Origin of the sequence: Microbispora sp. KK1-11, from assembly GCF_006874435.1 — a bacterium.
Taxonomy (GTDB): domain Bacteria; phylum Actinomycetota; class Actinomycetes; order Streptosporangiales; family Streptosporangiaceae; genus Microbispora; species Microbispora catharanthi.
Window position 1 is genome coordinate 114,427 of record NZ_VIRJ01000022.1, and the last position, 50,324, is coordinate 164,750.

General features: G+C 69.8%; 57 protein-coding genes (1 of these 57 running past the window's edge). 11 read left to right on the forward strand and 46 right to left on the reverse strand.

The window, feature by feature from the left end; all coding sequences use genetic code 11:
• Together FLW16_RS27795 and FLW16_RS27800 are read right to left on the reverse strand one after the other, a co-directional pair.
• Nucleotides 1–721, reverse strand: the beginning of a protein-coding gene (locus tag FLW16_RS27795) for an NAD(P)H-hydrate dehydratase (protein WP_142563099.1). The gene continues 782 nt to the left of window position 1, outside the view; 721 of the gene's 1,503 nt are visible here — the first part of the coding sequence; the start codon lies at nucleotides 719–721; the stop codon falls past the left edge of the window.
• 175 nt (nucleotides 722–896) lie between these two features.
• A complete protein-coding gene (locus FLW16_RS27800; RefSeq protein ID WP_142563100.1) occupies nucleotides 897–1,247 on the reverse strand; it encodes a holo-ACP synthase in 351 nt (116 codons plus the stop codon).
• 158 nt (nucleotides 1,248–1,405) lie between these two features.
• Between FLW16_RS27800 and coaA the strand changes: the two genes are divergently transcribed.
• The 6 genes from coaA (at nucleotide 1,406) to FLW16_RS27830 (ending at nucleotide 6,827) form a co-directional block, all read left to right on the forward strand.
• Nucleotides 1,406–2,347 (forward strand): type I pantothenate kinase, encoded by a 942-nt coding sequence (gene coaA, locus FLW16_RS27805; RefSeq protein ID WP_142563101.1) that lies wholly within the window; start codon nucleotides 1,406–1,408, stop codon nucleotides 2,345–2,347.
• A gap of 9 nt (nucleotides 2,348–2,356) precedes the next feature.
• A complete protein-coding gene (locus FLW16_RS27810; RefSeq protein ID WP_142563102.1) occupies nucleotides 2,357–3,307 on the forward strand; it encodes a DUF389 domain-containing protein in 951 nt (316 codons plus the stop codon).
• Between the two features lie 64 nt (nucleotides 3,308–3,371).
• On the forward strand, nucleotides 3,372–4,298 hold the full coding sequence (locus tag FLW16_RS27815; RefSeq protein ID WP_142563103.1) for an ABC transporter ATP-binding protein: 927 nt from the start codon (nucleotides 3,372–3,374) through the stop codon (nucleotides 4,296–4,298).
• Nucleotides 4,295–5,161 carry an ABC transporter permease gene (locus tag FLW16_RS27820; RefSeq protein ID WP_142563104.1) on the forward strand — a complete coding sequence of 289 codons (867 nt, stop codon included), beginning with the start codon at nucleotides 4,295–4,297 and terminating at the stop codon, nucleotides 5,159–5,161. The genes FLW16_RS27815 and FLW16_RS27820 overlap by 4 nt, the downstream gene beginning before the upstream one ends.
• Nucleotides 5,158–6,114, forward strand: a complete 957-nt coding sequence (locus tag FLW16_RS27825; RefSeq protein ID WP_260615642.1) for an ABC transporter ATP-binding protein — start codon at nucleotides 5,158–5,160, stop codon at nucleotides 6,112–6,114. Before FLW16_RS27820 ends, FLW16_RS27825 begins: the two co-directional genes overlap by 4 nt.
• Complete coding sequence (locus FLW16_RS27830; protein WP_142563105.1) at nucleotides 6,111–6,827, forward strand: ABC transporter permease subunit; 717 nt, start codon at nucleotides 6,111–6,113, stop codon at nucleotides 6,825–6,827. Before FLW16_RS27825 ends, FLW16_RS27830 begins: the two co-directional genes overlap by 4 nt.
• A 21-nt stretch (nucleotides 6,828–6,848) precedes the next feature.
• Here FLW16_RS27830 and FLW16_RS27835 read toward each other — a convergent pair whose 3' ends face one another.
• Complete coding sequence (locus FLW16_RS27835; protein ID WP_142563106.1) at nucleotides 6,849–7,811, reverse strand: alpha/beta hydrolase; 963 nt, start codon at nucleotides 7,809–7,811, stop codon at nucleotides 6,849–6,851.
• 50 nt (nucleotides 7,812–7,861) lie between these two features.
• Nucleotides 7,862–8,179 carry a putative quinol monooxygenase gene (locus FLW16_RS27840; RefSeq protein ID WP_142563107.1) on the reverse strand — a complete coding sequence of 106 codons (318 nt, stop codon included), beginning with the start codon at nucleotides 8,177–8,179 and terminating at the stop codon, nucleotides 7,862–7,864.
• Nucleotides 8,180–8,322: 143 nt separating this feature from the next.
• On the opposite strand from FLW16_RS27840, the gene FLW16_RS27845 reads away from it, so the two are divergent.
• Together FLW16_RS27845 and FLW16_RS27850 are read left to right on the forward strand one after the other, a co-directional pair.
• Nucleotides 8,323–9,228 carry an AraC family transcriptional regulator gene (locus FLW16_RS27845; protein WP_142563108.1) on the forward strand — a complete coding sequence of 302 codons (906 nt, stop codon included), beginning with the start codon at nucleotides 8,323–8,325 and terminating at the stop codon, nucleotides 9,226–9,228.
• A 333-nt stretch (nucleotides 9,229–9,561) separates the two neighbouring features.
• Nucleotides 9,562–11,112, forward strand: coding sequence for an amidase (locus FLW16_RS27850; RefSeq protein WP_221891322.1), 1,551 nt, complete (start codon nucleotides 9,562–9,564; stop codon nucleotides 11,110–11,112).
• A gap of 113 nt (nucleotides 11,113–11,225) precedes the next feature.
• On the opposite strand, the gene FLW16_RS27855 is transcribed toward FLW16_RS27850, so the two are convergent.
• From FLW16_RS27855 to rplM, 4 genes are all read right to left on the reverse strand, one after another.
• Nucleotides 11,226–14,003: a LuxR family transcriptional regulator gene (locus tag FLW16_RS27855; protein WP_142563109.1), complete on the reverse strand. Its 2,778-nt coding sequence runs from the start codon at nucleotides 14,001–14,003 to the stop codon at nucleotides 11,226–11,228.
• A gap of 105 nt (nucleotides 14,004–14,108) precedes the next feature.
• The gene (gene glmM, locus FLW16_RS27860) at nucleotides 14,109–15,494 is read right to left on the reverse strand and encodes a phosphoglucosamine mutase (RefSeq protein WP_142563110.1); all 1,386 of its coding nucleotides are present in this window, start codon (nucleotides 15,492–15,494) and stop codon (nucleotides 14,109–14,111) included.
• Entirely contained in the window at nucleotides 15,494–16,015 is a 522-nt protein-coding gene (rpsI, locus tag FLW16_RS27865) for a 30S ribosomal protein S9 (RefSeq protein WP_142563111.1), read from the reverse strand. The genes glmM and rpsI overlap by 1 nt, the downstream gene beginning before the upstream one ends.
• A gap of 30 nt (nucleotides 16,016–16,045) precedes the next feature.
• A complete protein-coding gene (rplM, locus tag FLW16_RS27870; RefSeq protein WP_142563112.1) occupies nucleotides 16,046–16,489 on the reverse strand; it encodes a 50S ribosomal protein L13 in 444 nt (147 codons plus the stop codon).
• Nucleotides 16,490–16,826: 337 nt separating this feature from the next.
• Between rplM and FLW16_RS27875 the strand changes: the two genes are divergently transcribed.
• The 3 genes from FLW16_RS27875 to FLW16_RS27885 all read left to right on the forward strand — a co-directional run bounded on the left by FLW16_RS27875 (nucleotide 16,827) and on the right by FLW16_RS27885 (nucleotide 22,481).
• A complete protein-coding gene (locus FLW16_RS27875; protein ID WP_142563113.1) occupies nucleotides 16,827–17,552 on the forward strand; it encodes a CAP domain-containing protein in 726 nt (241 codons plus the stop codon).
• A 41-nt stretch (nucleotides 17,553–17,593) separates the two neighbouring features.
• Nucleotides 17,594–18,796 (forward strand): hypothetical protein, encoded by a 1,203-nt coding sequence (locus FLW16_RS27880; protein WP_142563114.1) that lies wholly within the window; start codon nucleotides 17,594–17,596, stop codon nucleotides 18,794–18,796.
• Nucleotides 18,797–18,902: 106 nt separating this feature from the next.
• On the forward strand, nucleotides 18,903–22,481 hold the full coding sequence (locus FLW16_RS27885) for a hypothetical protein (RefSeq protein ID WP_142563115.1): 3,579 nt from the start codon (nucleotides 18,903–18,905) through the stop codon (nucleotides 22,479–22,481).
• Between the two features lie 41 nt (nucleotides 22,482–22,522).
• On the opposite strand, the gene truA is transcribed toward FLW16_RS27885, so the two are convergent.
• The 38 genes from truA to FLW16_RS28075 all read right to left on the reverse strand — a co-directional run bounded on the left by truA (nucleotide 22,523) and on the right by FLW16_RS28075 (nucleotide 50,171).
• Nucleotides 22,523–23,413, reverse strand: coding sequence for a tRNA pseudouridine(38-40) synthase TruA (gene truA / locus FLW16_RS27890; protein ID WP_142563116.1), 891 nt, complete (start codon nucleotides 23,411–23,413; stop codon nucleotides 22,523–22,525).
• Nucleotides 23,414–23,507: 94 nt separating this feature from the next.
• A complete protein-coding gene (gene rplQ, locus FLW16_RS27895) occupies nucleotides 23,508–24,032 on the reverse strand; it encodes a 50S ribosomal protein L17 (protein ID WP_142563117.1) in 525 nt (174 codons plus the stop codon).
• 148 nt (nucleotides 24,033–24,180) lie between these two features.
• Nucleotides 24,181–25,197 (reverse strand): DNA-directed RNA polymerase subunit alpha, encoded by a 1,017-nt coding sequence (locus FLW16_RS27900; RefSeq protein WP_030508347.1) that lies wholly within the window; start codon nucleotides 25,195–25,197, stop codon nucleotides 24,181–24,183.
• A gap of 156 nt (nucleotides 25,198–25,353) precedes the next feature.
• Nucleotides 25,354–25,980 carry a 30S ribosomal protein S4 gene (gene rpsD / locus FLW16_RS27905; RefSeq protein WP_142563118.1) on the reverse strand — a complete coding sequence of 209 codons (627 nt, stop codon included), beginning with the start codon at nucleotides 25,978–25,980 and terminating at the stop codon, nucleotides 25,354–25,356.
• A gap of 20 nt (nucleotides 25,981–26,000) precedes the next feature.
• On the reverse strand, nucleotides 26,001–26,405 hold the full coding sequence (gene rpsK, locus FLW16_RS27910) for a 30S ribosomal protein S11 (RefSeq protein ID WP_020542285.1): 405 nt from the start codon (nucleotides 26,403–26,405) through the stop codon (nucleotides 26,001–26,003).
• Between the two features lie 36 nt (nucleotides 26,406–26,441).
• Nucleotides 26,442–26,822: a 30S ribosomal protein S13 gene (rpsM, locus tag FLW16_RS27915; protein ID WP_142563119.1), complete on the reverse strand. Its 381-nt coding sequence runs from the start codon at nucleotides 26,820–26,822 to the stop codon at nucleotides 26,442–26,444.
• Between the two features lie 224 nt (nucleotides 26,823–27,046).
• Entirely contained in the window at nucleotides 27,047–27,160 is a 114-nt protein-coding gene (gene rpmJ, locus FLW16_RS27920) for a 50S ribosomal protein L36 (protein ID WP_003956441.1), read from the reverse strand.
• Nucleotides 27,161–27,206: 46 nt separating this feature from the next.
• Nucleotides 27,207–27,428, reverse strand: coding sequence for a translation initiation factor IF-1 (gene infA, locus FLW16_RS27925; RefSeq protein ID WP_030508344.1), 222 nt, complete (start codon nucleotides 27,426–27,428; stop codon nucleotides 27,207–27,209).
• A gap of 420 nt (nucleotides 27,429–27,848) precedes the next feature.
• Nucleotides 27,849–28,298 carry a DUF1707 domain-containing protein gene (locus FLW16_RS27930; RefSeq protein ID WP_142563120.1) on the reverse strand — a complete coding sequence of 150 codons (450 nt, stop codon included), beginning with the start codon at nucleotides 28,296–28,298 and terminating at the stop codon, nucleotides 27,849–27,851.
• A gap of 69 nt (nucleotides 28,299–28,367) precedes the next feature.
• The gene (gene map / locus FLW16_RS27935) at nucleotides 28,368–29,198 is read right to left on the reverse strand and encodes a type I methionyl aminopeptidase (protein WP_142563121.1); all 831 of its coding nucleotides are present in this window, start codon (nucleotides 29,196–29,198) and stop codon (nucleotides 28,368–28,370) included.
• Nucleotides 29,199–29,284: 86 nt separating this feature from the next.
• Nucleotides 29,285–29,938, reverse strand: a complete 654-nt coding sequence (locus FLW16_RS27940) for an adenylate kinase (RefSeq protein ID WP_079319854.1) — start codon at nucleotides 29,936–29,938, stop codon at nucleotides 29,285–29,287.
• Nucleotides 29,938–31,245, reverse strand: a complete 1,308-nt coding sequence (gene secY / locus FLW16_RS27945) for a preprotein translocase subunit SecY (RefSeq protein WP_142563122.1) — start codon at nucleotides 31,243–31,245, stop codon at nucleotides 29,938–29,940. The genes FLW16_RS27940 and secY overlap by 1 nt, the downstream gene beginning before the upstream one ends.
• A gap of 181 nt (nucleotides 31,246–31,426) precedes the next feature.
• Complete coding sequence (rplO, locus tag FLW16_RS27950) at nucleotides 31,427–31,882, reverse strand: 50S ribosomal protein L15 (protein WP_139573656.1); 456 nt, start codon at nucleotides 31,880–31,882, stop codon at nucleotides 31,427–31,429.
• A gap of 2 nt (nucleotides 31,883–31,884) precedes the next feature.
• A complete protein-coding gene (rpmD, locus tag FLW16_RS27955) occupies nucleotides 31,885–32,067 on the reverse strand; it encodes a 50S ribosomal protein L30 (protein ID WP_079319858.1) in 183 nt (60 codons plus the stop codon).
• Nucleotides 32,068–32,069: 2 nt separating this feature from the next.
• A complete protein-coding gene (rpsE, locus tag FLW16_RS27960; protein ID WP_030508336.1) occupies nucleotides 32,070–32,702 on the reverse strand; it encodes a 30S ribosomal protein S5 in 633 nt (210 codons plus the stop codon).
• A 64-nt stretch (nucleotides 32,703–32,766) separates the two neighbouring features.
• Nucleotides 32,767–33,150, reverse strand: a complete 384-nt coding sequence (gene rplR, locus FLW16_RS27965) for a 50S ribosomal protein L18 (protein WP_142563123.1) — start codon at nucleotides 33,148–33,150, stop codon at nucleotides 32,767–32,769.
• A gap of 2 nt (nucleotides 33,151–33,152) precedes the next feature.
• Complete coding sequence (rplF, locus tag FLW16_RS27970; RefSeq protein WP_142563124.1) at nucleotides 33,153–33,695, reverse strand: 50S ribosomal protein L6; 543 nt, start codon at nucleotides 33,693–33,695, stop codon at nucleotides 33,153–33,155.
• Between the two features lie 18 nt (nucleotides 33,696–33,713).
• Nucleotides 33,714–34,112 carry a 30S ribosomal protein S8 gene (gene rpsH / locus FLW16_RS27975; protein WP_030508333.1) on the reverse strand — a complete coding sequence of 133 codons (399 nt, stop codon included), beginning with the start codon at nucleotides 34,110–34,112 and terminating at the stop codon, nucleotides 33,714–33,716.
• 111 nt (nucleotides 34,113–34,223) lie between these two features.
• On the reverse strand, nucleotides 34,224–34,409 hold the full coding sequence (locus tag FLW16_RS27980) for a type Z 30S ribosomal protein S14 (protein ID WP_066368977.1): 186 nt from the start codon (nucleotides 34,407–34,409) through the stop codon (nucleotides 34,224–34,226).
• A 2-nt stretch (nucleotides 34,410–34,411) separates the two neighbouring features.
• Entirely contained in the window at nucleotides 34,412–34,996 is a 585-nt protein-coding gene (rplE, locus tag FLW16_RS27985; RefSeq protein WP_142563125.1) for a 50S ribosomal protein L5, read from the reverse strand.
• Nucleotides 34,996–35,301: a 50S ribosomal protein L24 gene (rplX, locus tag FLW16_RS27990; protein ID WP_142563142.1), complete on the reverse strand. Its 306-nt coding sequence runs from the start codon at nucleotides 35,299–35,301 to the stop codon at nucleotides 34,996–34,998. The genes rplE and rplX overlap by 1 nt, the downstream gene beginning before the upstream one ends.
• Nucleotides 35,302–35,309: 8 nt before the next feature.
• The gene (gene rplN / locus FLW16_RS27995; RefSeq protein ID WP_030508330.1) at nucleotides 35,310–35,678 is read right to left on the reverse strand and encodes a 50S ribosomal protein L14; all 369 of its coding nucleotides are present in this window, start codon (nucleotides 35,676–35,678) and stop codon (nucleotides 35,310–35,312) included.
• 188 nt (nucleotides 35,679–35,866) lie between these two features.
• On the reverse strand, nucleotides 35,867–36,154 hold the full coding sequence (rpsQ, locus tag FLW16_RS28000) for a 30S ribosomal protein S17 (RefSeq protein ID WP_142563126.1): 288 nt from the start codon (nucleotides 36,152–36,154) through the stop codon (nucleotides 35,867–35,869).
• A complete protein-coding gene (rpmC, locus tag FLW16_RS28005) occupies nucleotides 36,147–36,383 on the reverse strand; it encodes a 50S ribosomal protein L29 (protein WP_030508328.1) in 237 nt (78 codons plus the stop codon). Before rpmC ends, rpsQ begins: the two co-directional genes overlap by 8 nt.
• A complete protein-coding gene (gene rplP / locus FLW16_RS28010) occupies nucleotides 36,383–36,802 on the reverse strand; it encodes a 50S ribosomal protein L16 (RefSeq protein ID WP_030508327.1) in 420 nt (139 codons plus the stop codon). Before rplP ends, rpmC begins: the two co-directional genes overlap by 1 nt.
• A gap of 2 nt (nucleotides 36,803–36,804) precedes the next feature.
• Nucleotides 36,805–37,653: a 30S ribosomal protein S3 gene (gene rpsC / locus FLW16_RS28015; protein ID WP_142563127.1), complete on the reverse strand. Its 849-nt coding sequence runs from the start codon at nucleotides 37,651–37,653 to the stop codon at nucleotides 36,805–36,807.
• The gene (rplV, locus tag FLW16_RS28020) at nucleotides 37,653–38,006 is read right to left on the reverse strand and encodes a 50S ribosomal protein L22 (RefSeq protein WP_030508325.1); all 354 of its coding nucleotides are present in this window, start codon (nucleotides 38,004–38,006) and stop codon (nucleotides 37,653–37,655) included. The genes rpsC and rplV overlap by 1 nt, the downstream gene beginning before the upstream one ends.
• Before the next feature lie 33 nt (nucleotides 38,007–38,039).
• Nucleotides 38,040–38,318: a 30S ribosomal protein S19 gene (rpsS, locus tag FLW16_RS28025; RefSeq protein WP_030508324.1), complete on the reverse strand. Its 279-nt coding sequence runs from the start codon at nucleotides 38,316–38,318 to the stop codon at nucleotides 38,040–38,042.
• 11 nt (nucleotides 38,319–38,329) lie between these two features.
• Nucleotides 38,330–39,166, reverse strand: coding sequence for a 50S ribosomal protein L2 (gene rplB, locus FLW16_RS28030; protein ID WP_142563128.1), 837 nt, complete (start codon nucleotides 39,164–39,166; stop codon nucleotides 38,330–38,332).
• A 130-nt stretch (nucleotides 39,167–39,296) separates the two neighbouring features.
• Entirely contained in the window at nucleotides 39,297–39,599 is a 303-nt protein-coding gene (gene rplW / locus FLW16_RS28035; protein ID WP_142563129.1) for a 50S ribosomal protein L23, read from the reverse strand.
• Nucleotides 39,599–40,249, reverse strand: coding sequence for a 50S ribosomal protein L4 (rplD, locus tag FLW16_RS28040; protein ID WP_142563130.1), 651 nt, complete (start codon nucleotides 40,247–40,249; stop codon nucleotides 39,599–39,601). Before rplD ends, rplW begins: the two co-directional genes overlap by 1 nt.
• The gene (gene rplC, locus FLW16_RS28045; RefSeq protein WP_142563131.1) at nucleotides 40,246–40,902 is read right to left on the reverse strand and encodes a 50S ribosomal protein L3; all 657 of its coding nucleotides are present in this window, start codon (nucleotides 40,900–40,902) and stop codon (nucleotides 40,246–40,248) included. The genes rplD and rplC overlap by 4 nt, the downstream gene beginning before the upstream one ends.
• A 13-nt stretch (nucleotides 40,903–40,915) precedes the next feature.
• A complete protein-coding gene (gene rpsJ, locus FLW16_RS28050) occupies nucleotides 40,916–41,224 on the reverse strand; it encodes a 30S ribosomal protein S10 (RefSeq protein WP_012887830.1) in 309 nt (102 codons plus the stop codon).
• 244 nt (nucleotides 41,225–41,468) lie between these two features.
• A complete protein-coding gene (tuf, locus tag FLW16_RS28055; protein WP_030508319.1) occupies nucleotides 41,469–42,662 on the reverse strand; it encodes an elongation factor Tu in 1,194 nt (397 codons plus the stop codon).
• A gap of 93 nt (nucleotides 42,663–42,755) precedes the next feature.
• Complete coding sequence (gene fusA, locus FLW16_RS28060) at nucleotides 42,756–44,804, reverse strand: elongation factor G (RefSeq protein ID WP_396686812.1); 2,049 nt, start codon at nucleotides 44,802–44,804, stop codon at nucleotides 42,756–42,758.
• An 84-nt stretch (nucleotides 44,805–44,888) separates the two neighbouring features.
• Nucleotides 44,889–45,359 (reverse strand): 30S ribosomal protein S7, encoded by a 471-nt coding sequence (gene rpsG / locus FLW16_RS28065; protein WP_079319871.1) that lies wholly within the window; start codon nucleotides 45,357–45,359, stop codon nucleotides 44,889–44,891.
• A gap of 1 nt (nucleotide 45,360) precedes the next feature.
• Nucleotides 45,361–45,735 (reverse strand): 30S ribosomal protein S12, encoded by a 375-nt coding sequence (rpsL, locus tag FLW16_RS28070; RefSeq protein ID WP_030508316.1) that lies wholly within the window; start codon nucleotides 45,733–45,735, stop codon nucleotides 45,361–45,363.
• 560 nt (nucleotides 45,736–46,295) lie between these two features.
• A complete protein-coding gene (locus FLW16_RS28075) occupies nucleotides 46,296–50,171 on the reverse strand; it encodes a DNA-directed RNA polymerase subunit beta' (RefSeq protein ID WP_142563133.1) in 3,876 nt (1,291 codons plus the stop codon).
• Nucleotides 50,172–50,324 lie beyond the last annotated feature (153 nt).

The following is a 50,324-nucleotide window of genomic DNA, read 5'->3' on the forward strand; positions in this document are numbered from 1 at the left end:
GGTACTTGTCGCTCTCCGCGCCCGGGCGGGGCAGCAGGTCGGCCACGTCGTCGGCGGTCAGCGCGGCCACCTCGGGGTCCGGCAGGAAGGGCCCCAGGCCGATGTCCACCGGCTCGACCGCGCCCGCGTGGGCGGCGCCGGGATCGACCAGCAGACCGGCCTTGTACGCGCCGAACGTCACCGTCAGGTGCGCGCGGACCGCCGGTCCCTCGACCCGTCCGCTGCTCGCGTCCACCCCGCTCGGCACGTCGACCGCGACGACCAGGCCGCCGGTCTCGGCGGTCAGCTCCGCCAGCGTCGCGTACGGCTCCCGCAACGCCCCGCTGCCCCCGATGCCGACGAGGCCGTCCATGACGAGGTCGGCGCCGGCCAGCAGTTCACGTGCCCGCGCGGCGTCGTACGGATGCGCCCGGCCGCCCGCCGCCCGCAGCGCGGCCAGGCCGCCCTCGTGGGTGCGCGAGCCGGCGAGGACCGCCTCCACCCGCGCTCCCCTGCGAGCCAGCCGGGCTCCGGCGTACAGGGCGTCCCCGCCGTTGTCGCCGCTGCCGATCAGCAGCGCCACGCGAGAGCCGTACACCCGGCCGCAGGAGCCGGCGAGCAGGTGCGCGCAGACCGCGGCGAGCCCGGCGGCGGCCCTGTCCATCAGCGTCCCCTCGGGGAGCCTCGCCATCAGCGCGAGCTCGGCGGAGCGGATCTGGTCGGAGGTGTAGGCGGTCCGCATGCGTCCGACGGTAGCCTGCCGGGTCGGCGATGGCGATCACCGTACGCCGGGCATCGGCGGGGAAATGCCGCCGCGGCACAAACGGCGGTCTTTCCCGCGGCCGATCGGTCCCGTCTCCTGGACCGCCGCGCGCCGGGACGGCCGACTCCCCGGGGCCCTCGCTCGGCGTTCCTGCTCAGGACTCGGCGACGACGTAGGCGACCGCCATGCCGCCGTCGTGCGACAGGGAGACATGCCATCTGCGTACGCCGAGGTCGCGGGCCACCTCGGCCGCCCGGCCCGTGATCCTCAGCTCGGGCCGGCCGTGTCCGCCGCGCACGACCTCCGCGTCCAGGTGCCGCAGGCCCGGCGGCCCCCCGAGTGCCTTGGCCACGGCCTCCTTCGCGGCGAACCGCGCGGCCAGCGACTCCAGCGGCAGCGCGCCCTCGGCATCGGTGAACAGCCGCGTCCGCAGCGCGGGCGTGCGCTCCAGGGCCGCACCCAGGCGCGCCACCTCGACCATGTCCACCCCGATGCCCACGATCACACCGTCAGCGTACGGCGCGGCCGGTGACACGGAGCGAACGAGGAGCGGTGAGGGACCAGTGACGTGAAGTGAACGTTCTTCCCCGTCGCACGCCGAAGTAATCCATCGATTTTTGTCCACAGGCTGTGCACGACCCCGGGTGGGGGCACGGAAACGCCATGGCTACGCTTGCCGTCGTGGCAGATGGGGACGCGTACGTCGAGCTGAGCCGGGAGCAGTGGCGTGACCTGCGCAAGAACACACCGCTCACGCTCACCGAGGCGGAGCTGGAGGAGCTGCGCGGCGTCCACGACCCGATCGACCTGTCCGAGGTCACCGACATCTACCTGCCGCTCACCCGGCTGCTGAACCTGCACTTCACCGGTTCGCGGCAGCGCGGCGCGGCCGTCGGCGCGTTCCTGGGCGAGCAGGACGCGCCCCCGCCGTACGTTCTGGGCATCGCGGGCAGCGTCGCGGTCGGCAAGTCGACCACGGCGCGGCTGCTGCACACGCTGCTCGCCCGCTGGCCCGAGCACCCCCGGGTCGACCTGATCACCACCGACAGCTTCCTGTACCCCAACAAGGTGCTCGAAGAGCGCGGGATCATGCACCGCAAGGGCTTCCCGGAGAGCTACGACCGGCGCGCCCTGGTGAGCTTCGTGGCCGACGTGAAGGCGGGCCGTACCTCGGTGGAGGCGCCGGTCTACAGCCATCTGGAGTACGACATCGTGCCCGGCGCCGCGCAGACGGTGGACCGGCCGGACATCCTCATCGTCGAGGGGCTCAACGTCCTGCAGCCCGCACCGCCGGACGCCCTGGCGGTCTACGACTACTTCGACTTCTCCATCTACGTGGACGCCCGGATGGAGGACATCCGCACCTGGTACGTGGAGCGCTTCCACAAGCTGCGCCGCACCGCCTTCTCCGACCCGAAGTCCTACTTCCGGCACATCGCGGCGCTGTCGCACGAGGAGGCGACGACGTTCGCCGAGAACGTCTGGCGGGAGATCAACGAACGCAACCTGGTGGAGAACATCGCCCCCACCCGCCACCGGGCCGGCCTGATCCTGCACAAGGGCTCCGGCCACTCCGTCAGACGGGTGCGGCTGCGCAGAACTTAGGATGCGGCCGTGCTGCATCTGCGGGTCATCTCCCCGTTCCAACGGACCGACCAGGTCGTCGAGGTGTTCGACCGTACGCCGGGAGTCACGAACGTCGTGCTCCTCGCCAAGGCGGCCAGGAAGCCGGAGGGCGACGTCGTGCTCGCCGACGTCGCCAGGGAGGCGGCCAACACGGTCATCGGCGAGCTCAAGGCGCTCGGCCTGGAGCGGGACGGCTCGATCACGGCCGAGGACATCGAGCTGTCGATCTCCCGGGGCGCGGCCGAGGCGGAGGAGCGGGCGCCCGGCGAGGGCGACGACGCGGTCGTGTGGGACCACTTCGAGCAGCGTGTGGCCCTCGACAGCCGCATCACGTGGGCGTTCCTGGCGTTCCTCGCCATCGCCACGCAGATCGCCGCGATCGGCGTCCTCATCCCCTCGCAGATCCTGATCGTCGGCGCGATGGTCCTCGGGCCTGAGTTCGGCGCGGTGGCGGCCGTCTCGTTCGGCCTGCTCCGCCGCCGGTGGCGGCTGGTCGGCACCGCGGCCCGCACACTCGCCCTGGGCTTCGCGGCCGCGATCGCCGTCACCCTGGCCTGTGCCCTCGTCTCGCGCGGCCTCGGCTGGATCTCCCCCGACAGCCTGCGGCACCACGACGAGGTGCGCTTCATCGTGACGCCCGACCGGTGGTCGTTCATCGTGGCGCTGCTCGCCGGCGCGGCCGGGGTGCTGTCGATCACGGCGGGCAAGTCCTCGGCGCTGGTGGGCGTCTTCATCTCCGTCACCACCGTCCCCGCGGCCGGCTACATGGCCGTGGCCCTGGCGCTGTGGCGCTGGGACGAGGTCGGCGGCTCGGCGCTGCAGCTTCTCGTCAACATCGCCGGGATGGTCGTCGCCGGCACGCTGACGCTGTTCCTCCAGCGTGCGCTGTGGTCCCGGTACGGCGGCGGTCGGGCGACGGGCGCGACGAGGCATACCTGAGGCGTAGGCGGGTTCCTCCATCAGACGGAGGCCCGGCGAACGCCCCGCCCAGTAGGGTCGGATCATGACAGCGAGCGCGACCCCATGCTTCGCGACCGAGGGGCTGACCAAGCGCTTCCCCCGCGTCACGGCGCTCGACGACCTCACGGTCGCCGCCGGAACAGGCGTGACCGGCCTGGTGGGCGCCAACGGCGCGGGCAAGTCGACGCTGATCAAGATCCTGCTCGGCCTGCTCCCCCCGACCTCCGGGCGTGCCTCGGTGCTCGGCTACGACACGGCCACCCAGGGCCTGGAGATCCGGCGCGCCGTCGGCTACATGCCCGAGCACGACTGCCTGCCCCCGGACATGTCCGCGACCGAGTTCGTGGTGCACATGGCCCAGATGTCCGGGCTGCCGCGTACGGCCGCCCGTGAGCGCGCCGCCGACACCCTTCGCCACGTCGGGCTGGACGAGGAGCGTTACCGCCCGATGGGCGGCTACTCCACCGGCATGCGGCAGCGGGTCAAGCTCGCCCAGGCCCTCGTCCACGACCCGAAACTGGTCTTCCTCGACGAGCCCACCAACGGGCTCGACCCGCAGGGCCGCGACGACATGCTCGCGCTGATCCGGCGTGTCGGCACCGAGTTCGGCATCAGCGTGCTGGTGACCTCCCACCTGCTCGGCGAGCTGGAGCGGGTGTGCGACCACGTCATCGTCATCGACGGCGGGCGGCTGCTGCGCTCCTCGGCGATCCGGGAGTTCACCCGGGCCGAGCAGACCATCGCGGTGGAGGTCGAGGAGGGGCAGCAGCGGCTCGCCGAGCGTCTGACCGCCGGCGGCGAGACGGTCGCCGCGCAGGGCAGGCTGCTGACGGTCCAGGTGTCCGCGGACGACCCCGGCCGCACCTACGACGCCGTACGCGACGCCGTCTGCGACCTCGGCCTCAGCCTCCTGCGGCTGGAGCAGCGCCGGGGCCGCATCGAGGATGTGTTCAAGGAGCCGGTGGCATGACGACAGAGCCCACCGCGGTCATCCACGACATCGGATACCGCCACTACGACGGCGTACGGCTGGGGCGCGGCCGGGCGACGCTCGCCCTCGGCGTGCAGAGCCTGCGCGGCGTGTTCGGGCTCGGCCGCACGGTCCGCGCCAAGATCATGCCGCTGCTGCTGGCCGCGATCATGCTGATGCCGACGGTCGTGTCGATCGGCGTGATGGCGCTCGCCAAGCAGTTCGTCATCCCCTATCCGAACTACGCCGTCATCATGCAGGCGGTGATCGCGGTCTTCCTGGCCGCCCAGTCGCCCTACCTGGTCGCGCCGGACCTGCGCTTCCGCGTGCTGCCGCTGTATCTGTCCCGCCCGCTGACCGTGACCGACTACGTCCTGGCGAAACTGGCCGCACTGGCGGTCGCGCTGTTCGGGCTGCTGGCCGTGCCACTGACGATCGAGTACGTCGGCGAGCTCCTGGTCGACCTGCCCGGGCCGCCGCACACCGCCGACTATTTCGGTGCCCTGGGCGGCGCGGTCCTCCACGCGGTGTTGCTGTCCTCCGTGGGCATCGCCCTGGCGTCGTTCACCCCGCGCCGCGGTCTCGGCGTCGCGTCGGTGATCGCCTTCTACATGTTCACCGCCGCCGTCTCCGGGATCTTCACCGGCGTGCTGATCTCGTCGGGACGCGACGATCTCGCCGGATGGGCCATGCTGCTCAACCCGTTCTTCCTCGTCGACTACGCCCAGTCGACCCTGTTCGGCACCGCGCCCGTCAACATCGAGGCCGCTCCGCCCGGCGTCGCGTCCTGCCTGATCCTGCTGGCCGTGGTCGCCCTGGCCGTGACGGGCGTTCTCCTGCGCTACCGGAAGGCGGCGTCGTGACCACCACCACAAGCTCCCCCGTGACCACCCGCCGGGGCGTAGTCGAACTCGCCCAGGTGTCCCGCTGGTACGGCAACGTCGTGGCGGTCAACGACGTCACGATGACCATCGGGCCCGGCGTCACCGGCCTCCTCGGGCCGAACGGCGCGGGCAAGTCGACGCTGCTGCACATGATGGCCGGGTTCCTCGCGCCGTCCAGCGGCACGGCGACCCTCGACGGCGGGCGTATCTGGCACAACCACGAGATCTACCGGCAGATCGGCCTGGTCCCCGAGAAGGAGGCCGTCTACGGCTTCCTCACGGGATGGCAGTTCGTGCTGTCGTCGGCCCGGCTGCACGGCCTGTCCTCGCCCGCCGACGCGGCCCGGCGGGCCCTCGACCTGGTGGAGATGACGGACGCCTCCGGCCGCCGCATCGAGACGTACTCGAAGGGCATGCGGCAGCGCGTCAAGGTCGCCGCCGCCCTCGTCCACGACCCCCAGGTGCTGCTCCTGGACGAGCCGTTCAACGGCATGGACCCCCGCCAGCGGCTCCACCTCATGGACCTCGTGCGCCGCATGGGCGAGGAGGGCCGGACGATCCTGTTCAGCTCGCACATCCTCGAAGAGGTCGAGCGGGTGGCCCACCACATCGAGGTCCTGGTCGCGGGGCGGCACGCCGCGTCGGGCGACTACCGCGAGATCCGGCGCCGCATGGCCGACCGGCCGCACCTGTTCCGGGTCAGGTCGAGCGACGACCGGCGCCTCGCCGCCGCACTCATCGGCGACCCCTCCTCCAGCGCGGTCTCGCTGACCGAGCAGGGCGTCGAGGTCCAGGTGACCGACTACGCGCGCTTCACCGCGCTGCTGCCGCGGATGGCCCGCGACCTCGCCGTACACCTGTGGCAGGTCTCCCCCACCGACGAGGACCTGGAAAGCGTCTTCTCCTACCTCATCTCCGGGAGCTCGCGATGAACACGGTGGTGGCGGACATCACCTACCGGGCCATGCTCGGGCGCAAGCGGATCTGGCTGCTGGTCCTGCTGCCGGTGGCGCTGGTCGCGCTCGCCGCGCTGCTCAGGCTGATCAACGGCCAGGACGAGCAGACGGCCGTGCTGCTGATGAAGAGCTTCGCGATCGGCACGATGCTGCCGCTGCTCGGCCTGATCGCCGGGACGGGCGTGATCGCGCCGGAGATCGAGGACGGCACGATCATCCACCTGCTGGCCAAGCCGATCTCGCGCCCGGTGATCGCGGTGACGAAGTTCGTGGTCGCGGCCTCCCTCGTCGCGGTGCTCGCGGCCGTCTCGACCTACGCCGCCGCCTACCTCCTGGCCGGCTCGGAGTCGGGCGTCGCGACCGGCTTCACCCTCGGCGCGCTGTTCGGCGGCGTCGCGTACGCCGCGGTGTTCCTGCTGCTTGGCGTGCTCACCCGCCACGCGGTCGCGGTCGGCGTGATCTACGCCCTCGTGTGGGAGGGCGTTGTCGGCGGCTACGTGCCCGGCGCGCGGAAGTTCTCCATCCAGCAGTGGGCCCAGTCGCTCGCCGACCAGGTCTCCTCCTCGCCCTTCTTCTCCACCGAGGTGACGCTCGGCTTCGCCGTACCGGCGATGGTCATCGTCACGATCGGCGCGGTCGTCTGGACCGGCCAGCGCCTGCGCTCCCTGTCCCTGACCGGCGACGACTAGCTCTGCGGTGACTCGGCGGAGCTATGGGGTGGTGCCCGGGGACAGGACTCGGGCGAGCCACTCCGTGCGTGTCCGCCTGGCCGTGGCCGAGATCCGCGCCTGCGGATACAGGGCGTCGAATCCGTGGAAGCCGCCCGCCCAGATGTGGAGTTCGGCCTGACCGCCGGCCGCCCAGATGCGGGTGGCGTAGTCGGCGTCCTCGTCTCGGAAGACCTCGGCGGAGCCGGTGTCGATGTAGGTGGCCGGCAGGCCCGACAGGTCGTCCGCCAGCGCGGGCGAGACGTACGGAGGCACCTCGTCGCCGGTGAGGTCGCCGAGGACCGAGCGCCATCCGAACTCGTTCATCTCGCGGGTCCACACGCCGGGCCCGCCGGAGAACTGGCGGCTCGACATGCTGGTGTTGCGATGGTCGAGCATGGGACAGATCAGCATCTGCGCGGCGATCGGCGGGGTGCCGCGGTCGCGGGCCAGCAGGGTGACACCGGCGGCGAGGCCGCCGCCCGCGCTCGCGCCCGCGACGACGATCCGGGCCGGGTCGATGCCCAGCTCGGCGGCGTGTTCGGCGACCCAGAGCAGGCCCTGGTAGCAGTCGTCGACCAGGGCGGTGCCGGTGGCCTCCGGTGCGAGCCGATACTCGACGGAGACCACGACCGCGCCGAACCGGTCGAGCCACTCCAGCGGGATGTCGATCTGCGAGAAGCGGTCGCCCATCACCATTCCGCCCCCGTGCATCCAGTACACGCAGGGTGCGGCGGCGGCGTTCTCGGCAGGGCTGAAGACCGACAGGGAGATCGGGGTGCCGTCCGCGGCGGGCACGGTGACCTCGCGCCGGTCGACCTGCCGGTGTGCGAGGAGGGAGTCGACGGGCGTCGACGGGAGCCGGCGCAGTTGCGCGAGTGCTTCCGGAGTGAGCTGGGACATGAGGGGCATGTCGGCCAGCAGCTCACGCAGTTCGGGGTCCAGGGCGGGTCGGGCGGGGGTCATGGTCACTGCCTTTCTCGGGGTGATGTCGGATGAGAGGGCCACCAAGCGGGTCAGAAGGCGGCCTTGCCGCGTACCGGGACGTGGTCGGCGTACTCGGACTCCTTGGCCAGCAGCCCGCCGATGCGCGCCACGATGGACTGCGCGGCCTCGCCGGCGAAGATCCGGTGGTGGTCCTCCTCGCTGGTCCAGCCCTCGATGACGTGGACGACGTCCGGGTCGGACGCGGAACGGGAGACCAGGTAGACGACGCAGTGCTCGCTCGCGCCGGGGCTGCCCTCGTCCAGACCGGTCAGCAGCAGATCGACCAGACGGTCGCCCATTCCGGGCCTGGCGGTGAGGGTGGCGGCGAAGCCGTAGTTGACGGTCATGGGTGCCTTCTTCTTCGGTGGTGGAATGAGGTGATCCCATTGAATCGGCATGACCTGCGGAAACGTTAGGACGATGCTCCCCCGTGCTTGCACGATCCTCTCGGGCACGGGAGTCGGGGAACGGATCGTGCTGCAATGGCCGCATGCGCCTCGAAGAGCTCCGCGCCCTGCTGGCCCGGCATGCCCGTCCGGACGGCACCACCGCCATCGACGGCGTCCTCATCTCGAAGGTCGATCGGTCGGATCCGCCGGCGCCCTCGATGTCCGGCACCGTGCTGGCGGTCATCGCCCAGGGCGCCAAACGCCTCGCGCTGGGCGACCGGATCTTCGAGTACGGCGCCGGGCAGTACCTGGTCGCCTCGGTCGACCTGCCGGTCACCGGGCAGTTCACCCAGGCGGACCCCGAGCGGCCGGCGCTGGGCTTCGGTCTCACCCTGGAACCGTCCGCCGTCGCCGAGTTGCTGCTGCGGGCCGCGCCCGGAGACAGCCCTCCCACCAGCGGAGGCGCGGCGCCGGGGATCGCCGTCAGCGACGCTCCGGCTCCGTTGCTCGACGCGGTGGTCCGGCTGCTGCGCCTGCTCGACGAGCCCCGCGACCGGGCCGTGCTGGCCCCGCTGGTCAAGCGCGAGATCCTGTGGCGCGTGATCACCGGTGAGCAGGGCGCGACGGTCCGCCAGCTCGGCCTCGCCGACAGCGGCCTCAGCCACATCTCCCGGGCCGTGCGCTGGATCCGCGAGCACTACGCGCGGCCCTTCCGCGTGGAGGACCTGGCGAGGCTGTCCGGCATGAGCGTCTCCGCCTTCTACCGCAACTTCCACGCGGTGACCGCGATGAGCCCTATCCAGTTCCAGAAGCAGATCCGGCTGCAGGAGGCCCGGCTGCTGCTCGTCACCAACCCGGGCGATGTCACCGGAGTCGGCCACCGCGTCGGCTATGACAACCCGTCACAGTTCAGCCGGGAATATCGCCGCCAGTTCGGCGCGCCTCCGAGCCAGGACGCCGCCCGCCTGCGCCAGAGCGTCCGCGGCCCCGCAGGCGTCCTTCCCTGAACGGAACTCGCGCCCGTTCAGCGCCTTGCGCCTGTCCGGCCTGCGGAGAAGAGCCGTGACAGCGCCTACGACGCAGCGCGGCGCGCAGATGAGTCGATCCGGTATTTCACGCCGACGTCGGCCGACGAAAATGAGTCACCCCGCTTGCTTGACAATTCCCGCACCCTGTGGCCAGCATTCGCCCGAATAGTCGACAGTCGGAGAGATACGTGACGAGAATTGAGATGTCTCTCTCGTTGCGCGAAGCGGAATTTCATGCCCTTGCCGATGGGGCCGACCTGCCGCCGACCCTGCTGACCTCGGGTTTGTCATCTTGAACGGCAGAACGAGTGCGTGACTTCGGCCAATGAAAGTGGTCGTTTCTACCTTTCCGGCGGATGCGGCGACATATGTGGGGACAAGCGTTTACGGCAGGCCGTTAGAGTCGACTTCATGGAATGGAATTTTCAGTCGGCCGAAGACCTCGCAGCCGGGTTGCGTGCCCGTGAGGTGAGCTCGGTGGAACTGACCGACGAGGCGATCGCCCACATCGAGCGGGACGACAAGGTGATCAACGCTATTTGCGTGCGGGACTTCGACCGTGCGCGGGCCGCCGCGCGCGATGCCGACCAGACACGCGCCCGCGGCGAGGACCTGCCGCTGCTCGGCATTCCGGTGACGGTCAAAGAGTCCTACAACATCGCCGGGCTGCCCACGACCTGGGGCATGCCGCCGCACCGGAACTATATGCCGGCCGTGGACGCCGTACAGGTGTCGCGACTCAAGGCGGCAGGCGCGGTGGTGCTCGGCAAGACCAATGTGCCGTTGGGGCTGCAGGACATACAGAGCTTCAACGAGATCTACGGCATCACCACCAACCCGTGGGATCACGCTCGCACGTCGGGTGGATCCTCCGGCGGCTCGGCGGCGGCCCTCGCGTCCGGGTTCGGCGCGCTGTCCATCGGCTCCGACATCGCCGGCTCGCTGCGCACCCCCGCGCATTTCTGCGGCGTCTACGCGCACAAGCCGACGCTCGGACTGGCGGCCAACCGCGGTATGGTCCCGCCGTCCGAGCCGGCGTTGCCGGTCGACCTCGACCTCGCCGTCGTCGGTCCGATGGCGCGCACCGCCCGCGACCTCACGCTCCTGCTCGACGTCATGGCGGGACCGGACCCGCTGACGCTCGGCGTGGCGCATCGTTTGGCGCTGCCGCCCGCCCGCCACGAGCGGCTCTGCGATTTCCGGGTCTTGGTCCTCGACGAGCATCCGCTCATTCGGACCGGGTCCGCCGTGCGGGCGGGCGTGAACCGGGTGGCCGCCGCGCTCGTCGACGGCGGTGCCCGCGTCGAACGGCACAGTCCGCTGCTGCCCGATCTGACCGAAGCCGCGACGCTCTACATGCAGTTGCTGATTTCGGGCTCCGTTGCGCGTTTTCCCATCGAATCGGACGAGCAGCTGCGGGCCCGCGCCGCCGGACTGAGCGCGGACGACCAGAGTCTTGACGCCGTGCGGCTGCGCGCCATGGTGTCCAGCCACCGCGACTGGATGGAGGCCGACTACCGCCGCGAGCTGCACCGCCACGGCTGGCGGCAGCTGTTCGCCGAGTTCGACGCCGTGGTGTGCCCGATCACGCCGACGCCCGCGTTCCCGCACGACCACAGCCCCAATCCGTTGGAACGGCGCATCGACATCGACGGCGTCGAGTACCCGTACTTCGACCAGCTCGTCTGGGCCGGCCTGGCCACCATGCCCGGTCTGCCCGCCACCGCCATACCCGCGGGCCGGTCCCCCGAGGGCCTGCCGGTCGGAGTGCAGCTCATCGGTCCGATGTTCGAGGACCGCACCCCGCTGCGGCTGGCCGAACTGCTCGAGCAGGAGATCGGCGGCTTCCACGCACCGAAATAGAGCGTGTCGCCGGGTATCCGTCGAGGACGAGGTACGGATCAATCCACGGTGCCGGCCATCCGGCACCCCCATTGCTACCGGAACCCCACGACGAGCGCCGGCGTGGCGACCGCTCACGACAGAAGGCGGGTCAGTTCGACCCGGGAGCGCACGCCGAGCCTGGCGAAGATGTTCCTCAGGTGGTGCTCCACGGTGCGCGGGCTGATGAACAGCCGGGCCGCCACCTCGCGGTTCGTCGCGCCCTCCGCCACGAGGGTGGCGATCTGGAACTGCTGCGCCGTGAGCAGCCGGCCGGCCTCGGAGCGGGAGCCCGAGGGCCGCACCGACTCCCCGGCCGCGCGCAACTCCGCGCGGGCGTGCTCGCTCCACAGGCGGGCGCCGTACCGTTCGAACGTCTCCAGGGCGCCGTGCAGGTGCTCGCGAGCCGCACCGGGGCGGCGCGACCGCCGGAGCATGCCGCCGTACAGCAGCCGCGTACGCGCGGTCTCGAACGCGCACGCCCCCTGACGGTGCAGTTCCAGCGCCTGCGTGAAGCGCTCCGCGGCCTCGGCCGGGGGCGCGAGCAGCGCGTGGCACCGGGCCGCCAGCGCCAGCCGGTCGGGGTCGCGGGTGCTGTCGGCCCAGCGCTCCAGCATGACCAGCGCGTCCCCTGCCTGACCGATGTCCCCGGTGCGTACGGCGCTCTCGACGAGCAGCGGCGTCGCCATCACCCGTACGACGAGGGGGTCGCCGGTGCGGGCCACCGTGCGCAGGCGGTTCACCGCGTCGGCGTGGCGGTTGGCCGCGACGTCCAGATGGGCCAGGGCCAGCGTGCCGAGCGCCTCGGCCACGCTGACGCCGTGGGCGGCGGCCAGCTCGACGGCCCGCGCCGCCCGCAGGGCGCAGGTCTCCTCGTCGCCCGCGACGGCGGCGGTGAACGCGAGCCAGGCGAGATGCTGGGCGCCGCTGGTGGCCCGGCCCGTCTCCTGTGCCAGGCGCAGGCCGTCCATGGCGTTGGCCGCGACCGCGTCGTAACGGCCGCTCCACAGCTGGGCCTGGATCAGGATCTCCAGCATCTGCGGCATGCTGGCGACCGCGCCGTGGGCACGCGCCACCTCGACCGCCCGGGACGCCAGCGTGAGCGCGTCGGCGCCGTTGCCGAGCAGGAGGTTCGCGACGCCGCCCCACACGAGCACCGAGGTGCTGCCGGCCGAGGGCGGCACCATCACCTCGGTGGCGACGCGGCGCAGCGATGCGGTCGCCTCGCGGTGCCGGCCCCGGAACGTCGCGGCCATGCCCGCGAGATACTCCAGCGCGAGGCGTGTGACGTGGTCGTCGTCGGGCCGCCGCAGGGTCTCGGCCCGCCGCGCGATCGCCAGGAAGCGGCGGTTGTCCCCCGCCAGGTAGCTCGCCTCGCCCGCCCGGACCAGCGCGCGTACGGCCTGCTCGCGGTCGGTGTGCAGCAGCCGCTCCGCGGCGGCGAGCAGCGTGTCGCAGGCGCTGTCGGTCTTGCCCGCGCGCAGCTCCAGGCTGCCCCTGACCAGTTCGGCGCGGCCGCGCACCTCGGCGCCTGCCGCGAGCGTGTCGATCCGGGACAGCAGCGACCTCGCCCGCTGCGACTGTCCCGCCTGCCAGGCGTGCCGGGCGGCGGCGGCCAGCCGTGCGGCCTTGGCCTCGCCCTGCCCGGTGAGCTCGGCCGCCCGTTCGAGAACGCGGAACGGTTCGGGGAAGGCCGCCGCCGCCTTCGGCGCCGCCGCGAGCGCGCGTACGAGGTCCTCGGCGAGCCTGTCGGGGGGACCGTCGAGGGCGGCGGCGCGGTGCCAGGCCCGCCGCAGCCGCCGGTGCTCCCCATCGAGAAGGCTCACCAGCAGGCGGTGGGCGGCCCGTCGCCGGACGAGGGACGCCTCGGCGTACGCCACGTGCCGCAGGATCGGGTCGGCGAGGTCGAAACCGCCGTCCGGCGACTCGACGACGACGCCCGCGGTCTCCGCCGCCTCCAGGGCCGCGAGTCCGGACCGCGACTCCGCCGCGCGCACCAGCGTGACCGCGTCGATGCCGGGATCGGCCGCGACCAGCAGGACGAGGTCGGCGGTTTCGGCGGGCAGGTCGTGGAGCCGGTCGGCGTACGCCCGCCACAACCGACCGCCGCGCGGCGGCGTCTCGGGCGGCGGCGCCGAGCCCTTGCGGTGCGCGTCGGTCAGCGAGCCGGCGAGTTCGGCCAGCGCGAGCGGGTTGCCCCGGGCCGCCCGGACCAGCGCCGCGCGCAGGTCCCCGGGAAGACCTTCGGGGACGAGGTCGTCGAGCACCTGCCGGGACGCCCGCTCGTCGAGCGGGGCGAGCGGCAGCGGCGGCAGGTCGCCGGGGGCCGTGCCGGGCTCCGCGGAGGCGAGCAGCACGGCGACGGGGGCCGCGAGGGCTCGGCGGGCCACGAAACAGATCGCCTCCCGGCTGGGGGCGTCGAGCCACTGGAGATCGTCGGCGCACACCAGCACCGGGCGTCCGGCGGTCTGCAGGAGCCGCAGCAGTGCGGCGGGCAGCGCCAGGCCACCCGTGCCGGTGCCGGTGCTCAGCGCCTCGGCGAGCATCGAGGAACCGGCCGACACGGAATCGGCCCCGTCCAGCCGGTCCGCTATCGGGCGGAGCAGGGTGTGCAGTCCGGCGTACGGCAGGTGGGTCTCGCCTCTGACACCCTGGGCGCGGAGCACGAGGAACCCCTGCTCGTCCGGGGTTTCGGTGGCCGCGTGCGCGGCGGCGAGGTCGAGCAGCGCGGTCTTGCCCGCACCCGGGCCGCCGACGAGGAGCAGGCATCCGCCCGTTCCGGACCGGGCCCGGTCCACGAGCGCGCGCAGCGCGTCCGACTCCTTGTCACGACCCCTTAACGCCCCCGACCGAAGACCGGTCAAATAAGACATGAATCAGTGTTACGCGCACATTACGCAATTGAGAAGAGCTTCCAATACGGAACCCCGCCGGGTACGCACCCGGCGGGGTTCTCAGGAGTGGTGACGCGTGGGGCGTCAGACGCAGACCGTGCGGACGACCTCCGCGAGGCGGTCCGCCACGGCCTTGGCCTGGTCGTGCGACTCGGCCTCGACCATGACCCGGATCATGGGCTCGGTGCCGCTCGGGCGGATCAGCACGCGGCCGGTCTCCCCGAGCTCGGCCTCCGCCTCGGCCACTGCCGCCCGCAGTTCGGGGGCGGACGCCTTCGCCTTCGCCACGTCCCGGACGTTGACGAGCACCTGCGGCAGCTTCGTCATCACCGACGCGAGGTCGGCGAGGGAGCGGCCCTGGCGGGCCACCTCGGCCATCAGGTGGAGCGAGGTGAGCAGGCCGTCCCCGGTCGTGGCGTGATCCAGCATGATCACGTGACCGGACTGCTCGCCGCCGAGCGTGTAGCCGCCGTCCTGCATCGCCTCCAGGACGTACCGGTCGCCGACCGCGGTCTCCACCACGGACAGGCCGGCCTCCCGCAGGGCGAGCTTGAACCCCAGGTTGGACATGACCGTCGCGACGACCGTGTCCTTGGCGAGGCGGCCGTCGGCGTGCATCGACAGGGCCAGGATCGCCATGATCTGGTCGCCGTCGACCTCCTCGCCCGCGCCGGTGACGGCGAGGCAGCGGTCGGCGTCGCCGTCATAGGCGATGCCCAGGTCGGCGCCGCTTTCGACGACGGCCTTCCGCAGCACGGCCAGGTGGGTCGAGCCCACGCCGTCGTTGATGTTCAACCCGTCCGGGGCGGCGCCGATCGTCTCCACGGCCGCGCCGGCGCGCAGCAGCGCCTCCGGGGCGACCATGTGCGCCGCGCCGTGCGCGCAGTCGACGACGACCCGCAGCCCGTCGAGGCGGTGGGGCAGGGTGGTCAGCAGGTGAGAGACGTATCGGTCGGCCTCGCCGTACGCCTCGCGGACCCGGCCGACCGACGGGCCGACCGGACGGTCCCACTTCTCCCCGAGCCGTTGCTCGATCTCGTTCTCCACCGCGTCGGGCAGCTTGTAGCCGCCGCGGGTGAAGAACTTGATGCCGTTGTCAGGCGCGGGGTTGTGCGACGCGGAGAGCATGACGCCGAGGTCGGCCCCCAGCGCGTTGGTCAGGTACGCGACCGCCGGGGTGGGCAGCACGCCGAGCCGCAGGACGTCCACGCCAGACGACGCGAGGCCGGCGACCACGGCGGCCTCCAGGAACTCTCCTGAAGCCCGCGGGTCCCGGCCTACGACAGCGATCGGGCGGCCGCGCCGCCCGACACTGGCGTGGAACGCCCCGGCGTCGCCGAGCACATGCGCGGCGGCCACGGACAGGTCCATGGCCAGCTCCGCGGTGAGGTCGCGCCCGGCGACCCCACGTACCCCGTCGGTGCCGAAGAGGCGCCCCCGAGAGGAGGCGCCTACGGGCTCCTGCGACATTAACGCTTGCTGTACTGCGGAGCCTTACGGGCCTTCTTGAGGCCGTACTTCTTCCGCTCCGTGGCGCGGGCGTCACGGGTGAGGAAGCCGGCCTTCTTCAGCGGCGGGCGGTTGACCTCGGCGTCCAGAGCGGCGAGCGCGCGGGACAGGCCCATGCGCAGCGCGCCGGCCTGGCCGGTCACGCCGCCGCCGTCGATGCGGGCGATGACGTCGAACGCGTCCTCGGCGCCGAGCACGACGAACGGCTCGTTGATCAGCTGCTGGTGGACCTTGTTCGGGAAGTAGCTGTCCAGCGAGCGGCCGTTGATCGTCCACTTGCCGGTGCCCGGCACGATGCGGACACGGGCGATGGCCTCCTTGCGGCGGCCGGTGCCGTACGAGTTGCCCGTGGTGACGGGCTTGCGCACGGCGCCCTCGCCGGCGGGGGCCGACTCGGTGGTGTACTCGGAGGGGAACTCCTCCGCGGAGTAGTCTTCCGGCTCGCCCTCGACGAGCGTCTCGATACCGGTGGGCTCGGCCACGGTTCTCCTCTTAACTTTCCTGGCTCGCGATTACTGGGCGATCTGGGTGATCTGGAAGGGCACCGGCTGCTGGGCCTGGTGCGGGTGCTCGGCGCCGGCGTAGACCTTGAGCTTCTTGGCCATCTTGCGGCCCAGGGCGTTCTTGGGAAGCATGCCGCGGACGGCCTTCTCCACGGCCCGGTCCGGGCGCTTCTCCATGAGCTCGCCGTAGCTGACGGAGCGCAGACCGCCGGGGTAACCCGAGTGGCGGTACGCCTTCTTCTGCTCGAGCTTGTTGCCGCTCAGGGAGATCTTGTCGGCGTTGATGACGATGACGAAGTCACCCGTGTCGACATGCGGAGCGAAGATCGGCTTGTGCTTCCCGCGGAGCAGGGTCGCCACCTGGCTGGCCAGCCGGCCGAGCACGACGTCGGTCGCGTCGATGACGTACCACTGACGTTCGACGTCGTTGGGCTTCGGTGAGAACGTGCGCACGGCAGTGCCTTCTGTCGGAATGTGAACTCTCGGTAGGTTGCGCAGGCACGGCGACAACCTCCGTCTCCACATGTACGGGAGAAGACGCCGGACGCGCCGTGCACCGGTCTGCGGACAGACCGATCCACACACAACGAACTAGCAGACTACCGACCCGATGCCGCCTGGTCAAAACAGCGAGGGGCGGCGGGCATTGGAACGACTCATTTGAACGTTCATCAAATCCATACCCATTCGCCTCTTCTTCCCCATGGCGCAGATCTCTATATTTGACTGCGGTATGTGGCAGACCCCTCACAAAAATCACACCTTCCGTGGCCCCTTACGAGGGACTCAGATGGGTCTGCTGGCGTGCGCCGTGGCCATCCTGCTCACCGGCGTCGTGATCGGCAGGATGAGCACCAGGTCGAGCGAGGTCGACGACGTCTATCTGCGTAAGTCGGAGCCGTCCCCGTCGCCGAGCCTGAGCGCGGCGGACGCGGTGCCGCGCGACCGGCCCACCCTCGATCACGTGCTGCGCACCGTGGCTCCGGTCGTCCCCCGGCAGGTGCCGCAGCGCCGGCCCCGGAAGGAAAGGCCGCCCTCCACGCTGATCGACGGCTCCGACAGCGGCTCGCGGCACACCGTTCTCACGCCGGGGACGGACGGCGGCGGCGACGCGTACGACGCCGACTCGATGCGGTCCGCCTCCATGGAGGCCGAGGTCGTGCGCCTGGTCAACGCCGAGCGCCGCAGGCACGGCTGCCGGCCCCTGCGCGTGGACCCCCGCCTGGTGGAGTCCGCCCGCGCGCACTCGGACGAGATGGCGTCGAGCGGGCTGTTCCGGCACAGCTCCCCCGGGGGCGCCTCTCCCTGGGACCGCATGGGCGCGGCGGGTTACTCCGACGGCGGGGCCGAGACGATCGCCAGGGGCTACCAGACCGCCGAGGCGGTCGTACGCGGCTGGATGGCCGGGCGGAGCGACCGCGCCACGCTGCTCGACTGCCGCCTGGTCGCGACCGGGGTCGGCGTGAGCACGGGCGAGGGCGGACCGTGGTGGACCGAGGACTTCGGGTATTCCTGACGCTTCCTCATCTGTCCAAATAGCCGACTAATCTCAGCGCCATGGGTTATCCCGGCGACCAGCAACCACCTCCGCCGCATCATCCCCCCGATCCCCGCAGGCGGGACCTGCCGCCGTACTCCGGCGGGGACGACTCTCCCCTCGCCGGCCGTCGCGACGCGCCGCCCTACGGCGAGGGGCAGCCGCCGTACCAGCGCGAGCAATCGCCGTACGCCCGCGAGCAATCGCCATATGAACGCGAGCAGTCGCCGTACGCTCGCGAGCAATCGCCGTATGAACGCGAGCAGGCGCCCTACCAGCCCTACCCGCAGCAGCCCTACCCGCAGCAGCCCGAGCAGCCGCCGTACGCCGGGCGCGGGCCGTACGAGCAGGACGGCCCCCACCCGGTGGAGGAGCTCGCGTCGGGCCCGTACGCGTCCCCGTCCGGCGCTCAGGCGGGCGGCGACTGGGACGTGCGGCGGCAGCCGACGGCGTCGCGGGTGCCTCCGCCGCCGGAGCCCGTGTGGGATCCGGACGCGAAGGGCCCCTGGTGGCGTCGCCCCTGGGTGCTCGGCCTCGCCCTGCTGGCCCTGATCGGGGCGCTGTTCACCGGCCTGTGGTACGCCGCGCGCAACGAGAAGCCGCCCGTCGCCGTTCCGACGCCCACCGGCCGCCCCTCACCACCGCTCGTCTCCGAGGGACCTCCCGGCAAGTTCGGCTACACCGCCTTACGGGCGACCGACAAAACCCCGCTGTCACTCCGGGAGCTGTTCGCCAAGGGCAAATTCGTCAAGAACAAGCGTTCGTACGTCCGCACGACGTTCCGTAAGGAGAAAAAGTGCGCGGACGGCGTTACCGGCGACAAAATCACCAAGGCGCTCAAGGCGGGCGGATGCACGCAACTGCTGCGGGCGAGCTTCGCGGACTCCAAGGGCACGGTCATCGGCACCGTGGGCGTCGCCAACCTCAAAACCTCCGCCACGGCGAAGAAGGTCGCCTCCGCCGGAGGCGGCGGCGAGCGCAAGGACTACCTCAAGCCGCTGCCGGGCAAGGACGAGGCCACCAAGCACCTCGGCAGCGGCGAGGCGTACGCGGGCGGCTGGACCCACGGCCACTACGCGGTGCTGCTCTGGTTCCAGTTCAAGGATGGCCACAAACCAGCCAAGAACGAGCTGAAACGGCTCTACCAGACCGCGGTGGACGTCACCGACGCGACTGTTTTCCCTGCCCTCGACACCCGTTCGCTGAACGGTGGCCCCAGCTGAGGCCGGGCGTTCACTGAGGTGAACGCCGGTGGGCGACCCGGGGCGGCTCGGACCGAAACGCCCATAGGGGCACGCCGATCGCGCCCACGCCGTTACGCTTCCGGCTATGCGTGGCAAGGATTCCGGTTCCGAGCACGAACACGAAACGGCGTGGGCCCGCCGCGAGGCGGACGCCGAGGGCTCGGCGACACCTCCGACGCCACCTCCGAGCTTCGGCCAGACCCCGACGCCCGGGTACGGGCAGCCTCCGGCGGACGACGGCACGGCCTGGGCCCCGGACGCCGCCGGTGCGGCGGACCGGCTCCCGGCCGTGCCCCACCCGACGAGGTACGGCCCTCCTGGCGGTCTCGGGGCACCAGAACCGCCCGACGACGACCCGGAGAGCACGAACAGGTTCAGGGCCGTTCCGGCGTACGGCCCTCCGCCGGCCGCCCCCGGCGTACCGGGAAACACCGATGTGCCCGGGAACGCCGGAGTATCGGGGGACGCCGGGGGCCTTCCCGCGCCGCGCCGCCCCGGCGACGAGGCCCTTGGCCTGCCCGCGCCCGGTGAACCGCATCCCGGCGCCGGCCACGTCCCCGGCCATAGCGCCGTGCCTCCGCAGCCCGCGTACGGCGCGGGCACGCCCTCCTGGCAGCCCGAAAGCCAGGGCATCCACTCGTGGCAGCCCACCGGACACGGAGACCGGCAGCAGCCCGGCCAGCCCGGCCACGGCCCACAGGGACATCCCGGCTACGGCCCGCCCGCATGGCAGCCCCCGGCTCCGGCCACGCCTCCGTGGCAGCCTCCGGCGGAGCACGCCGATCCGCGGCCGCCGGTTCCGGGCCCTGGCGGGCCCTCGTGGCAGCCCGAGGGCCAGGCAGTCCACGCCTGGCAGCCTCCGGCCGACCCGAACGCCGTGCGCTGGGAGCACCCGCCGGGCCCGGACGCGCAGACCTGGCAGCCCGCACAGCCGCCCTGGCAGCCGCCCCAGGGCGGGGCCGGCCCCGCGTACCCGCAGACGCCCCCGCCGCCCGGCCCGCAGCAGCCCGCGTACGGCCCGGGCCCACACGCCTGGCAGCCGCCCGCCGAGGGGCCCAACCCGGGGGCATGGCAGCCGCCCGCGGACGGGCCCAACCCGGCGTGGCAGCCGCCGGCCGGCACGGGAGCGCAGCCGTGGCCCGCGCACGGCCCTGGCCCCGGACCGCAGGCCTGGGAGCCGCCGCCACCGGGCTCGGCCCCGCAGCCGTGGCAGCAGGGGCCACCCCCTGCGGGAGCGGCGGCCCCGCACATGTGGCCGGCCCCCGTCGGCGATCCCGGCGCACAGCACGGTCCCCAGCACGGTCCCCAGCACGGTCCTCAGACCGGCCCCCACCACGGCGGCGTCACCTCCTGGCAGCCCCCGGGCAACGAGTCGCAGTGGCCGCAGGACCCCGCTCAGGCCGGAGCGGGCGACTCCGGCCCTGCCCCGTGGCCGGCCCCGTCAGGCGGCGAACCGGCCGCGCCCGGCGCCTTCGGCACGTCCCCCTCGCCGTACGACGAGGGATCTCACGGCGGGGCGGGGCAGGGCCCGGCCGGGCCCCCCGCCTGGTCGCAGCCCGGCGGCCCTCCCGCGGCGCCGGGCTCGTACGGCCCGGATCAGCAGAACACCGGTGGTCCCTGGGCCGCCCAGCCCGGCGTGCCGACGTTCCCCGAGTGGGGGCCCGCCGCGGGGCAGCCGTCCGGCGGGGAGGCCTGGCCCCAGGCGGCGGCGCCCCATCAGGGGTATCCACCCGCCGCCCCACAGCAGTACGGCCCCCAGTACGTGCCGCAGCCCGGTCCGGAATTCCCGGCCGGGCAGCAGGAGATGTACGCACAGGGAGACATGTCCCCCGAGGCGGTCCGCCCCGGGGAGCCCGGCGACGTGGCCGTGTGGCCGCCACGGCTGCCCGGCGAGCCGTACCCGCAGGGGGAGATGCCGGCGGGCACCTCCTGGCCCCCGACGAACGCCTACCAGGACGAGCCCGGCTCGGCGCAGGCGCCCGAGGGCCCGTCCGGCGACCCGGCGGGCACGAACGAGTCAGGCGGCACGCCCGGCGACGCGCCCACCCCCACGGGCACGCCCGACCCCACCACCGCGCCCGGCCACACCCCTGCGCCCGAGCACACCGGCGCGCCCGCGGACACGGCGCATCACGCCGATGTGCCTGCCGACGGTGGTTCGCCCGCCGAAGGACCGGAACAGACGGGCGCGCCCGCCGACGGGCCCGCGCCGGACGGTTCCGGGCAGGACGCTCCCGCGGGGAGCGTCCCCCCACCGGACGCCCCGGCGCCGTATCCTGCCGCGCCGGGCCACGCCGGGCCGCCCGAGGGCTTCGGGACCGAGATCGGCCATGCGGTGACCCCGATCGAGGGGTTCCCGGTGCCCGACGCGCCGTACGAACCCGGCCAGGCTCTCGCGCACGCGGAACAGACCGCTCCGTACAGCGAACCGCAGCACCCGGCCTACGACAGGACCACGCAGCCGCTGCTCCCGCCGCAGCCGGAGGAGCCGTTCCAAGCGCCCGCACAGACATCGATCGCGCCTGGTCAGGCGCAGGACAGCGCACCGTCAGGGACACCACTGGGGAGACAGGACGAGACACAGGGTCAGACCGCGTCTCCGTCCCCGTTCCAGTCGCCGTCCGCGACGTCCCCCTCGGATGTCCCGCCATCCGCCGCGCCCCCGGGTGCGGCGTCATCCGACACGCCGCCCCCGGGCCCGTCCGTGAGCGACGGCGCCACCGGGGCGGACTCCCCCGACCCCAATTCAGGACAGATGGCGACAACCTCTCCCACGACCGGTCCGCCCTCGCAGCCGACCGGTGAGACCCCGTTCGCGTTCACGCCGGTGACACCGGCCAAGGCGGGCAAGCCGACGCCTCCACCCGGATTCGGGCCGAACCCCTCCGCCCCCGGCGGCCCCTCCCCGGAGGGCAACCTCCCGGCGACGCTGGGCCCCGGCAGCCCTCCCCCCTCCGGCGGGAAGGTCAAGCGGATCCTGATGGCCGCCGGTGCGGTGGTCGTCGTGGGGGCGATCGGCACCGCGGCCTACTTCGCCTACTCGGGCGAGCCGGACGGCGGCCAGGCCGTCCGTACGCCGGCGGCCACCACCGCGCCGCCCTCAGACGAGCCGCAGCCGACTTCCACGGTCTCCTCCGCCATCCTCGACTCGGAGCAGACCGACCCCAAGACCCTGAAGCCGGCAGAGGCGTTCCCGGACGAGAAGGTGACGCTGGCGGGCCGGACGTACCGCCGGGTGAAGATCGACGTGACCGACGACTGCGGGAAGGCGGCGGCGGGCGCGTTCGCGCAGGCCCTCAGCGAGCAGCAGTGCCGCAGGGTGCTCAGGGCCACCTACGTGGACGGCAAGCGCCAGTACGCCGTGACCACGGGCATCGCGGTGCTGCCCGGCAAGACCGAGGCCCTCGCCGTGGACCAGGCCAAGGATCTCGGCACGAACGTCTGGTTCCGTGGCCTCGACGGCGACCAGGCGAGCCGATCGGACAAGGTGTCGATCTCCGGTGGCTACGCCGCCGGCATGGTGTGGGGACGCTACATCGTGTTCAGCTACGCCACCTATACCGACGGGCACACGCCGGACGCGAACGACAAGAACCTCGCGCCGATCAGCGGCGCCTTCCGGGACAACATGGCGAAGGTGATCGAAAAACGCGCCTCACGCTGACGCCCCCGGCGCGTGGCCTCCCACGCGGAGACCACGCGCCGTCAGGAGCTCAGTGTGCGCACGCGGCGGGTGGCGGCGGCCCGCCGCGCCAGTTCCTCAGGCCCGGGATAGCGCACCTCCTCAAGCGTGAGACCGTGCGCGGGCGCGACGTGCACGCCCGAGTCCCGTACGGCTGTCGCCAGCACCTCGGCGGGCCACTCGACGGGCCGCCTGCCCTCCCCCACGGTCAGCAGCGAGCCGACCAGCGCCCGGACCATCGAGTGGCAGAAGGCGTCGGCGACCACGGTCGCGAGGAGGATCCCGTCCTCGCCCCTGACCCACTCGAGCCGCTGCAGTTCGCGGATCGTGGTCGCACCCTCCCGCCTGCGGCAGAAGGCGGCGAAGTCGTGCTCGCCCAGCAGGCGGGCGGCCGCCGCGTTCAGCAGATCCACGTCCAGCGGCCGGGCGTACCACAGCACCTCGCGCCGGCGCAGCGGGTCCACCCCGCCGGGGGCGTCGCCGACGCGGTAGCCGTAGCGGCGCGACAGCGCGGAGAACCGGGCGTCGAAGCCCTCCGGCGCCACACTGACGGCGTGCACCCGCACGTCGAGGGGCAGCACCCCGGCCAGCCGCCTCGTCAGCCCAGCGAGCCACTCAGCGCCGCGCTCGCTCCACGCCTGTTCCGGATCCTCGGGGGCGGGAGCACGCCCTGACGAGGCGGAGGCCAGCGCGGCGAGCGGGAGGTCGACGTGCGCCACCTGCCCCCTCGCGTGGACGCCGGCGTCGGTGCGGCCCGCGACGGTGAGCGACGGCGGGGCGTCCAGGCGCAGGATGCGGCCCAGCGCGTCCTCGATCTCCCCCTGCACGGTCCGCCGCCCCGGCTGGCGTGCCCAGCCCGAGAAGTCCGTGCCGTCGTAACCCAGGTCCAGCCTCAGCCGCAGTTCTCGCTCCACGCCATCCCTCGTACGGTGCCTCGTACGGTGCACAAACGAAGAGCGGGCCCAGCATCCCCGGAAGGGAAACTGAGCCCGCTCACAGAGCCTGGGATCAGGCCTCGTCCTTCTTGTCCTCCGCGGCCTCGGGAGCCTCCGCCGTCTCGGCGGCGGTGCCCTCGGCGGCCTCGTCCTGCGCGGCCGGCGTCTCCTCGACCTCGGCCGGAGCGGCCTCGGCGGCGGGCGCGGCCGGAGCCGTACGGGAGACCCTGACCGGGTTCAGCTGCTCGGTGACCAGCTCGATGACCGCCATCGGAGCGGCGTCGCCCTTACGCGGGCCGAGCTTGGTGATCCGGGTGTAGCCACCGGGACGCTCGGCGTACGTCGGGGCGATCTCGGTGAAGAGGTGGTGGACGACGCCCTTGTCGCGGACGACCGTCAGCACCTGGCGACGGTTGTGGATGTCGCCCTTCTTCGCCTTGGTGATCAGCTTCTCCGCGAGCGGGCGGAGACGCCTGGCCTTGGCCTCGGTGGTGGTGATCCGGCCGTTCTGGAACAGCGAGGTGGCGAGGTTCGCCAGGATCAGCCGCTCGTGGGCCGGGCTGCCGCCGAGGCGGGCGCCCTTGGTGGGCTTGGGCATTTCATGCTCCTCATGGATAACCCGCTCCGGCCGTGTCAGGTACCGGGGTCGGGCCGACCGGCGTACCGGTCGTGACTTGTCATCGCCGTCTCATGCCGCCCTCGACGGGCGGCATGAGACGGTGGTGCCGCTGCTGAAAGACGGGCGATCAGTACTGCTCGGTCTCGATGAACCCGCCGTCCTCGTCGTCGTACCCGCCGCCGGCGACGGCGGAGGGGTCGAACCCGGGCGGGGAGTCCTTGAGAGCCAGGCCCATCTCGTGCAGCTTCTGCTTGACCTCTTCGATCGACTTGGCGCCGAAGTTGCGGATGTCCAGCAGGTCCTGCTCGCTGCGGGCGACGAGCTCACCCACGGTGTGGATGCCCTCGCGCTTGAGGCAGTTGTACGAACGGACGGTGAGGTTGAGCTCCTCGATCGGCAGCGCCAGATCGGCCGCGAGCGCCGCGTCCGTCGGCGACGGGCCGATGTCGATGCCCTCGGCCTCGACGTTGAGCTCACGGGCCAGGCCGAACAGCTCGACCAGGGTCTTGCCGGCCGAGGCCACCGCGTCGCGGGGCTTCATGGACGGCTTGGTCTCGACGTCGAGGATCAGGCGGTCGAAGTCCGTGCGCTGCTCGACACGGGTGGCCTCGACCTTGTAGGTGACCTTGAGGACCGGGGAGTAGATCGAGTCGATCGGAATCCGGCCGATCTCCTGGCCAGGCTGCTTGTTCTGAGCGGCGGAGACGTAGCCGCGGCCGCGCTCGACGGTCAGCTCCATCTCCAGCTTCGCCTTGCCGTTCAGCGTGGCGATGTGCAGGTCGGGGTTGTGCACCTCGACACCGGCCGGAGGCGCGATGTCGGCGGCGGTGACCTCACCCGGGCCCTGCTTGCGCAGGTACATCACGACGGGCTCGTCGTGCTCGGAGGAGACGACCAGCGACTTGAGGTTCAGGATGATGTCGGTGACGTCTTCCTTGACCCCGGGCACGGTCGAGAACTCGTGGAGCACGCCCTCGATGCGGATGCTGGTGACCGCCGCCCCCGGGATGGAGGACAGCAGCGTCCGCCGCAGCGAGTTGCCGATGGTGTAGCCGAAGCCCGGCTCGAGCGGCTCGATGATGAACCTGGACCGGTGCTCCTCGAGCGACTCCTCCTGGAGGCTCGGGCGCTGTGCGATGAGCATCTGGATCTCCTGGATCCGGGACGGCCCCGCCACGGTGGACGAGGAGTCCCTGGGTTACGGCGACGCCCGCTATTTGACGCCGCTCGCCTACACACCATGATGCCGTACGGCCGGGAGTGTACCGGCCGTACGGCGTCATGAACTGCCGGGGCCCTACTACTTGGAGTAGAGCTCGACGATGAGCTGCTCCTGGACCAGCGTGTCGATCTGCTGGCGGACCGGGAGCTGGTGCACGAGGATGCGCATGTTCTCGGCGGAGACGCCCAGCCAGGCCGGGACGGTCTTGTCGCCGGCGGTCGCGCGGGCCACCTCGTACGGGAGCAGGTTGCGCGACTTCTCGCGGACCTCGATGATGTCGTGCTCGCGCACGCGGTACGACGGGATGTCGACCTTCTTGCCGTTCACGAGGAAGTGGCCGTGGCGCACCTGCTGGCGGGCCGCGTCACGCGACTCGGCGAAGCCGGCGCGGTAGACCACGTTGTCGAGACGGCTCTCCAGGATCTGGAGCAGGTTCTCACCCGTCTTGCCGGCCTTGCGGTTGGCTTCCTCGTAGTAGTTGTGGAACTGCTTCTCGAGGACGCCGTAGATCCGGCGGGTCTTCTGCTTCTCACGAAGCTGGAGCTGGTACTCCGACTCCTTCGGACGGCCGCGGCCGTGCTCACCCGGCGGGTACGGGCGGATCTCGATGGGGCACTTGGCGGACTCGCACTTCTTGCCCTTGAGGAAGAGCTTGGTCTTCTCACGGCGGCAGAGCTTGCAGTCCGGACCCGTGTAACGAGCCATTTCTTTCTACTCTCCTGAGCTCAGACGCGACGGCGCTTGGGCGGACGGCAGCCGTTGTGCGGCACCGGGGTCACGTCCTGGATGGACCCGACCTCGAGACCGGTCGCCTGCAGCGAACGGATCGCGGTCTCACGGCCGGAGCCGGGACCCTTGACGAAGACGTCGACCTTGCGCATGCCGTGCTCCATGGCGCGGCGGGCGGCGTTCTCGGCAGCCATCTGCGCGGCGAACGGGGTGGACTTACGGGAGCCCTTGAACCCGACGTGGCCGGCGCTGGCCCAGGAGATCACGTTCCCGTTCGGGTCGGTGATCGAAACGATCGTGTTGTTGAACGTGCTCTTGATGTGGGCGTGCCCGTGAGCGACGTTCTTCTTTTCCTTGCGGCGCACCTTCTTCGGTGCGCCCTGGCGGCTCTTCGGCGGCATTGAAGCGCTAACTCCTGGAAATGTGGCTGCTAAGGACTACTTCTTGCCCGGCTTCTTCTTGCCGGCGACGGTCTTCTTCTTGCCCTTGCGGGTGCGCGCGTTCGTCTGCGTCCGCTGACCGTGGACAGGCAGCCCCTTGCGGTGCCGGATGCCCTGGTAGCAGCCGATCTCGATCTTGCGTCGGATGTCGGCCTGAATCTCGCGGCGGAGGTCGCCCTCGATCTTGTAGTTCGCCTCGATGTAGTCACGCATCGGGACGAGCTCGGCGTCCGTGAGCTGGTGGACGCGCAGGTCGGGGCTGATGCCGGTCGCGTCCAGGATCTCCTGGGCGCGGGTGCGGCCGATTCCGAAAATGTAGGTGAGAGCGATCTCCAGCCGCTTGTCGCGGGGGAGGTCGACGCCAACCAGGCGGGCCATGGTCGGGCATTCTCCTTCAGTGTGGCGGAGGTCTTGCGCAACACTTCCCCTCCCATGCCCGGGCGAGGGCCCCGGCCTCCGACCGGGGGTCTCCCACGTGGTACGGCTCTCGCCGCCTGCGCGGGTGTGTGACGCGATTTCGTTGTTCCGGCCCGCACGCGGGTCGAGCCCGCCGCGGGGGCGGACTCAGCGGGGGCCTGGTGGCGACGTACTGAGAGCTGGGCTCAGCCCTGGCGCTGCTTGTGGCGCAGGTTGTCGCAGATCACCATGACACGACCGTGCCGGCGAATCACCTTGCACTTGTCGCAGATCTTCTTGACGCTCGGCTTGACCTTCATAGTCCTTATTCGTTCCGCATACGGCCCGTCCCCGCTGCCGGGGGGGCTACTTGTACCGGTAGACGATCCGCCCACGACTCAGGTCGTAGGGGCTCAGCTCCACGACCACCCGGTCGTCGGGCAGGATCCTGATGTAGTGCATCCGCATCCGCCCACTGATATGGGCCAGGACCTTGTGACCGTTGTCGAGCTGCACCCGGAACATGGCATTCGGGAGCGACTCAATAACAGTGCCCTCAATCTCGATGGCGCCGTCTTTCTTGGCCATGGCCCTCGCGTTTCACTGATCGGATCGTCTGAGGCTTCGGAACACTAAGCAGCCGCGACCTTCGGGGCGCTTCCAGAGAGCGGCGACCAGCAAGGCCGCCTAGGCGCAAAGGTCATAGTGAACCGACAAAGGAGTGTACGACAACCCGGGCCGAATTGCGAAACGACGGCAGGGGTCCCTACACAACCAGATCACAGAGTACCCCTGAAGGGGCCGTCAGGCCAATCGGGTGCCGGCCCGCTCCTCGGGCCGGTGCCGGGGGAGCCGCCGCACCCGCCCGCCCGGCACCGCCGAAATGCCGGGGCGGGTGGGTGCGGCCTGATCACCGCGGGGGCACGGCCCGAGCGGGGCCGCACGTCGCGACACCGGACATGTACCCGCCCGCGGCTCCCGCGACGGCGGCACTTCGGTAAAGAACGCTCAGGTGTCGCGCCGGGACTGTCCGCCCCTGCCGGAGATCGTGTTGATGAGGAGGATGACGCCCCAGGGACCCATGACCCACATCGGCCAAGGAGGGATCATGTGACCCGAACCGACCATGGTGAGAAGCCAGATCATCCAGCTCACGGAGCTGGCCGCCGCCCAGGCGGACCACGCGCCCTTCAGGCTGCCCCGCGTCTTCTCGTCACGCCGGGCGGGATGCGGCCGTCGTATGGACTCATTGGCGGCGGGCAGCCGGTGCAGGTCGATCGCGGGCAGGTCGGAGGTGAGCTTGGCCAGTTCCCCGTACGTACGGCTCTGGTAGACCTGCTCAAGCCGCTCGTTGAACTCGTCGATGGTGAGCCTGCCCTCGGCCACGTGCTCGCGCAGTGCCGCGGCGACCCGGTCACGGTCGCCGTCGGAGGCCCGCATCTCCGGCGCTGCCGCCATCACCATCTCCCGGTCATTCGAGCGATACGACCATTATTGTTCACGCGCCGACGGAACGGGCGCGCGGGCTCAGGAGGCGCTCTCCCCCGCGTCCGCGGCGACGCCGGGGAAGCGGGAGGCTCCGCCGTCGAGCGCCGTGAGAACCAGGGGGCCGTTCTCCGTCACCGCGACACTGTGCTCGAAGTGGGCGGAGGCGCGGCCGTCGAGCGTCACGACCGTCCAGTCGTCGGCCAGCACCTTGGTGCGGTCGGTGCCGAGGTTCACCATCGGCTCGACTGCGAAGCACATGCCCACCTCGAAACGCGGGCCGCGCCCCGGCCGGCCGTGGTTGGCCACCCAGGGGTCCATGTGCATCTCGGTGCCGATTCCGTGCCCGCCGTACTCCTGGGGGATGCCGTAGCGGCCCTGAGAGCGCACGTACTGCTCGACCTGGTGGCCGATGTCGGACAGGTGCCCGCCGACCCGCAGGGCGGCGATGCCCCGCCACATGGCCTCCTCGGTCACCCGCATGAGCTCGGTCAGCGCGGGGTCGACCTCGCCGATCCCGACGGTGATCGCCGAGTCGCCGTGCCACCCGTCGAGGATCGCGCCGCAGTCGATCGAGATGATGTCGCCCTCGCGGAGCGGACGGCGGTCGGTGGGGATGCCGTGGACGACCTCGTCGTTCACGGAGGCGCAGATCGTGGCGGGGAAGCCCTGGTAGCCCTTGAACGACGGGATCGCGCCCTCGCCCCTGATCGCCTCTTCGGCGATGGCGTCGAGGTCGAGCGGCGTCATGCGGGGCCGGACGGACGTCCGGAGCAGTTCCAGCGTGCGGGCGACGACCAGGCCGGCCGCACGCATCTTCTCCAGTTGCTCGGCGCTCTTGATCTGAATTCCGTGCCGATTCTTCTTGAACACGTAACGCACCCCCTCCCGAAATTGTCCCATATAAGCCTGAACGCCACCCCATGGAGTGGAGTGGCGTTCCCGGCCGCGGTAATGAATCAGTCGGCGAACCGCCGCAGCGCCGACATCGCCCGCTGGGTGATCTCCTCGACCGGCCCGGTCGCGTCGACCCCCTGCAGGATTCCCTCGTCGGCGTAGAAGGAGATCAGCGGCGCCGTCTGCTCCTGATAGACCTCCAGGCGCCGCCTGATGGTCTCCTCACGGTCGTCGTCCCGCTGGAAGAGCTCCCCACCGCAGGCGTCGCAGACGCCCTCCACGGCGGGCGGGTCGAACACGACATGCCACACCTTGCCGCAGGAACGGCACGTGCGGCGGCCCGCCAGGCGGCGGACGACCTCGTCGTCCTCGACGACCAGGTTGAGGACCACGTCGAGCGCCGTACCGAACTCGGCCAGCATCTTCTTGAGGACCTCGGCCTGGGGCACGTTGCGGGGGAAGCCGTCCAGGAGGAAGCCCTCCTGCGCGTCGTCCTCCGACAGCCGGTCGCGGACCATGGCCACGGTCACCTCGTCGGGGACGAGGTCGCCGCGGTCCATGTACTCCTTGGCGAGCTTGCCGAGCTCCGTGCCGCCCGAGACGTTGGCACGGAAGATGTCGCCTGTCGAGATTTTCGGGATCGACAGGTGCGAAGCGATGAACTGGGCCTGCGTCCCCTTACCCGCTCCGGGGGGCCCTACCAGGACGACGCGCACTATCTCAGGAAGCCCTCGTAGTTGCGCTGCTGAAGCTGGCTCTCGATCTGCTTGACCGTGTCCAGACCAACACCAACCATGATCAGAATGCTGGTCCCTCCGAACGGGAAGTTCTGGCTCGCTCCGGCCACCGCCAGCGCGATGATCGGGATGAGCGAGATCACACCCAGATACGGAGCGCCCGCGGCCGTGAGCCTGTTGAGCACGTAGCTCAGGTACTCAGCGGTCGGCCGGCCCGGGCGGATGCCCGGAATGAACCCACCGTACTTCTTCATGTTGTCCGCCACTTCAGGGGGGTTGAAAGTGATGGACACGTAGAAGTACGTGAAGAAGACGATCAGCAGGAAGAACGTGGCCATGTAGACGGGGTGGTCGCCCCTGATCATGTTCTGCGCCAGCCACTCGACGACCGCGTTGGGCTTCTGGCTGTTGCCGAACAGCGTGACCAGAAGCTGCGGCAGGTACAGCAGCGACGAGGCGAAGATGACCGGGATGATGCCGGCCTGGTTCACCTTGAGCGGGATGTAGGTCGAGGTGCCGCCGTACATGCGACGGCCGACCATCCGCTTGGCGTACTGCACCGGGATGCGGCGCTGCGCCTGCTCGATGAACACGACGACGCCGATCATCACGACGCCGACGACCATCACGACGACGAACTTGAACGGGCTCTGCCGGAAGATGTTCACGAGCTCCGACGGGAACACCGCGATGACCTGAGTGAAGATCAGGATCGACATGCCGTTGCCGACGCCGCGGTCGGTCACCAGCTCGCCCAGCCACATGATCACGGCGGTGCCGGCGGTCATCGTGATGACCATGGTGATCAGCGGGAAGACGTCCTGGCTGAGCAGGATCTCCTGGTTGCAGTTCTGGAAGAGCTGCCCGCTGCGCGCCAGTGCGACGAACGCGGTCGACTGCAGCACCGCCAGCCCGATGGTCAGGTAACGTGTGTACTGCGTGATCTTCGCCGTCCCCGCCTGGCCCTCCTTCTTCAGGGCCTCCAGCCGGGGAATCACCACCGTCAGCAGCTGCAGGATGATGCTCGCTGTGATGTACGGCATGATGCCGAGCGCGAACACTGAAAGTTTCAACAGGGCGCCGCCGCTGAAGAGCTGCACCATCCCGTAGATGTTGGCAGCGTCTCCCGCCTGGGCCTGCTCCAGACACAGGGCCACGTTCTTGGCGTTGACCCCCGGAGTGGGGAGCACCGAGCCAAGCCGGAACAGCACGATGATGCCCAGTGTGAAGAGCAGCTTCTTGCGCAGGTCCGGCGTCCGGAACGCCCGGGTAATCGCGGTCAGCACGGTCCCTCCTGCGCGCCAGTGACGCGGTAACGGTCGGCGATGGCCCGCAAGGCGTCCATCGACATGTCTTCCTGCCAGAGTGCTTGGTCCGACACGGGTTGAGCCCCGTGCCAGGCGAACTCTAACGCACTACGGGCGCGGAGGCTCATAACGAACCTCCGCGCCTCGTGCAGCGTCATGCCTACAGCTCGGAAACCGAGCCACCGGCCGCGGCGATCTTCTCCTTCGCGCTGGCGGAGAAGGCGTGCGCCTGCACGTTCAGCGCCACGGAGATCTCGCCGGTGCCCAGCACCTTCACGGGCTGGTTCTTGCGGACCGCACCCTTGGCCACCAGGTCGTCGAGCGTGACGTCGCCGCCCTGGGGGAACAGCTCCCCGAGCCTGTCCAGGTTGACGACCTGGTAGGTCGTCTTGAACAGGGCGTTGGAGAAGCCCTTCAGCTTCGGCAGCCGCCGCTGGAGCGGGACCTGGCCACCCTCGAAGCCCGGCATCACTGCCGTACGGGCCCTGGTGCCCTTGGTGCCACGGCCGGCCGTCTTGCCCTTGGAGCCCTCGCCGCGGCCCTTGCGGGTCTTGGCCTTGTTGGCGCCGGGAGCCGGACGGAGGTCGTGGATCTTGAGCGGAGCGTTCTCGGTCATGACTAGTCGACCTCCTCAACCTCGACGAGGTGCGACACCTTGGCGACCATGCCCCGGATCTCCGGGCGGTCCTCCTTGACGACGACGTCGCCGATTCGCTTCAGACCCAGCGAGCGCAGCGAGTCACGCTGGTTCTGCTGACCACCGATCTTGGACCGGGTCTGGGTGATCTTCAGGCGAGCCATCGTCAGCTCACCGCCTTCGCGGCCGCCGCGGCCTCGGCCAGGCCCTCGGCGCGAGCCTTCAGCATCGCCTTGGGCGCGACGTCCTCGATCGGCAGGCCACGACGGGCGGCGATCTCCTCGGGGCGGCTGAGGCCCTTCAGAGCCGCCACGGTGGCGTGCACGATGTTGATCGGGTTGTCCGAGCCGAGCGACTTGGACAGCACGTCGTGGATTCCGGCGCACTCCAGGACCGCGCGAACCGGGCCACCCGCGATGACGCCCGTACCGGGCGAGGCCGGACGCAGGAGGACGACGCCGGCGGCGTCCTCGCCCTGCACCGGGTGCGGGATGGTGCCCTGGATCCGCGGGACCTTGAAGAAGTGCTTCTTGGCCTCCTCGACACCCTTGGCGATCGCCGCGGGCACCTCCTTGGCCTTGCCGTAGCCGACCCCGACGAGGCCGTTGCCGTCGCCGACGATGACCAACGCGGTGAAGCTGAAGCGCCGGCCGCCCTGGACGACCTTGGCGACTCGGTTGATCTTTACGACGCGCTCGATGTACGAGACGCCCTTGTCTGCGGCGCCACCGCGGCGGTCATCACGACGGTCACGCCGCTCGCCACCGCCGCCGGCACCGCGACGCGGAGCTGCAGCCATCAGTGGTTCCTCTTCTCGTTGCTCTTGGGACGGGCCGTCGGTCGCGACCCATGGACCGGAGCCATCAGAACTCCAGCCCGCCTTCACGGGCGCTGTCCGCGAGAGCGGCGATCCGCCCCGCGTAGCGGTTGCCACCGCGGTCGAAGACGACAGCGGTGATCCCGGCGGTCTTGGCCCGCTGAGCGAGAAGCTCGCCGACCTTCTTCGCCTTCTCGGTCTTGTCACCCTCGCCGCCGCGCAGCGAGACGTCCATCGTGGACGCGCTCACCAGCGTGTGGCCCTGAGTGTCGTCGACGATCTGCACGAACAGGTGACGCGTGGACCGGTTGACGACCAGGCGCGGACGCTCGGCCGTGCCGAAGACGTTCTTGCGGACACGGCGGTGCCGGCGAGCCCGGGAGACCGTGCGGGCGGCCGTGTGCTTGCCGAACGCAGTCTTTCCAGCCATGCCTACTTACCAGCCTTTCCGACCTTGCGGCGGACAACCTCGCCCTGGTAGCGCACGCCCTTGCCCTTGTACGGGTCCGGCTTGCGCAGCTTCCTGATGTTGGCGGCGACCTCGCCGACCCTCTGCTTGTCGATGCCGTCCACGTGGAACAGGGTCGGCCTCTCGACGCGGAAGCTGACGCCCTCGGGGGCCTTGACGATCACCGGGTGGCTGAAGCCCAGCGAGAACTCCAGCTCCGTCGGGCCCTTGGCCTGGACGCGGTAACCGACGCCGACGATCTCGAGCGTCTTCGTGTAGCCCTGCGTGACACCCGCCACCATGTTGGCGATGAGCGTGCGGGACAGGCCGTGCAGCGCACGAACCTTGTTCTCGTCGTTCGGGCGGGTGACGGCGATGGCGCCGTCCTCGCCGCGCGAGACCTCAATAGGCTCGGCGACCGTGTGAGTGAGCGTGCCCTTGGGCCCCTTGACCTGGACTTCCCGGCCGTCGATCGTGATGTCGACACCTGCCGGGACGGGGATGGGCAGCCGTCCGATTCGCGACATGCTGAGTGCCTCCCCTCGTTACCAGACGTAGGCGAGGACTTCCCCGCCCACTCCACGCTTGCTAGCCTGCCGGTCCGTCATCAGGCCGCCGGACGTCGAGATGATCGCGACGCCCAGACCGCCCAGAACGCGGGGCAGGTTGTCCTTCTTTGCATAGACCCGCAGACCGGGCTTCGACACCCGGCGCAGGCCCGCGATGGCGCGCTCGCGGCTGGGGCCGAACTTCAGCTCCATCACGAGGTTCTTGCCAACCTTCGCGTCCTCGACGCTCCAGCCCTGGATGTAGCCCTCCTGCTGGAGGATCTCCGCGATGTGCGCCTTGATCTTGGAGTAAGGCATGCTCACGGTGTCGTGATAGGCCGAGTTCGCGTTACGCAGACGCGTCAGCATGTCTGCGATCGGGTCGGTCATCGTCATGGCCGGTGGCCTTCCTCACCGCGGTTTCCCGATGGGACCTTCGGTGTGGTCGTGGGCGCTGCGATCAGCGCCCGGTTGATATGACTTCTGTACGGCTGGCCCGCGGCGGGCTTACCAGCTCGACTTGGTGATGCCGGGCAGCTCGCCCCGGTGCGCCATCTCACGGAAGCACACGCGGCACAGGCCGAACTTGCGGTAGACAGCACGGGGACGGCCGCAGCGGGAGCACCGAGTGTACGCCCGGACGTCGAACTTCTGCTTGCGCGCTGCCTTGACCTTCAGCGACGTCTTCGCCATGATCAGGCCTCCTTGAAGGGGAAACCGAGGAGCTTCAGCAGCGCCCGGCCCTGCTCGTCGTTCTTCGCGGTGGTCACGACCGTGATGTCCATGCCCCGCTGCCGGTCCACCTTGTCCTGGTCGACCTCGTGGAACATGACCTGCTCGGTGAGGCCGAAGGTGTAGTTGCCGTTGCCGTCGAACTGCTTCGGCGACAGGCCGCGGAAGTCCCGGATACGCGGCAGCGCCAGGGACAGCAGGCGGTCGAGGAACTCCCACATGCGGTCGCCGCGCAGCGTCACGTGCGCGCCGATCGGCATGCCCTCACGCAGCTTGAACTGCGCGATGGACTTGCGGGCGCGGGCGACGGCCGGCTTCTGGCCCGTGATGGCGGTCAGGTCGCGCACTGCGCCCTCGATGAGCTTCGAGTCGCGGGCGGCCTCGCCGACACCCATGTTCACCTTGATCTTGGTGATCGTGGGCACCTGCATGATGTTCTCGATGCCGAACTCCTCACGCAGCTTCGCGATGATCTCCTCGCGGTAGCGCTGCTTGAGGCGCGGAACAACTCGCCCGGTCTCAGTAGACGCAGTAGTGGTGGCGGTCATCAGCTGTCCTCACCCTCACCCGTCGCCTCGGCGTCGCCCTTGTCGGCGGCCTTCTTCTCGGGCTTCTTCTCTTCATCCTTGAGCTTCTTGACGTTGCTCACGTGGATGGGAGCCTCCATGGTCTGCACGCCGCCTTCCTTGGCGCCGCGCGGTCCCTGGTTGGTGACCTTGGAGTGCTTCTTGATCATGTTGACGCCCTCGACCACCACACGCTCCCTGTCGGGGTACGCGGCGATGATCCGGCCCTTGGCGCCCTTGTCCTTGCCGGCGATGACCTGGACGAGGTCGCCCTTCTTCACGTGCAGCTTCGGCATCACAGCACCTCCGGCGCGAGCGAGATGATGCGCATGAACTTCTTGTCGCGCAGTTCACGGCCCACCGGGCCGAAGATGCGGGTGCCCCGGGGGTCACCGCTGTCCTTGATGATGACCGCGGCGTTCTCGTCGAAGCGGATGTAGGAGCCGTCGGGGCGGCGGCGCTCCTTCACGGTGCGCACCACGACAGCCTTGACAACGTCGCCTTTCTTAACGCCCCCGCCGGGAATGGCGTCCTTCACCGTGCCCACGATGATGTCGCCGATTCCCGCGTAGCGCCGACCCGAGCCGCCGAGCACGCGGATGCAAAGAATCTCCTTGGCACCCGTGTTGTCGGCGACCTTGAGCCGCGACTCCTGCTGGATCACGTCTACTCCTGTGTGTCGTGCCGGTTCTCACCCTCGCGGTGAGCCTGGCCGAACCTGATGTGGTCTTTTTCCCTCGACGACAGCCGTACGACCGCCGCCGCGGGCGGACGGGACCGATGGCCGGCCCCGCCCCTTGGACACCATCATGGGGGGCGGTCTCCCACCCCCCACGAGGCGCGTCTGTGGTGTTACTTGGCCTTCTCGAGGATCTCGACGACTCGCCACCGCTTGGTGGCCGACAGCGGCCGGGTCTCCATCAGGAGGACGCGGTCGCCGACGCCGCAGACGTTCTGCTCGTCGTGGGCCTTGTACTTGGTCGTACGGCGGATGACCTTGCCGTACAGCGGGTGCTTGACGCGGTCCTCGACGGCGACGACGACGGTCTTGTCCATCTTGTCGCTGACGACCAGGCCCTCACGGGTCTTGCGGTAGTTCCGCTGCGTCTCAGTGGTCGGGGTCTCGGTTGCTTCAGACATCGCTCGGCTCCTTCTCGACCGTGACGATTCCGAGCTCGCGCTCGCGCATCACGGTGTAGATGCGGGCGATCTCGCGGCGGACGGCGCGCAGCCGCCCGTGGCTCTCCAGCTGACCCGTCGCCGACTGGAAGCGGAGGTTGAACAGCTCCTCCTTGGCTTCCTTCAGCTTCTGGACCAGCACCTCCTGGTCCTCGACACGCAGCTCCGCGGCGGTCAGACCCTTAGCCATCACGCCTCACCCACTTCACGCTTGACGAAACGGCACTTCATGGGGAGCTTGTGCATCGCGCGCCGCATGGCCTCGCGGGCCACGGGCTCGGCGACACCGGACAGCTCGAACATGACACGGCCGGGCTTGACATTGGCGATCCACCACTCCGGAGAACCCTTACCGGAACCCATGCGGGTCTCGGCCGGCTTCTTCGTCAGAGGGCGGTCCGGGAAGATGTTGATCCACACCTTGCCGCCACGGCGGATGTGCCGGGTCATGGCGATACGCGCGGCCTCGATCTGGCGGTTGGTCACGTAGGAGTGCTCAAGCGCCTGGATGCCGAACTCGCCGAAGACGACCCGGGTGCCGCCCTTGGCGGCGCCGCTGCGGTCGGGCCGGTGCTGCTTGCGGTGCTTGACCCTGCGCGGGATCAGCATGGTCAGCTCCCTTCAGCACCCGGCTGCTCCGCCGGGCCGGTCTCGGGGGCGGCCTGCGCGGCCGCCTCATTCCTGGGTGCACGGTCGCCGCGGCCCGCGCCGCCGCGACGGGGACGGTCGCCGCCGCCACGACGCGGACGCTCGCCCGCGCCACCGCGACGGTCGTCGCGCTCACGACGCTGGCCCGCACGGGCGCCGGCCGCGGCCGCCTCCCGCTCGGAACGGCTGGTCGGAGCCTCGCCCTTGTAGATCCACACCTTCACGCCGATGCGGCCGAAGGTGGTGCGGGCCTCGTAGAAGCCGTAGTCGACGTCCGCACGGAGCGTGTGCAGGGGCACGCGGCCCTCGCGGTAGAACTCCGAGCGCGACATCTCGGCTCCGCCCAGACGGCCGGAGCACTGGACACGGATGCCCTTGGCCCCGCTCTTCATGGCGGACTGCATGGCCTTGCGCATGGCCCGGCGGAACGAGACGCGGCTGGACAGCTGCTCGGCCACGCCCTGCGCGACGAGCTGCGCGTCGATCTCGGGGTTCTTCACCTCGAGGATGTTCAGCTGGACCTGCTTCTTGGTCAGCTTCTCCAGGTCGCCGCGGATGCGGTCGGCCTCGGCGCCGCGGCGGCCGATGACGATGCCCGGCCGGGCGGTGTGGATGTCGACCTGGACGCGGTCGGTCGTGCGCTCGATCTCGACCTTGGAGATGCCGGCCCGCTCCATGCCCTTCTGCAGCATGCGACGGATCGACACGTCCTCGGCGACGTACGACTTGTACAGCTTGTCGGCGTACCACCGGCTCTTGAAGTCGGTCGTGATGCCGAGGCGGAACCCGTGCGGGTTAACCTTCTGGCCCACTAGCGGGTCCTTCCCTTCGGCTCGCGGGACTCCACGATCACGGTGATGTGGCTCGTCCGCTTGTTGATCCGATAGGCACGACCCTGGGCGCGCGGGCGGAAACGCTTGAGGGTCGGCCCCTCGTCGACCCACGCGCGGCTCACGAAGAGCGTCTCCCGGTCGAGCTTGAAGTTGTGCTCAGCGTTCGCGATCGCGCTCGAGAGCACCTTGTAGACGGTCTCGCTCGCCGACTGGGGAGCGAACTGCAGCACGGCCTGCGCCTCCGAAGCGGGCAGCCCGCGAATGAGGTCCACCACACGGCGGGCCTTCCGGGGCGTGTGGCGCGCGTACCGCGCCTGTGCCCTGGCTTCCATCGCTTTCTCCTCTAACTGCTGGCTTGAAGGCGCTTACCGCCGGCTGCGGCGGTCTTCCTTGACGTGGCTGCGGAACGTTCGCGTGGGGGCGAACTCACCGAGCTTGTGACCGATCATCGACTCGGTGACGAACACCGGGACGTGCTTGCGGCCGTCGTGCACGGCGATCGTGTGACCGATCATGTCGGGCACGATCATGGAGCGCCGCGACCACGTCTTGATGACGTTCTTGGTGCCCTTCTCGTTCTGGGCGTCCACCTTCTTCTGCAGGTGGTCGTCCACGAAGGGACCCTTCTTAAGACTACGTGGCATATCGGCTGCTCCTACCGCTTCTTCCTCTTGCTCCGACGACGGATGATCAGCCGGTCGCTCGGCTTGTTCGGCTGCCGCGTACGGCCCTCGGGCTTGCCCTTCGGGTTCACCGGGTGGCGACCACCGGAGGTCTTGCCCTCACCACCGCCGTGCGGGTGGTCGACCGGGTTCATGGCGACACCGCGGACCGTGGGGCGCTTGCCCTTCCAGCGGTTGCGGCCGGCCTTGCCGATGTTGATGTTGGCCTGCTCGGCGTTGCCCACCTGGCCCACCGAGGCCCGGCACCGCACGTCGACCTGGCGCATTTCTCCGGACGGCATACGCAGCGTGGCGTACATGCCCTCCTTGGCGAGCAGCTGGATCTGCGCACCGGCGCTGCGACCGAGCTTGGCGCCGCCACCGGGGCGCAACTCCACCGCGTGGATGAAGGTACCGGTCGGGATGTTGCGCAGCGGCAGGCAGTTGCCCGGCTTGATGTCGGCCGTGGGGCCGTTCTCGACCTGGTCCCCCTGCTTGAGGCCGGCCGGGGCGAGGATGTAGCGCTTCTCGCCGTCGGCGTAGTGCAGCAGCGCGATGCGGGAGGTCCGGTTGGGGTCGTACTCGATGTGCGCGACCTTGGCCGGGATCCCGTCCTTGTCGTGGCGGCGGAAGTCGATGATCCGGTAGGCGCGCTTGTGCCCGCCTCCCTGGTGCCTCGCAGTCACCCGGCCGTGGACGTTGCGGCCGCCCTTGCTGTGCAGTGGGGCAAGCAGCGACTTCTCCGGCGTGCTGCGCGTGATCTCGGCGAAGTCCGAGACGCTCGCGCCGCGCCGACCCGGAGTCGTCGGCTTGTACTTACGGATGCCCATCTTTTTCGTTCATCCTTCGTCGGTTCGTACCGGTCGGGGTCCGCCTCACGGCGGTCCCCCCGGTGCTTTCTTCCTCGGGGCCGGTCCCTCGCACGGTGGCGAGGGGCCCCTCTCCCCGCTGCGGCAGGTGCTAGCCGATCTGACCGAAGATGTCGATCCGCTCGCCCTCGGCCAGGCTCACGATCGCGCGCTTGCTGTCCGGGCGCTGCCCGTAACCGTGCTTGGTCCGCTTGCGCTTGCCCTGACGGTTGATCGTGTTCACGCCGGTCACCTTGACGCCGAAGATCTGCTCAACAGCGATCTTCACCTGCGTCTTGTTGGCACCCTTGCGCACCAGGAACGTGTACTTGTTGTGCTCATCGATCAGGCCGTAGCTCTTCTCGGAGACGATCGGCTTGAGGATGATGTCACGCGGGTCGGCGATCTTCTGCATCAGGCCTCTTCCTTCCCGCTGTTCGCCAGCCGCGCCACGACCTGGTCGTAGGCCTCACGGGTGAAGACCACGTCGTCGTGGCACAGCACGTCGTAGGTGTTGAGCTGCCCCGCGTCCAGCAGGTGGACCTCGGGGGCGTTGCGCAGGCTGAGCCAGGTGAGCTCGTCCTTCTCGTCGACCACGACGAGAACGCTGCGGGCCTGCGTGATCTTGCGCAGCGCCTCCAGGGTGGCCTTGGTCTTGGGCGTGTCACCCGTGACCAGGCTGCTCACCACGTGAACGCGGCCGCCGCCGGCGCGGTCGGACAGCGCGCCCTTCAGGGCCGCCGCCTTCATCTTCTTGGGCGTCCGCTGCTCGTACGAGCGCGGCTGCGGGCCGTGGACGATGCCACCGCCGGCGAACTGCGGCGCGCGGGTCGAGCCCTGGCGAGCGCGGCCGGTGCCCTTCTGCCGGTACGGCTTCTTGCCGCCACCGGAGACGGCGCCACGGGTCTTGGTGGCGTGGGTGCCCTGCCGGCGGGCAGCGAGCTGGGCGACGACCACCTGGTGGATCAGCGGGACGTTGACCTTGGCCCCGAAGACCTCCTCGGGGAGGTCGACGGTCCCCGTCTTGGCGCCGCTGGCGTCGAGGACGTCAATGGTCGTGGTCACTTCGCAGCAACCCCCTTCTTGGCAGCGGTGCGGAGGAGGACCAGGCTGCCGTTGGCGCCGGGGATCGCACCCTTGATCAGGATGAGGCCCTTCTCGGCGTCCACGGCGTGCACCTTGAGGCTCTGGACCGTCGTGCGGACGTTGCCCATCCGGCCGGCCATGCGCAGGCCCTTGAAGACGCGGCCCGGGGTGGCGCAGCCACCGATGGAGCCCGGGGAGCGGTGCTTGCGCTGGGTACCGTGCGAAGCGCTCAGACCACGGAAGTTGTGGCGCTTCATGACACCGGCGTAGCCCTTGCCCTTGCTCTTGCCCGTGACGTCGACGTACTGCCCGGCCTCGAAGGTGTCGGCGAGGAGCTCCTGGCCGACCGTGTACTCGGAGGCGTCGTCGGTGCGAACCTCGGCGAAGTAGCGGCGCGGGGTGATGTCGTGCTTGCGCAGGTAGTCGCCCAGGGGCTTGTTCACCTTGCGCGGGTCGATCTGCCCGTAGCCGAGCTGGACGGCGGAGTAGCCGTCCTTCTCCGGAGTGCGGACCCGGGTCACCACGCACGGACCGGCCTCGACGACGGTGACCGGGATCACCCGGTTCGCCTCATCGAAGACCTGGGTCATGCCGAGCTTCTTGCCCAGGACGCCCTTGATCTGCTTAGCCATGTCAGTGCGTTCCTTAGAGCTTGATCGAGATGTCCACGCCGGCGGGAAGGTCGAGACGCATGAGCGAGTCGACCGTCTTCGGCGTCGGGTCGATGATGTCAATCAGCCGCTTGTGCGTACGCATCTCAAAGTGCTCGCGGCTGTCCTTGTACTTGTGCGGCGACCGGATGACGCAGTACACGTTCTTCTCGGTCGGCAGCGGCACCGGGCCAGCGACCTTGGCGCCGGTCCGCGTCACCGTCTCGACGATCTTCTTGGCCGAGCTGTCGATGACCTCGTGGTCATACGCCTTAAGCCGGATGCGGATCTTCTGTCCCGCCATAATGGCCTCGGTGTCCTTCGCTGTCGTCCTATAAAGCTTCGCGCGGCCTGTTGCCGCAGGTCAGTTTCCACATGACCGACGCCCGGATTCGTCCGGTGCTCCGTGATCTGGCAGTGGCTTCGGTCGAAGTGCGGCCGAAAGCACTGCGAGATCACGGTCTCGTCGTCAGTGGGGGGCCGTCTCCGGCCCCTGCGCGGTGCGGCGGTCAGGCCCTGATGGACCCGACCGCCGCCCAGCGGTGCTGCTACTTGATGACCTTCGTGACGCGACCGGCGCCGACGGTGCGGCCACCCTCGCGGATCGCGAACTTGAGCCCTTCCTCCATCGCGATCGGCTGGATGAGCTGGACGGTCATCTCGGTGTTGTCACCGGGCATGACCATCTCGGTGCCCTCCGGCAGGTTCACGACACCGGTCACGTCCGTGGTACGGAAGTAGAACTGCGGCCGGTAGTTGTTGAAGAACGGCGTGTGGCGGCCGCCCTCGTCCTTGGACAGGATGTAGACCTGCGCCTCGAACTCGGTGTGCGGGGTGGTCGTGCCCGGCTTGATGACACACTGGCCGCGCTCGACGTCCTCGCGCTTGATGCCACGCAGGAGCAGACCGACGTTGTCACCGGCCTGGCCCTCGTCGAGGAGCTTGCGGAACATCTCGACGCCGGTGACGGTCGTCGTGGTGCTCTTCTCCTTGATGCCGATGATGTCGACGGTCTCGTTGACCTTGACGACACCGCGCTCGATACGGCCGGTGACGACGGTGCCACGACCGGTGATCGAGAACACGTCCTCGATCGGCATGAGGAACGGCTTGTCGGTGTCACGAACGGGCTCGGGGACGTTCTCGTCCACGGCGTTCATGAGCTCGATGATGGAGTCGCCCCACTTCTCGTCGCCCTCGAGCGCCTTGAGCGCCGAGACGCGCACGACCGGCAGGTCGTCGCCCGGGAACTCCTGGGCGGACAGCAGCTCGCGGACCTCGAGCTCGACGAGTTCCAGGATCTCCTCGTCGTCGACCATGTCGGCCTTGTTGAGGGCCACGACGATGTAGGGAACGCCGACCTGGCGGGCCAGGAGGACGTGCTCCTTCGTCTGCGGCATCGGGCCGTCGGTCGCCGCGACCACCAGGATCGCGCCGTCCATCTGGGCGGCACCGGTGATCATGTTCTTCACGTAGTCGGCGTGACCGGGGCAGTCCACGTGGGCGTAGTGGCGCTTCTCGGTCTGGTACTCGACGTGCGCGATGGAGATGGTGATTCCGCGAGCCTTCTCCTCGGGCGCCTTGTCGATCTTGTCGAACGGGGTCGCCTCGTTGAGCTGCGGGAAACGGTCGTGAAGCACCTTGGTGATCGCCGCGGTCAGAGTGGTCTTGCCGTGGTCGATGTGCCCAATGGTGCCGATGTTCACGTGCGGCTTGTTCCGCTCGAACTTGGCCTTGGCCACTGGTCTGTCTCCTTAGAGATTCTGACTTGACTTGCGTCTTCTACCTCAGGCTGTGCACGGCGGAGGCACTCCCCCGCCGTGCACCGAGCGGAACTATTCGCCCCGAGCCTTCGCGACGATCTCCTTGGCGATGCCCGGGGGCACCTCCGCGTAGGAGTCGAACTGCATGCTGTAGCTCGCCCGCCCCTGAGTGCGGCTGCGCAGGTCGCCCACGTAGCCGAACATCTCGGAGAGCGGAACGAGCGCCCTGATCACACGGGCGCCGGACCGTTCGTCCATTGCCTGGATCTGTCCGCGACGACCGTTCAGGTCGCCGATGACGTCTCCCATGTAGTCCTCGGGCGTGGTGACCTCGACGGCCATCATCGGCTCGAGGAGTACGGCGTCTGCCTTGCGCGCGGCCTCCTTGAAGGCCATCGAGCCGGCAATCTTGAAGGCCATTTCCGACGAGTCGACCTCGTGGAAGGCACCGTCCTGAAGCGTGACCTTGACGCCGACCATCGGGTAGCCGGCGAGCACGCCGAACTCGGCCGCCTCCTGCGCGCCCGCGTCCACGGACGGGATGTACTCCCGCGGGATGCGGCCACCGGTGACCTTGTTCTCGAACTCGTAACCGTCGTTGCCCTCGCCCAGCGGCTCCAGGCTGATGATCACGCGCGCGAACTGACCGGAACCACCGGTCTGCTTCTTGTGCGTGTACTCGACCTTCTCCACCTTGCGGCGGATGGTCTCGCGGTAGGCGACCTGCGGGCGGCCGACGTTCGCCTCGACCTTGAACTCGCGGCGCATCCGGTCGACGAGGACCTCCAGGTGGAGCTCGCCCATACCCCAGATGACCGTCTGGCCGGTCTCCTCGTCACGGCGGACCTGGAAGGACGGGTCCTCCTCGGCCAGCCGCTGGATCGCGGTCGACAGCTTCTCCTGGTCGCCCTTGGTCTTGGGCTCGATGGCGACGTTGATGACCGGCGCGGGGAACGTCATCGACTCGAGGACGACCTGCTTGACCGGGTCCGAGAGGGTGTCGCCGGTGGTGGTGTCCTTCAGGCCCATGACGGCCACGATCTGACCAGCGGTCGCGGACGGGCGCTCCTCGCGCTTGTTCGCGTGCATCTGGTAGATCTTGCCGATCCGCTCCTTCTTGCCCTTGACCGAGTTCACCACGGTGGTGCCGGTCTCGAGCTTGCCGGAGTAGACGCGGATGTAGGTGAGCTTGCCCAGGTGCGGGTCGCTCATGATCTTGAACGCCAGCGCCGCGAAGGGCTCGCTCGGGTCCGCGTGGCGCTCGACGATCTCCTCCTCGTTGCCCACCGCGTGGCCCTTGAAGGCCGGGATGTCGGTGGGAGCCGGGAGGTAGGCGACGATCGCGTCGAGCAGGGGCTGCACGCCCTTGTTCTTGAACGCGGTGCCGCACAGGACCGGGTTGATCGCGCCGGTGATGGTCGCCCGGCGGATGGCCGCGACGAGCTGCTCCTCGGTGGGCTCGACGCCCTCCAGGAAGAGCTCCATGAGCTCGTCGTCGTTCTCGGCGACGGTCTCGACGAGCTTGTCGCGCCACTCACGGGCGGCGTCGGCGTGGTCGGCCGGGATGTCGACGGTGTCGTACATCTCGCCCTTGGCCGCCTCGGCGCTCCAGAGCAGACCCTTCATCTTCACCAGGTCGATGACGCCCTTGAAGTCGGCCTCGACGCCCCAGGGAAGCTGGATGACCGCCGGCGTGGAGCCCAGCCGGCTGATCATCATGTCGACACAGCGGTGGAACTCCGCGCCGACCCGGTCCATCTTGTTCACGAAGCAGATGCGGGGCACGCCGTACCGGTCGGCCTGGCGCCAGACCGTCTCCGACTGCGGCTCCACGCCGGCGACGCCATCGAACACCGCGACCGCGCCGTCGAGAACACGCAGCGACCGCTCGACCTCGATGGTGAAGTCCACGTGTCCGGGCGTGTCGATGATGTTGATCGTGTGATCAAGCCAGCTGCAGGTGGTCGCGGCGGAGGTGATGGTGATGCCGCGCTCCTGCTCCTGCTCCATCCAGTCCATGGTGGCAGCGCCCTCATGGACTTCACCGATCTTGTAGTTGATGCCGGTGTAGAACAGGATGCGCTCAGTCGTCGTGGTCTTGCCCGCGTCGATATGGGCCATGATCCCGATGTTGCGGACCCTGGCCAGGTCAAGAGCGGTCGTGGTGGCCACTTCTTCGCGTCCTTAACTCGTCGTCGGTGCTCACTACCAGCGGTAGTGGGCGAAGGCCTTGTTGGACTCGGCCATCTTGTGCGTGTCCTCGCGCCGCTTGACGCTGGCGCCGAGGCCGTTGCTCGCGTCGAGCAGCTCGTTCATGAGCCGCTCGGTCATGGTCTTCTCGCGGCGCGCGCGGGAGTACTGGACGATCCACCGCAGGGCCAGCGTGGTGCTGCGCGAGGCCTTGACCTCGACCGGCACCTGGTAGGTGGCACCACCGACGCGGCGGCTCTTCACCTCGAGCGTCGGGCGGACGTTGTCGAGAGCGCGCTTGAGCGTGACGACCGGGTCGTTGCCGGTCTTGTCCTTGCAGCCCTCGAGGGCGCCGTAGACGATCGACTGCGCGAGGGAGCGCTTGCCGTCCAGGAGAACCTTGTTGATGAGCGCGGTGACCAGCGGCGAGTTGTGCACCGGGTCAGCGACCAGCTGGCGGCGGCCAGGGGAACCCTTGCGCGGCATGTCAGCTCTTCTCCTTCTTCGCGCCGTAGCGGCTGCGGGCCTGCTTGCGGTTGCGGACAGCCTGGGTGTCCAGCGAACCACGGATGATCTTGTAGCGAACACCCGGCAGGTCCTTCACACGACCACCACGCACGAGCACCATCGAGTGCTCCTGGAGGTTGTGGCCCACCCCGGGGATGTAAGCCGTGACCTCGATGCCGTTGGTGAGCCGAACACGGGCCACCTTGCGCAGCGCCGAGTTGGGCTTCTTGGGGGTCGTCGTGTAAACGCGGGTGCAAACGCCGCGCCGCTGCGGGCTCCCCTTGAGGGCAGGAGTCTTGGTCTTGCTGACCTTGTCCTGCCGGCCCTTTCGGACCAACTGCTGAATGGTGGGCACCGCGTCTCCGTTTCGTGCCTAGCCGGTGATACGTAGAACCCGATCGAGATGGCGATGCCGCCTCTCACAGGCTTGCAGGTACTGCCGGTGTCATGACCTGCTGGTTTTCCATCCCCTTCGACCCCCGCGCTCGGGCGTGTCGCGCTCTAGTCGCATCACACCCGGGCGGACCCGGTCGATCTGGAGGAGTCACACGGCGCCCCCGCGCACTTCTCTTGCCGAGAAGTGGCATTTAAGCGCACGCATGCGAGCCCACAGACGGGCACGAACGTAAAGCCTACCCGCCCCCGTACAACACGTCAAAACAGAGGAGGACACCCCGGAGGGACGTGCCCCGCTGTCTCGACGTGCCGCTGCGCCGACGGCCCAAGCAGGACCGCCGAAGGACTCGGTCTCCCATCATACCGTCCCTACGAGGGGCTTCTCACGGTTTCCGCGCCGTCCCCGCCCGGCGCCGCGCGCGTACGCGGGGTGCGGACAACGGAAAGCGGCCCGGGGCGGGATGCCCCGGGCCGCTTCCGTACGTCCCCGCCGCGGCGATCGCTCACCGCGGCGACCTGTCAACGGCCGTACTGACCGAAGTCGTACTCCTCCAGCGGAACGGCCTCGCCGCTGCCGGTGCCGAAGGTGTAGTCCGCAGCCGAGCCGTCGTAGCCGCCGACCGTGTACATCGCGGCCTTGGCCTCCTCGGTCGGCTCCACCCGGATGTTGCGGTACTGGGGCATGCCCGTACCGGCCGGGATGAGCTTACCGATGATGACGTTCTCCTTGAGGCCGAGCAGCGAGTCCGACTTGGCGTGGATCGCCGCGTCGGTGAGGACTCGCGTCGTCTCCTGGAAGGACGCCGCCGACAGCCACGACTCGGTGGCCAGCGAGGCCTTGGTGATGCCCATCAGGACCGGACGGCCGGAGGCCGGCTGGCCGCCCTCCGCCACGGTCTGACGGTTGAGCGCCTCGAAGCGCGGCCGCTCGACCAGCTCGCCGGGCAGCAGCTCGGTGTCGCCGGACTCCAGCACGTTCACGCGCTTGAGCATCTGCCGGACGATGACCTCGATGTGCTTGTCGTGGATCGACACGCCCTGCGAGCGGTAGACCTGCTGCACCTCGTCCACAAGGTGGAGCTGGACGGCACGCGGGCCGAGGATGCGCAGGACCTCGTTCGGGTTGCGCGCACCGGCGACCAGGAGCTGGCCGACGTCCACGTGCTGCCCCTCGGAGACCAGCAGCCGCGACCGCATCGACACCGGGTAGGCGATCTCGTCCGAGCCGTCGTCCGGGGTGATGACGATCTTGCGGGTCTTGTCGGTCTCGTCGATCCGGACCCGGCCGGCGACCTCGCTGATCGGGGCCACACCCTTGGGGATGCGGGCTTCGAACAGCTCCTGGACACGCGGCAGACCGTGGGTGATGTCGGCGCCCGCCACACCACCGGTGTGGAAGGTACGCATGGTCAGCTGGGTGCCGGGCTCACCGATCGACTGGGCCGCGATGATGCCGACGGCCTCGCCGACGTCCACGAGCTTGCCGGTGGCCAGCGAACGGCCGTAGCAGGTCGCGCAGACACCGATCTTGGCCTCGCAGACGAGCGTGCTGCGGGTCCTGACCGTCTCGATGCCGGCGTTCACCAGCGCCGTCACCACATCGTCGTTGATGTCGACGCCCGCGGACGCGATGAGCTTGCCGTCCACCTCGACGTCCTCGGCCAGGATGCGGCCGTGCACGTTGCTCTCGGCGTTCTCGGCCTTGACCAGGTTGCCCTGGGCGTCGCGCTCGCCGACGTGCAGCGGAACGGCCCGGTCGGTGCCGCAGTCGATCTCGCGCACGATGACGTCCTGCGCGACGTCGACCAGACGACGGGTCAGGTAACCGGAGTCGGCGGTCCGCAGAGCGGTGTCCGCCAGACCCTTCCGCTGGCCGTGGGTCGAGATGAAGTACTCCAGCACCGACAGGCCCTCGCGGAAGGAGGACTTGATCGGCCGCGGGATCGTCTCACCCTTGGTGTTGGACACCAGGCCGCGGATGCCGGCGATCTGCCGGACCTGCATGCGGTTACCGCGGGCGCCGGAGTTGACCATCATCCAGACCGGGTTGGTCGCCGGGAACGCGTTGACCATGTCGGTCTCGACGTCCGCCGTCGCGTGGGTCCAGATCTCGATGAGCTCCTGACGGCGCTCCTCGTCGGTGATCAGACCGCGGTCGTACTCCCGCTGGACCTTGTCGGCCCGCCTCTCGTACGACTCCATGATCTCGGCCTTGTTCGGCGGCGCCACGACGTCCTCGATGGAGATCGTGACACCGGCGCGGGTGGCCCAGTAGAAGCCGGCGTCCTTCAGCGAGTCGAGCGCGTTGGCCACCTCCACCTTCGGGTACCGCTCGGCCAGCTCGTTGACGATCGCCGAGAGCTGCTTCTTGCCGACCTGGTAGTTCACGAAGGGGTAGTTGGCGGGCAGCGTCTGGTTGAACAGGCACCGGCCCAGCGTGGTCTCCAGCCGGATCGGGTCGCCGGCCTCCCAGCCCTCGGGGGCCTCCCAGCCGCGCGGCGGCGGGACGTCCTTGAGCCGCACGTGGACCTTGGCCTGGATGTCCAGCTCGTGGCGGTCGAAGGCCATGAGAGCCTCCGACACCGTGGCGAACACCCGGCCCTCGCCGACGCCGCCCTCCTTCTGGGTGGTCAGCCAGTACAGACCGATGACCATGTCCTGGGTGGGCATCGTCACCGGCTTGCCGTCCGCCGGCTTGAGGATGTTGTTGGTGGACAGCATCAGGATCCGGGCCTCGGCCTGGGCCTCGGCCGACAGCGGCAGGTGCACCGCCATCTGGTCGCCGTCGAAGTCCGCGTTGAACGCGGTGCAGACGAGCGGGTGGATCTGGATGGCCTTGCCCTCGACGAGCTGCGGCTCGAAGGCCTGGATGCCCAGGCGGTGCAGCGTGGGCGCGCGGTTGAGCAGCACCGGGTGCTCGGTGATGACCTCTTCGAGCACGTCCCACACGACCGGCTTGGACCGCTCGACCATCCGCTTGGCGGACTTGATGTTCTGCGCGTGGTTGAGATCGACCAGGCGCTTCATCACGAACGGCTTGAACAGCTCCAGCGCCATCTGCTTGGGCAGGCCGCACTGGTGGAGCTTGAGCTGCGGGCCGACGACGATGACCGAACGGCCGGAGTAGTCGACGCGCTTGCCGAGCAGGTTCTGCCGGAAACGACCCTGCTTACCCTTCAGCATGTCGCTGAGGGACTTCAGCGGACGGTTGCCGGGGCCCGTGACCGGGCGGCCGCGGCGGCCGTTGTCGAACAGGGCGTCAACGGCCTCCTGGAGCATCCGCTTCTCGTTGTTCACGATGATCTCGGGCGCGCCGAGGTCGAGCAGACGCTTGAGGCGGTTGTTCCGGTTGATGACCCGGCGGTACAGGTCGTTCAGGTCCGAGGTGGCGAAGCGGCCACCGTCGAGCTGGACCATCGGCCGCAGGTCCGGCGGGATCACCGGGATGCAGTCGAGGACCATGCCGCTCGGCGAGTTGCGGGTGTTGAGGAACGCCGCGACGACCTTGAGCCGCTTGAGCGCGCGGGCCTTCTTCTGGCCCTTGCCGCTGCGGATGGTCTCCCGCAGGTTCTCCGCCTCGGCCTCCAGGTCGAAGCCGGTCAGCCGCTCCTGGATGGCCTGGGCGCCCATGCCGCCGCGGAAGTAGCGGCCGAACCGGTCGCGCATCTCGCGGTAGAGCAGCTCGTCGCCCTCCAGGTCCTGGACCTTGAGGTTCTTGAAGCGGCTCCAGACCTCCTCGAGCCGGTCCAGCTCACGCTGGGCCCGGTCGCGGAGCTGGCGCATCTCGCGGTCGGCGCCCTCACGCACCTTGCGGCGGGCGTCGCCCTTGGCGCCGGCCGCCTCCAGCTCGGCCAGGTCGGCCTCGAGCTTCTTCTGGCGGGCCTCGATGTCGGCGTCGCGGCGCTGCTCGATGTGCTGCCGCTCGACGGAGATCTTCGCCTCCAGCGACGGCAGGTCGCGGTCACGCATCTCGGTGTCGACATGCGTGATCATGTACGCCGCGAAGTAGATGACCTTCTCCAGGTCCTTCGGGGCCAGGTCGAGCAGGTAACCGAGGCGCGACGGGACGCCCTTGAAGTACCAGATGTGGGTGACCGGAGCGGCCAGCTCGATGTGGCCCATCCGCTCGCGGCGCACCTTGGCGCGCGTGACCTCGACGCCACAGCGCTCACAGATGATGCCCTTGAAGCGGACGCGCTTGTACTTGCCGCAGTAGCACTCCCAGTCCCGGGTCGGACCGAAGATCTTCTCGCAGAAGAGCCCGTCCTTCTCCGGCTTGAGGGTCCGGTAGTTGATGGTCTCCGGCTTCTTCACCTCGCCGTGCGACCACTGCCTGATGTCGTCGGCGGTCGCGAGGCCGATGCGCAGCTCGTCGAAGAAGTTGACGTCGAGCACTAGATAATCCCCTTTTGAATCAGACCTCGTCGACGGTCATCGCGCCCTCGTGGGGACGCCGGGACAGGTCGATGCCGAGCTCCTCCGCCGCGCGGAAGACGTCCTCGTCGGTGTCCCTCATCTCGATCGACATGCCGTCGCTCGACAGAACCT

What these genes read in the sequence shown, in the direction of transcription:
- coaA (WP_142563101.1), top strand. Translation starts at nt 1,406, where the DNA reads ATGGCTACGCTTGCCGTCGTGGCAGATGGGGACGCGTACGTCGAGCTG.
- FLW16_RS27815 (WP_142563103.1), top strand. Translation starts at nt 3,372, where the DNA reads ATGACAGCGAGCGCGACCCCATGCTTCGCGACCGAGGGGCTGACCAAG.
- FLW16_RS27820 (WP_142563104.1), top strand. Translation starts at nt 4,295, where the DNA reads ATGACGACAGAGCCCACCGCGGTCATCCACGACATCGGATACCGCCAC.
- FLW16_RS27830 (WP_142563105.1), top strand. Translation starts at nt 6,111, where the DNA reads ATGAACACGGTGGTGGCGGACATCACCTACCGGGCCATGCTCGGGCGC.
- FLW16_RS27835 (WP_142563106.1), bottom strand. Translation starts at nt 7,811, where the DNA reads ATGACCCCCGCCCGACCCGCCCTGGACCCCGAACTGCGTGAGCTGCTG.
- FLW16_RS27840 (WP_142563107.1), bottom strand. Translation starts at nt 8,179, where the DNA reads ATGACCGTCAACTACGGCTTCGCCGCCACCCTCACCGCCAGGCCCGGA.
- FLW16_RS27845 (WP_142563108.1), top strand. Translation starts at nt 8,323, where the DNA reads ATGCGCCTCGAAGAGCTCCGCGCCCTGCTGGCCCGGCATGCCCGTCCG.
- FLW16_RS27855 (WP_142563109.1), bottom strand. Translation starts at nt 14,003, where the DNA reads ATGTCTTATTTGACCGGTCTTCGGTCGGGGGCGTTAAGGGGTCGTGAC.
- glmM (WP_142563110.1), bottom strand. Translation starts at nt 15,494, where the DNA reads ATGTCGCAGGAGCCCGTAGGCGCCTCCTCTCGGGGGCGCCTCTTCGGC.
- FLW16_RS27875 (WP_142563113.1), top strand. Translation starts at nt 16,827, where the DNA reads ATGGGTCTGCTGGCGTGCGCCGTGGCCATCCTGCTCACCGGCGTCGTG.
- FLW16_RS27880 (WP_142563114.1), top strand. Translation starts at nt 17,594, where the DNA reads ATGGGTTATCCCGGCGACCAGCAACCACCTCCGCCGCATCATCCCCCC.
- FLW16_RS27885 (WP_142563115.1), top strand. Translation starts at nt 18,903, where the DNA reads ATGCGTGGCAAGGATTCCGGTTCCGAGCACGAACACGAAACGGCGTGG.
- rplQ (WP_142563117.1), bottom strand. Translation starts at nt 24,032, where the DNA reads ATGCCCAAGCCCACCAAGGGCGCCCGCCTCGGCGGCAGCCCGGCCCAC.
- FLW16_RS27900 (WP_030508347.1), bottom strand. Translation starts at nt 25,197, where the DNA reads ATGCTCATCGCACAGCGCCCGAGCCTCCAGGAGGAGTCGCTCGAGGAG.
- rpsD (WP_142563118.1), bottom strand. Translation starts at nt 25,980, where the DNA reads ATGGCTCGTTACACGGGTCCGGACTGCAAGCTCTGCCGCCGTGAGAAG.
- rpsK (WP_020542285.1), bottom strand. Translation starts at nt 26,405, where the DNA reads ATGCCGCCGAAGAGCCGCCAGGGCGCACCGAAGAAGGTGCGCCGCAAG.
- rpsM (WP_142563119.1), bottom strand. Translation starts at nt 26,822, where the DNA reads ATGGCCCGCCTGGTTGGCGTCGACCTCCCCCGCGACAAGCGGCTGGAG.
- rpmJ (WP_003956441.1), bottom strand. Translation starts at nt 27,160, where the DNA reads ATGAAGGTCAAGCCGAGCGTCAAGAAGATCTGCGACAAGTGCAAGGTG.
- infA (WP_030508344.1), bottom strand. Translation starts at nt 27,428, where the DNA reads ATGGCCAAGAAAGACGGCGCCATCGAGATTGAGGGCACTGTTATTGAG.
- FLW16_RS27930 (WP_142563120.1), bottom strand. Translation starts at nt 28,298, where the DNA reads ATGGCGGCAGCGCCGGAGATGCGGGCCTCCGACGGCGACCGTGACCGG.
- rplO (WP_139573656.1), bottom strand. Translation starts at nt 31,882, where the DNA reads ATGACCGAGAACGCTCCGCTCAAGATCCACGACCTCCGTCCGGCTCCC.
- rpmD (WP_079319858.1), bottom strand. Translation starts at nt 32,067, where the DNA reads ATGGCTCGCCTGAAGATCACCCAGACCCGGTCCAAGATCGGTGGTCAG.
- rpsE (WP_030508336.1), bottom strand. Translation starts at nt 32,702, where the DNA reads ATGGCTGCAGCTCCGCGTCGCGGTGCCGGCGGCGGTGGCGAGCGGCGT.
- rplR (WP_142563123.1), bottom strand. Translation starts at nt 33,150, where the DNA reads ATGGCTGGAAAGACTGCGTTCGGCAAGCACACGGCCGCCCGCACGGTC.
- rplF (WP_142563124.1), bottom strand. Translation starts at nt 33,695, where the DNA reads ATGTCGCGAATCGGACGGCTGCCCATCCCCGTCCCGGCAGGTGTCGAC.
- rpsH (WP_030508333.1), bottom strand. Translation starts at nt 34,112, where the DNA reads ATGACGATGACCGACCCGATCGCAGACATGCTGACGCGTCTGCGTAAC.
- FLW16_RS27980 (WP_066368977.1), bottom strand. Translation starts at nt 34,409, where the DNA reads ATGGCGAAGACGTCGCTGAAGGTCAAGGCAGCGCGCAAGCAGAAGTTC.
- rplE (WP_142563125.1), bottom strand. Translation starts at nt 34,996, where the DNA reads ATGACCGCCACCACTACTGCGTCTACTGAGACCGGGCGAGTTGTTCCG.
- rpsQ (WP_142563126.1), bottom strand. Translation starts at nt 36,154, where the DNA reads ATGTCTGAAGCAACCGAGACCCCGACCACTGAGACGCAGCGGAACTAC.
- rpmC (WP_030508328.1), bottom strand. Translation starts at nt 36,383, where the DNA reads ATGGCTAAGGGTCTGACCGCCGCGGAGCTGCGTGTCGAGGACCAGGAG.
- rplP (WP_030508327.1), bottom strand. Translation starts at nt 36,802, where the DNA reads ATGCTGATCCCGCGCAGGGTCAAGCACCGCAAGCAGCACCGGCCCGAC.
- rplV (WP_030508325.1), bottom strand. Translation starts at nt 38,006, where the DNA reads ATGGAAGCCAGGGCACAGGCGCGGTACGCGCGCCACACGCCCCGGAAG.
- rpsS (WP_030508324.1), bottom strand. Translation starts at nt 38,318, where the DNA reads ATGCCACGTAGTCTTAAGAAGGGTCCCTTCGTGGACGACCACCTGCAG.
- rplB (WP_142563128.1), bottom strand. Translation starts at nt 39,166, where the DNA reads ATGGGCATCCGTAAGTACAAGCCGACGACTCCGGGTCGGCGCGGCGCG.
- rplW (WP_142563129.1), bottom strand. Translation starts at nt 39,599, where the DNA reads ATGCAGAAGATCGCCGACCCGCGTGACATCATCCTCAAGCCGATCGTC.
- rplC (WP_142563131.1), bottom strand. Translation starts at nt 40,902, where the DNA reads ATGGCTAAGCAGATCAAGGGCGTCCTGGGCAAGAAGCTCGGCATGACC.
- rpsJ (WP_012887830.1), bottom strand. Translation starts at nt 41,224, where the DNA reads ATGGCGGGACAGAAGATCCGCATCCGGCTTAAGGCGTATGACCACGAG.
- fusA (WP_396686812.1), bottom strand. Translation starts at nt 44,804, where the DNA reads ATGGCCCATATCGACGCGGGCAAGACCACGACGACTGAGCGCATCCTG.
- rpsG (WP_079319871.1), bottom strand. Translation starts at nt 45,359, where the DNA reads ATGCCGCGCAAGGGTTCCCCTGGCCGCCGCCAGCTGGTCGCTGACCCG.